Below are 56,960 nucleotides of genomic sequence, written 5' to 3'. Positions count from 1 at the left end.
AGCGGGTGCAGGCCGCACTGCATGCTTCCGGCCTGTCGATGCCGTCGAAGAAAGTCACGGTCAATCTGGCGCCGGCCGACCTGCCGAAGGAAGGCAGCCACTACGACCTGCCGATCGCGCTTGGCCTGATGGCTGCCCTTGGCGCCATTCCGGGCGACATGCTGGCCGGCTATGTCGTGCTTGGAGAATTGTCGCTCGACGGCACGATTGCCGCGGTCGCCGGCGCCTTGCCGGCGGCGATCGCCGCCAATGCCGAGGGCAAGGGCCTGATCTGCCCGTTCGCCTGCGGACCGGAGGCGGCCTGGGCTGGAAAGGATTTCGACATTCTGGCGCCGCGCAGCCTGATTGCCATCGCCAATCATTTTCGCGGCACGCAGGTGCTGTCGCGCCCCGAGGCCGGCATTCATGCCGCCGCGCTGGATTTGCCCGACCTCGCCGACATCAAGGGCCAGGAGACCGCCAAGCGGGCGCTGGAGGTGGCGGCGGCCGGCGGGCATAATCTCTTGATGATCGGGCCGCCGGGCTCGGGCAAATCGATGCTGGCGCAGCGGCTGCCGTCGATCTTGCCGCCGCTGGCGCCGAAGGAATTGCTCGAAGTCTCGATGATCGCCTCGGTGGCGGGGGAACTCGGCGAAGGCAAATTGACCGACCGGCGGCCGTTCCGCGCGCCGCACCACTCGGCCTCGATGGCGGCGATGGTCGGCGGCGGCATCCGCGCGCGGCCGGGCGAGGTGTCGCTGGCCCATCACGGCGTGCTGTTCCTCGACGAGTTTCCCGAGTTCACGCCGCAGACGCTCGATGCGCTGCGCCAGCCGTTGGAGACCGGCGACTGCATGATCGCGCGGGCGAACCATCGCGTCACCTATCCGGCGCGCATCCAGCTGGTGGCGGCGATGAACCCGTGCCGCTGCGGCATGGCCGGCGAGCCGGGCTATCGCTGCCTGCGCGGCGAGCGTTGCCGTACCGACTATCAAGCGCGCATTTCGGGTCCGCTGCTCGACCGCATCGATCTCAGGATCGAAGTGCCGGCGGTCTCGGCCAGCGACCTGATCCGGCCCGACCGGGCGGAGAAAAGTGCCGATGTGGCGCTGCGCGTGGCACGCGCCCGCACCATCCAGCGCGAGCGCTTCGAGCGGCTCGGCGCCACCCGCGCCACCACCAACGCGCATTGCGCGCCATCGGTCATCGAAGAGATCGCTATGCCGGACGCCGCCGGCCTGTCGCTGCTCAAGGACGCCAGCGAAAAGCTCGCCTTTTCAGCGCGGGCCTATCACCGGGTGCTGAAGGTGGCGCGGACGCTCGCCGATCTCGACGCCAGCGAAACCGTCGGCCGCATCCATCTGGCCGAAGCGATCTCCTACCGCATGAGCTCGGAGCGGATGGCGCAGGCGGCGTAGGTCCGCCGACAAGCCGGCCTCGCCACATTGCATTCCGCGATCACGCCACAATCCTGCCGCTGCGGAATCGATCATCGGCGCGGACCTGATTGTCCGCTTGGCGGCGTCGGACCAAGGTCTTGGTCTCCGCATTGGACATTCCTTATTTAGACAATGCGAATATGGTTGTGGTCGGGGAGCCCGCTATGTTCATCGACTATTACGAAGTTTTGGAAGTTAGCCCGAACGCCAATTCGGAGACGCTGGAGCGCATATTTCGCTATTTTGCGATGCGCTATCATCCAGACAATCGCGAAACCGGCGATGAAGCCCGTTTCAGTGAAATCGTGGAAGCCCACAACACCCTCAAGGACCCGGTCAAACGCGCTCAATACGACATCGCGTACAGGGACCATGCCGGCCTTCGCCGTGAATTGACCGAGGAAGCCAGCAACACCAAAGGCATCGAGCGGGATGTCGTGATCCAGGCCAGGCTGCTGTCGCTGCTTTACGCGAAGCGCCGGCACGACGTCAGCAATCCCGGTATCGGGGATGTGGAGCTCGAACGCCTGTCAGATTGTCCGCGAGAGCATCTCGAGTTTCATCTCTGGTATCTGAAAGCGAAGGGCTGGATAGCAAGAGTGGAAAACGGGACGATCGCGATTACGGTGGAAGGCGTCGATCGGGTCAACTCCGAACACCGTCGCGATCCCACCATCCGGCTCCTGGACCATACAGCTCCCTGACGCCTCACCTCCGGAGGAAGCCAGGCCGCCGGCCGCTTGTGCCTGCTCAGCCCTGCTGCGCCTTCAGTTCCAGCCGCCGCGCGTGCAGCACCGGCTCGGTGTAACCGTTGGGCTGGACGCGGCCCTTGAAGACCAGGTCGCAGGCGGCGAGGAAGGCTATCGACTTGTCAAAGTCAGCCGCCATCGGCTGGTAAAGCGGGTCGCCCTCGTTCTGGCGGTCGACGATGTCAGCCATGCGCTTCATCGTCGCCATCACCTGGTCCTCGCTGCACACGCCGTGGTGCAGCCAATTGGCGATGTGCTGTGAGGAAATACGCAGCGTGGCGCGGTCTTCCATCAGGCCGACATCGTTGATGTCAGGCACTTTCGAGCAGCCGACGCCTTGGTCGATCCAGCGCACGACATAGCCAAGAATGCCCTGCGCGTTGTTGTCGAGTTCCTTCTGGATGTCCTCGGGCGACCAGTTCGGCCGCACCGCGACCGGCACCGACAGGATGTCGTCGAGCCTGGCCTTCGGCCGGTTCTTCAGCGCCGCCTGCACGGCGTGGACATCGACCTTGTGATAGTGCGTGGCATGCAGCGTCGCCGCCGTCGGCGACGGCACCCAGGCGGTGTGGGCGCCGGCCCTGGGGTGGGCGATCTTCTGTTCCAGCATGGCAGCCATCAGATCGGGCATCGCCCACATGCCCTTGCCGATCTGGGCGTGGCCGGCCAAGCCGCATTCCAGCCCGATGTCGACATTCCACGCCTCGTAAGCGGAAATCCAGGCGGCCTGCTTCATGTCGCCCTTGCGGATCATCGGGCCGGCTTCCATCGAGGTGTGGATCTCGTCGCCGGTGCGGTCGAGGAAGCCGGTGTTGATGAACACGACGCGCTCTTTTGCGGCGCGGATCGCCTCCTTGAGGTTGACGGTGGTGCGCCGCTCCTCGTCCATGATGCCCATCTTGATGGTATTCCTGGCCATGCCGAGCAGCGCTTCGACGCGGTCGAATATCTCGACGGCGAAAGCGACTTCGTCGGGCCCATGCATCTTGGGTTTCACGACATACATCGAGCCCGCGCGGGAATTGGCGCGGCGGCCGTTCGGCCCTACATCGTGCAGCGCGATCAGCGCCGTCATCGCCGCATCCATGATGCCTTCCGGAACCTCGTTGCCGTCGCGATCCAGTATCGCCGGGTTGGTCATGAGGTGGCCGACATTCCTGACCAGCATCAGCGAGCGGCCGGGCACGGTCAGCGTGCCACCGGCGGGCGTCGTGTAGGAGCGGTCGGGATTGAGCTTGCGGACAAAGCTCTTGCCGCCCTTGGTGATCTCTTCCGCCAAATCGCCCTTCATCAGGCCTAGCCAGTTGCGATAGATGACGACCTTGTCTGGCGCATCCACCGCCGCGACCGAATCCTCGCAGTCCTGGATGGTGGTCAGCGCCGATTCCAGGATGACATCGGCGATGCCAGCCGGATCGGTGCGGCCGATCTGGTTGTTGCGGTCGATGACGATCTCGATGTGCAGGCCGTTGCGCACAAGCAGCACGGCATCGGGATTGGCGGCATCGCCGCGATAGCCGACGAATTGCCTGGGGTCGGCCAGCGTCGTCGAGCCGGCGCCGGCGCTCAGCCGCAAGGCACCTTGCGCCAGCGACAGACCATTCACGCCGGCCCATTTGCCCAGGGTGAGCGGGGCAGCCTCGTCGAGAAAGGTCTTCGTCCAGGCAACGACCTTGGCGCCGCGCGCCGGATTGAAGGCTTTGCCCTTTTCGGCGTCATCCGTTTCGGGGATGGCATCGGTGCCGTAGAGCGCGTCGTAGAGCGAACCCCAGCGCGCATTGGCGGCGTTGAGTGCATAGCGCGCATTCATCACCGGCACGACCAGCTGCGGTCCGGCAACATCAGCGATTTCCGGGTCGACATTCTCGGTCGACACGCTGAAGGCCGGGCCTTCGGGAACGAGGTAGCCGATCTCTTTCAGGAAGCCCTTATAGGCCTCCATGTCGACCGGCGCGCCATGATCGCGATACCAGCCATCTATCTGTTCCTGGACGGCGTCGCGCTTTGCCAGCAGCGCCCGGTTCTTCGGCGCCAGATCATGGACAATGGCCGAAAAACCGTTCCAGAAGGCGTCCGCTTCGATCCCCGTGCCCGGCAGCGCTTCCCTGGCCACGAACTCATGCAGCTCGCGGGCAATCCGCAATCCGGCGATCTCGATGCGGTCGGTCATCAGGCTACTCCAGATGAAAGGCTTTGCGGGCCTTTGGCATGTCAGGTTTGCCGGGTCAATTCAGCTTAGGGTGAAGGTGGCGTATTTCGCCGCCCCGCTCAAACCGCAATGCGCGGCCTTCCCGAGGCCACGGCCACGACATGCGCCTCGATGAACATGCGCTGGGCTTCGACGGTCGAGACCCGGAATTCGGTGGCGACGTCGATCTCGGCGCTGTCGGTGCCGGCATCCCTGGCGCGCTCCGCGACGATGGCGCGGACATCGGCCTCGGCCGCCGCGATCGCTGCCGCCTCGTCGAGGAAATCGCGCACGGTCTCGCCCGAGGCGAGACGAAACAGCCCTTCCATGGGCTGGCTGACCCGCGCCTCGGCCGAAACCCTGACCTGGCCGACGACGGCGCCGAGCGCGTTGGCGACATCGGTATCCGTGGGCACCACGCAGTCATTGCCGATCAGCGGCGGCAGCCCGGCATAGTGCAGCGGCGCCGAGGCGCCGAGGCCGATGACCGGGCGGTCGAGCGCAACGCTCAGGCGGGCAATGCCGGGATGCGCGTCGACCGCGCGCTGCACCAGGGCGTGCGCCACCGTCGACGCGCCATCGAGCCCATCCTCGGCAAAGGCGGTTTCGAGGATATATTCGGCCGACCAGCGCGTCAGCGTCACCAGCACCCGTTCCGAGATCGCTTCCGGCGAAGCAGCGATGTTCTGGCCACGGCCGTCACGCTTGCGGGCGAACAGTTCGGCGCCGAGGCGCGCGGCGATGGGATCCCAGTTCGCCTGCTTGCCGAGCACATGGGCGGCGTCCGATGGGGTGAAGCCGGCGACATGCACCAGCCCGCGCGACACAAGCCGGTTCAGCGTCGCGTTCTGCGCGTTCGAGGTCAAAAGCCTGTCGACGGCGAGCGGCACGGCACCAATCAGCTCGTAGAGCTTGGCTTCGGCGCCGGTCAGGCCGGCGGCGAGCCGGTCCGGCACGCCGGTGCGCACCGCGAAGCGGCCGTCCATGCGGCCGGGATTGGGCGCCCGCAACTGGCGCTCGAGTTCCGATGTGACGGCGCTGCCATGCGCCATGCCGGCCAGCGCCAGCGGCACCAGGCGGCGCGGCCCGAGCAGGATCTTCGGGTTGAGCGCGCCGTCCTCCAGCGTCACTTCGGAATCGCCGCCGAGGCCGAAGGTGCGCATGGCGACAGCCTCGACCATGGTGCGGAAGCCGCCGACGGTGGCGCCTTCCGGATCGAGCCTGGGACGGCCGCCATCGAGCACGGCGACGTCGGTTGTGGTGCCGCCGATATCGGAGACCACAGCATTGTCGAGCCCGGTCATGTGGCGGGCGCCGACCAGGCTGGCGGCCGGGCCGGACAGGATGGTCTCGATCGGCCGCTGGCGGGCAAACGCGGCCGAAACCAGCGCGCCATCGCCGCGCACCACCATCAGCGGGGCTGCGATGTTGCGTTCTCCAAGAAAACCTTCGGTTGCCGCCACCAGGCGGTCGATCATCGAGATCAGCCTGGCGTTGAGCAAAGTGGTCAGCGCCCGGCGCGGGCCGCCGAGCTTGGCCGACAACTCGTGGCTCGATGTGACCGGCAGGCCTGTCTTTTCGCGGATCAACTCGCGGGCGGCGATCTCATGCGCCGGATTGCGGGTGGCAAAATAGGCGCAGACGGCAAAGCCGGACACCGACGCGCCGAGTTCCGGCAGCATCGCTTCCAGCCCAGACAGGTCGAGCCTGGCGGCATTGCCATGCACGTCGTGACCGCCCGGACAAAAAACCACCGGATCGGTGCCCAGCGCGGCCTTCAGCCCGTCGCGGGCGAGGTCGCCCTCGGAAAAGCCGATCATCACCAGCGCGACACGGCCGCCCTGGCCCTCGACCAGCGCGTTGGTGGCAAGCGTCGTCGACATCGACACCAGCTTGATATGAGCCGGATCGGTTCCGGCTTTCTGCAGCACCGCATCGACGGCGCCGGAAATGCCGACGGCAAGATCATGCCTTGTGGTCAGCGCCTTGGCCTTGGCCAACACCTTGCCCTTGTTCGGCCCTTCTTGCGGGCCTTCCGTTTCAGACCACAGCACGGCATCGGTATAGGTGCCGCCGGTGTCGATCCCGAGGAACAGCGGCTTTGGCTTGGTCTTGGCAGTCATTTTTGGCGGCGGTCCGGGTGGCAATTTATTTGTCCCTGCTCTTAGCCGATACGGAGCGGGCGATAAAGCCGCGAGCGCTGGGCCACGGGTAATCTCCCCCCTCGAGGGGGAGATGTCGCCAAAGGCGACAGAGGGGGTCGGCACGACTGGATGCGACTTCATACGAGGCGAAAGAGGAAGCCAGCGCTCTACGCGAGACGACCCCCTCTGGCCTGCCGGCCATCTCCCCCTCAAGGAGGGAGATCGCAGCTACCCCACAAACCCCACCTTCTTGTGCGTCCCATCGCAGAACGGTTTGTTGGCGGAATGGCCGCAGCGGCAGAGGAAGGCGCGTTGCGTACGGTCGACCGTATGGCCGGTTCCGGTGACGATCTCGAGATTGCCCTCAAGCTTGAGCGGGCCATTGGTGGTCGGCGTCACTTTCAGCGGACCGTTCCTCGCTTCGAGCGCCAGCGTGTCCTTCAGCGGCGGCTCGCCGGTGGCGGCAAAACCGGATTTGTTGTGGCTGCCGTCGCAGAACGGCTTGTTCTCCGAAGCGCCGCAGCGGCAGAGCGTGGCACGATAAGAAGTCTCGCCGTCGAGCACGATCTCGGCGTGTACCGCCAGCGGGCCGTTTTCCCGCAGCCGCACCGTGTTGACCACCGGTGATTGCTCCTGCGGCCCGCCATCCTTCCTGACATAGGTGATGGCGCCCGACGGGCAGCTTTCGGCGATGGCGACGATCTTCTCGACGCTGGCCGCCTCGGGATGGATCCATTGGCCCGGCGCGTTGGGCACGAAGACACGCGGATCGCCGAGCACGCAGTTGCGCGAGTGGACACAGCGCTTGCCGGAAAACCCGACGTCGATCTTGTCGCTTTCGACCATGCCGGCCATAGCTGGGCTCCTTTTGCCTGAAGCACGTCGCGTCTGAACAGTTCGAGGCGGCGCGCGCTGGGTATTTGCACAGGCTATGGCTCCGGCCCGAAGACCGTCAAGCTGGCAAACCGGTCAGGGGACCAGTTCGATCTCCTCGGTCTCGCCGCCGCTACAGGTGTAGCAGCAATCCTCGCATTTTTCCGTGTTGCCGGGACCGACGCCCCAATAGGTGCCCTCGTCGCCATCGACCCAGGCGCCGTAGCAGATCGATTCGCCCGCGTTGCAGGATATCGGCAGCTGCTTGGTCTCGCCGTCGTCGAGGAAATAGTCCTTGTCCTCGCCTGGCCAGACATAGTCGCGATCCTGGCTGTAGAGCTCGACGCGCATGGCGTTCGGGTGGCTGTTCTTGATGGCGAAGGTGACATCGTCGGCTTGCGCCGCCGACGCAACCAGCATGACGAAGGACAGCGCGGCCAGCATGCGGCGCGCATAGGCATGAAACATGATAACCCCCCGAATAAGCGGCCCACCCGGCCGCGGGGCGACCATTGCATGCAGCGCTGAATCGCGGAAGTGGACCGGACGAAGCGATCCCTGACTTAATTTGGGTCCAACGACACTTCCGCGCTCTACGGCACCAGATCGATCGTCTCGGTCGAGTGTTCCACGCAGATGAAGCAGCAGGTGTCGCAGGGCTGGTCATTGTCCGGCCCGACGCCGGCCGAGAGGCTGTCATTGCCGTCGGCCCAGGCGCCATAGCAGATATGTTCGCCCTGATTGCAGGACAGCGGCACGGATTTCTGCGACTCGGGTTCGATCAGGAACACCTTGTCATTGCCCGGCCAGACCGTCTCACGGTCGCGGCTGAACAGCTCGACCGCGACAGATTCCTTGCGCAGGTTCTTCACGAAGAAAGCCATGTCGGCGGCCTGCGCCGAGGCGGTGAAGACCAGCGCCGCCAGTGCAACCATACGAAACAGCGTCACGGCCTGGATCTCCCGAATCATCGCGGCAGAATCGCATGCCTGCCCGCAACTAGGAAGGCGCGGAACCCTGCGTTGCGATGTCATGCCCCAGCCGCACCGTTTCATGCACCAGAAGGTCGAGATCTTCGCACCGTGTGCGATGATTGGTGATCGCCACGCGCAACCAGTGCTCGCCATGCACCGTGGTGTCCGAAAGGGCCGCAATGCCCTGTTCCTGAAGCCGCAGCATGACCTCCGTGTTGAGCGTCTTCAGAGCCTCGCCTGTCAGACCGGGCTGATAGCGGAAGCAGACGATGTTGACGGTCGGCGACGCCGCCAGCTGCAATTGTGGCGCGGCCTCGATCAAGCCGGCAAGATAGACAGCCTGGGCAATGTTCTGGTCGATCAGGCGGCCGAATTTCTCGACGCCGTGCTCCTTCAGCGCCATCCACACCTTCAGCGCGCGAAAACCGCGCGACGTCTGCAGGCCGTAATCATGCAGCCATTCGCCGGAAGCAAGGCCGCGCGGCGTCGATTCGAGATATTCCGGCGTCACCGCGAAGGTCCGGCGATGCGCCGCGGCATCCCTGACCAGGGCGCAGCCGACCTCGAATGGGGCGTGCAGCCATTTGTGCGGATCGAGCGCGACCGAATCCGCCCGTTCGATGCCGGCGACGCGATGCGCGTTTTCAGGCGCAATGGCGATCAGCGCGCCGATGCAGCCGTCGACATGGAACCAGAGGCCTTCCTCATGTGCCAGCTTCGCAAGCGCCTGCAAATCGTCGATCGCCCCGGTGTTGACGGTGCCGGCCGTACCGATGACGCAGGCCGGCTTGAACCCTGCTGCGCGGTCCTCAGTGATCGCCGCACGCAAGGCAGCGATATCGATGCGCAGCCCGCTATCGGTCGGGATGCGGCGCAGTGCCCGGTTGCCGAGGCCGAGTGCCTCCATCGCCTTGCGGTGGCACGAGTGTATCTGCTCCGAGCCGTAGAAGCGCAGCGGCTTCTCGATGGCAGCAACGCCATGCTCGCGCACGTCGATGCCGGCCTTGACGTTGCGCGCCACGGTCAGCCCTATGATGTTGGCCATCGAGCCGCCGCTGACCAGCGTGCCGCCGGCAGAAGCCGGAAAGCCCAGCATCTGCTTGCACCAGTTCACCACCTGGCTGTCCATCAGCCCGGCCGCGTGGTTGCCGCCGCCGAGGTTGGAGCCCTGGATGGCCGCCAGGAAATCGCCGAGCGCGCCGGTGAAGTTGCTCGACCCCATATACCAGGACCAGAAGCGCGGATGGGTGTTGCCCATCGGATAGGACATCACCGTGCGCGAGACCTCGCCATAGACGGCGGCAAGCGGTGCCGGCGAACGCGGCAGCGGTGCCGAGAAGGCCTCTCTCACATCGGCCGGCATCTCCCGCCAGACCGGGCGGTCGCGCACATCGCGGAGATAATCGACCGCATCGTCGATGACCCGGTGCGACAGGGCCTGCACATCGGCCCAGTCCGGGGGATCGAGCGTTTCCTCGGCCACCAGGCCGAGGCTTTCTTGCATGGCGTCCATACCAGATCTCCCGTCAAGCCGCCGGAAACTGACAGCCGGGCGTCGAGCGCGACAGGGCGATCTCGTCGGCGTCCATCTCGGCCTCGATGCCGTCGAACAGCGGCGTCGACATGTAGCGCTCGCCGGTGTCGGGCAGCATGCACAGGATCACCGCGCCGGCCGGCGCCTTCTCCGCGACCTGCCGTGCCACGGCGAAGGTGGCGCCGCCGGAAATGCCGGTGAATATGCCCTCTTTCCGCGCCAATTCCCTGGCCCATTTGATGCCCTCGGGTCCGGCGATCGGCATCACCTCGTCATAGAGGCTGGTGTCGATCGCCTCCTGTAGCACGTTGGGGATGAAATCCGGCGTCCAGCCCTGGATCGGGTGCGGCTCGAAGGCTGGATGGCTGGCGGCCGGGGCACCATCGGCGCCGCGCTGCTGCACCTTGCCGCTGCCGATGAGCTGCGCGTTGGCCGGCTCGGAGAGCACGATGCGGGTTTCCGGACGCTCGCGGCGCAGCACGCGCGCCACGCCCACCACCGTGCCGCCGGTGCCATAGCCGGTGACGAAGCAATCGAGCCGCGAGCCGGCGAAATCATTGACGATCTCGCGCGCCGTCGTCGCCTCGTGGATGGCGGCATTGGCGGCCGTCTCGAACTGGCGGGCGAGGAACCAGCCATTGGCCTCGGCCAGTTCCACCGCCTTCTTGTACATGCCGAAACCTTTTTCGGCGCGCGGCGTCAGCACCACCTTGGCGCCCAGCATGCGCATCAGCTTGCGGCGCTCGACCGAAAAACTGTCGGCCATGGTGACGACCAGCGGATAGCCCTTCTGCGCGCAGACCATGGCGAGGCCAATGCCGGTGTTGCCGCTGGTCGCCTCGACAACTGTCTGGCCCGGCTTCAGCGCACCGCTGCGCTCGCCCTCCTCGATGATGTTGAGCGCCAGCCGGTCCTTCACCGAAGCGCCGGGATTGAAGTACTCGGCCTTGACGTAGATCGTCGCGTGGGCCGGTCCGAGATTGTTGATGCGCACCACCGGCGTGTCGCCGACGGTGTCGAGAATGCTGTCGAACAAGCGGCCGCGCCCGGCCGTGGTTCTGATCTTCTGCTGCTGCAACATCTTGGTCTCCTTGATTGTCATCGCGTTTTGTCTTCACGGGCCGGTTACAAACCGGCGGGTTGGGCGACGAGGTTTGGTGACCTTGCCGCGCTAGGACTGACATGCCGCACAGCGGCAATGGCTGCATCCGGCGCTGAAATCCGCTGCCGGATGCGCCGTGTCGTGTTTGGTGATACAGGAGAGGCCGACAGGCCAGCGTGGGAGCAGGCGTGGAAACGCACGTGGAATCCAGCCGATCGAGGCCGGACGGCGGCATGCCGGTCCTTTCCGTGCGCCTGCTCGGAACGCTGGCGATCTCCCGCAATGATGTGCCGGTTACGTTGCCGTCGTCACGCAAGCTGCGCGCTCTGTTGGCCTATCTGGCGCTGGCGCCGCATCCTGTCAGCCGCAGCCGTCTGTGCGAGTTGCTGTGGGATGTGCCGAACGATCCAAGGGGCGAGCTGCGCTGGTGCCTGAGCAAGCTGCGCGGCGCACTCGACGCGCCGGGCCGACACCGGGTCGTGACACAGGGCGACACGGTAGCACTCGGTCTGAGCGACTGCCTGGTCGATGCGCTGGAGGTGAGCAAGGCCGCCTCGCAAGGGCTGGGCAGCCTTGATGTCGACCGCTTGCGGGCGCTGGCCAAACTGTTTGCCGGCGATTTCCTCGACGGGCTGGAGCTCGAGCGCAGCCCGCATTTCAACAGCTGGCTGATCGCGCAGCGCCGCCGCTTCAGCGCTTGCCATGCCGCCGTGCTGGAACGGCTTGTCGCGAGCCTGCCGGCGCATAGTGACGAGGCGATCGCCCATCTCGACACATGGGTGGAACTGGCGCCGTTCGACACGCGCGGACATCTGGCGCTGCTGTCCAATCTGGCCGGGCGCGGCGAGGTCGCCACGGCAGAGCAGCACCTGGCTTCGGCGGAGCGATTGTTCCGGTCGGAGGAGCTCGATTTCGCACCGCTTCGCGCGGCCTGGCAGGCGATCCGTGAACAACGGCCCGGAGCCTCGCTACGGACACAGCCGGCCGGCCTGTCCACGCTATCGCCACTGGTGGCCACCACGCCCACCGCACCCGGCCCGGTCGAGCCCAGCCACGCTTCGCTGGCGGTGATGCCGTTTATCGAGGAGAGCGGCGGCACGCGCGGCGGATTGGCCGACGGTTTCACCCACGACATCATCACCCGCCTGGCCAAGCTCAGGGATTTCTTCGTCATCGCGCGCGGATCGGTGTTTGCGCTGGCAGAGCAGAACATCGCGCCCGAGGATGCCGGCCGCCGGCTGAATGTCGACTATGTCGCCACCGGCACCGTGCGCAGCCCGTCTGGCCGCCTCATCGTCTGCGTCGAACTGATCGAGGTGCGCAGCGCCAGGATCGTCTGGGCCGAGACCTTCGAGCGCAGGCCCGATGACATCTTTTCCGTGCTCGACGACATCGGCAACAGCATCGTCTCCTCGATCTCGGCCGAGATCGAAACGGTTGAGCGCAACCGCGCCATGCTGAAGGCACCCAGCTCGCTCAACGCCTGGGAGGCCTATCATCGCGGCCTCTGGCACATGTACCGCTTCACCCAGGCGGAAAACGAGCAGGCGCGGCATTTCTTTGCCCAGGCCTTGCAGCTCGACCCGACCTTTGCCCGCGCCTATGCTGGCCTGTCCTTCACCCACTGGCAGAACGCCTTCCAGCGCTGGGGCGACCGCAACCGCGAAAGCGCGCTGGCCTTCGAGAGCGCCGGACACAGCCTGCTGGTCGACGACCACAATCCGGCCGCGCATTGGGCGATGGGCCGGGCGCTGTGGCTGCGCGGCGAGCAGGACGGCTCGCTGCTCGAACTCGAGCGGGCTGTCGATCTCAGCCCCAACTTCGCGCTTGGCCACTACGCGCTGTCCTTCGTGCATTCGCAGTCGGGCGACCCGCGAGCGGCGATAGGCTCTTCGGATCATTCGCGCCATCTCAGCCCGTTCGACCCGCTGCTGTTCGGCATGCTGGGCGCACGCGCCATGGCGCATGTCCGGCTCGGCCAGTTCGAGGAAGCGGCCGAATGGGCGCTGAAGGCGGCGGCGCGGCCCAACGCCCACGCCATCATACTGGCGATCGCCGCGCACTGCCTGGCGCTGGCCGGACGGCTCGACGAGGCGCGCGGCTTCGCCGCCGCCATTCGCAAGACAAGGCCGGACTATTGCGCCGACGATTTCATCGGCACCTTCCGCTTCGAGCCGGACGCCGTGGCGCTGTTCCGGCAGGGCGCCAGGCTTATCGGGCTGAACTGAAGCCTGGCATCGCCATCTCTGGGATCGCCTGGGAATTTCGCCTCAATTCCGCTGGGTTAACGAAGTCGGAAGGAGTTGTTTAACCGTTTGCAGCTATGTCACCGCGTGGGGGACCGACAAAGTGAGTATGATGAGCAACAGCCCCGACAAGCGCAATGAATGGCGCGCCATCTTTTACGTGCAAGCTCGCGTTGCCATCCTGTTTGTCCCGGTGGTTGCCAGCCTGCTGATCATAGCGGCGCTTGCCGGCAACGAACGCAAATCCGTTCCCAGCATGATCGACCCGACCGTCACCGGCTCCGTGCGGTAGACCGGCGGTCATCGGCTCTTCGAGATGCTGTCGGAGGCGGGCGCCTGGCGTGCGCTATCGGCGGTTTTCATTTGGCGCTAAAATCATCCGATGGCACTGAATGAGTGGGCCCGAACGATCAAGCGCGATGTGCATGCGCTCTACCTCGCCGCTCGCGATCCCCGAACGCCCTGGTACGCCAAGGCGCTTGCCGTGTGTGTTGCAAGCTATGCCTTGTCGCCAATCGACCTGATCCCCGATTTCATTCCGGTGATCGGCTATCTCGACGACGTCATCCTTGTCCCTTTGGGCGTCCTTGCCGTGGTCAGGATGATACCGCCCGAGGTGATGGCGGAACACAGAAAGACCGCCGCGCTGGCCGCCGACAGGCCGGTGAGCCGCTACGCGGCGGTGATCATTGTTTGTATCTGGACTGCCTCGATCGTGCTGGCCGGGTGGCTGGGATATCTGTATTTCGCCGACTGACTGCCAGGCCGTTCAGCAGGGGAAACCGCCGCCAATGAAGCCCGGACGGATCGCGCTTTTCCCGGGATTCCGTCGCCATGCGGCGCCGCTCAAACAAAGCGCGGGATCGGGCCGTTCTGCGGGGTCACGTCGTCGCCGAGGTCGACAAACACCTCGTCGACATAGCACCATGCCCAGCCTTCCGGCGGATCGTAGCCCTCGATGATCGGATGCTTGGTGGCGTGAAAATGCCTGGTGGCGTGGCGGTTGGGCGAGTCGTCGCAGCAGCCGACATGGCCGCAGGTGCGGCAGAGCCGCAAATGCACCCATTGCGACCCGCTCTTCAGGCACTCCTCGCAGCCGAGCGCACTCGGCGTCACCTTCCTGATGTCGCGCGTATGCCTGCATTCATCCATCATGGTCTCCCTGCTGTTTGAGGTGCGTCCGCGCGCGCGAGATGAGGTGCGTCCGCGCGCGCGAGATATGCATGCAATGCCGCGACCACCTGGGCGCCTTCGCCGACAGCCGCCGCGACGCGTTTGACCGAACCGGCGCGGACGTCGCCGATGGCGAACACGCCGCTGCGGCTGGTCTCCATCTGCGCCGATCCCAGCTCCGATCCGGTGCGCACGAACCCCCTGGCGTCCAGCGCCACACCGCAATTCGCCAGCCAATCGGTGTTCGGGTCGGCGCCGATGAAGAGAAAGAGATGGCGGATCGGGCGCGTAGTTTCCGCGCCGCTGGCGCGGTTGCGCCATCGCACCGTGCCAAGATTGCCCTCTTCGCCGTCCAGCGCCTCGATTTCGGTCCCGGTCAGCACCTCGATGTTCGGCTGCGCCTTGATGCGTTCGACCAGGTAGCGCGACATGCTGGCATCGAGGCTGCCACCGCGCGCCAGCAGCGCCACTTTGCGCGCATGACTGGCCAAGTAGACAGCCGCCTGCCCGGCCGAATTGCCGGCGCCGACCAGCGCCACTTCCTGGTCCGCGCAAAGCCGCCCTTCGATGGGCGACGCCCAGTAATGCACGCACGTTCCCTCGAACCGCGCCAGATTGGCGATGTCGAGGCGGCGATAGCGCGCGCCGCTGGCGATCACCACGCTGCGCGTGCGCACGGTCTCGCCATCGCCGACATCGAGCAGATAGCGGGCGCCTGACGCGTCGGAGGCGGCGCTCAAAAGCTTCGCCTCGTCCGGGATGACCATTTCGACGCCGAATTTCTGCGCCTGGTTGTAGGCGCGCGCCATCAGCGCCATGCCGGTAATGCCTGTGGGGAAACCAAGATAGTTCTCGATGCGCGAGGATGCACCGGCCTGTCCGCCGAAGGCGCGGCAATCGAGCACGATCGTCGATAGCCCCTCGGAGGCCGCATAGACCGCCGCCGCCAGCCCTGCCGGGCCGGCGCCGACGATGGCCACGTCATAGACCGTATCGGCATCGATCGGCCGCAGCAGGCCGATGCAGCGGGCGAGGTCCTTTTCGCCGGGGTTCATCAGCAGCCTGCCGTTTGGACAGAGCACGATCGGCAGGTGGTGAGGATCGACCTCGAAGCGTTCTACCAGGGTTTTGGCGCAGGGATCGCTGCCGGAATCGAGCACGCGATGCGGCTGGCCGCTGCGGGCGAGGAAGCCCTGCAGGCGCAACACGTCGGCATTGTCCTGGGGTCCGATGATGATCGGCCCGCTGGTAGCGCTCTCCAAAAGCCCGACGCGGCGCAGGATCAGCGCCCGCATGATGCGCTCGCCGAGATTGGCCTCCTGCACCATCAGGTCGCGCAGCCGCTGCGAGGCGATGACGAACGCCTCCACCGGTTCGGCGGCCTGCGCATTGACCAGCGAGGGACGGGCCGAAAGCTGCGCCAGCTCGCCGACAAAGCTGCCCGGACCATGCGTGACGATCGTCTCGCGCCGGCCGAGCCCGCCGTCCTGGGTGATGTCCACGCTGCCCGACAGCACGACGATCAGACCGGGCGCCACATCGCCGGCTTCGATGATGTGCTCGCCGGCTGCATAGAAGCTGGCCTCGCCGAACCGGCGCATGCGGTCGATGTCCACCTCGGCCAGCGTGGGGAACGCCTGGTCGCGGCGGGCACCGAAGATCTGGGTGGTGGATTGAGACATGGCTTTGAGCGTAGCGAAGCGGGCGCGGAGTTTGAAGCGGTTTGTGAGGGGACTGGCCGGAAGGGGAGGTTGGCTGAAAAGAAAAAGCCCGGACGAGCCGGGCTTTTTCTCTAAGTTTCTGAACCGGCGAATGGTTCGAAACGGGAATTTGGTGCCCAGAAGAGGACTCGAACAGCCCCTCCGCTAGCTCTTGATTATATTAGATATTTTCTTCAGTCGTTTCGAACTTGTGCAGCAGACGCGTGTAGCATGACCTAATCCTCCGGCGTCACAAAATAGAGAGGTGGACCGCGCTGACCCTGTATAGAGATCCAAGTCCCTCCTCGCACTACCTTTCTCCTTTGAAATCCAAAAAGATATGGGCAACAGGCGGTCAATTTCGACCCGAGACGGGCAGAAGCTACGTAGGTGGAGGCATTGGCCTCACCCTTCTTCCGCTCAGTAGCCGGTAGCAATTAGTTCAAGGCTGCATCCCAGCTGCGACACAATCTCGATTAACCCTTAAATTCGATCTGTCCCACTGGAAGGCGTATCCTCGGAATGCGTAACTGCTTAGGCCGGACGACGGCTGCAGAGAGAATACCAACCACCGCCCGCAGTAAGAAAACCCGTCTGCATCATATCGTTTTGTGCCCAGTTATCGCGTAAGAGATGAAGGTCGTTTATTGTTGGGGCGTGGTTCATAGTGGCCCATATCATTTTCAACTGCGTAAGATCCTTTTCAACAGAAAAAAGTCGAAACGAACTGCCGACCGGTTGCGAAAAGCCAGCGCTATCTTCTTTCTCATCGATCAGGTTGAGCGCCTGAAGAGACAACCAAACGCCAAGCCCGTCGTGCGTACTATTATTCTTTTGATAGGCAACCGAATGCAGTTCCGTTCCAAAATAGACCGTCGGAAATACTGTAAAGCTACTAGGTGGATTACACCAACTACTATCCGCAAGTGTCGCAACAAAATGTTCGGCCGGCGGCGGAACCGTATTTAGAATAACCACCGCCGGTACTGCTGCACGGCAGCTCTGAGATTTAAAATCACTTCTAATATTCAGCGTAAAGCTAAATGGAACGGTCGGACTGGCCCGTTTGAAAACAATCCTTTTGTCGCCAAAGTCTATTGGAGTTCCGATCGCAATGTCTCCCGAAGGAGATTGAAGAACTGTACCATCGCTTATCACAGCGCTGCTGATTTTATATGGCTCGGGGTCTCCCTGATGAACTAAAATCGCAAGGTCCTGATTTTCTGGTTCTGCCCAGCAGTGAAATCCCGCTCGATTTCTCATACACTCCTGCCACGCCTCAACAACTCCTGAACTGGCATCTCTCAGTGTGTTAAACTGAAAGCCGCTCTCATGCTCCGAGGTTGATGCATCTTGGCAATGATCTTGTTGAAAGTGTTTGTAGTTCGTTTGGTTGTAAGCTCCAGAACCACTTATGGCGCCGTAAGCTCCGGAAGCATTTCCACCATAACTGTCATTGAATTCGTCAAATGTATGTGAGCATGCATAGTTACGTGCTGCTTGTGCTCTTTCTGATGATTGGACGTTTGTGGTCTGAAGCTCGCTTTTCAGTACGGCATCACATTCGCTTTGTGCAGTCACTGTGGTTGCGGTGCCGATAAGTAGCAGAGCAGCCAGTCCTGAGACCCACGGGCAGCGTCGGACCATTGAAACCCTCCTTTGCCATATGCACCGTCAAGGATCATATTTGCACGGACCTTAGCACATAGGACGCCGATTGTCGTTCGGCTTCGTTGAGGTGCCTCTAAATAGAGAACTAGACGCAATGTCATGGGCTTCGGCGAATGGCGTCAGCGCATAGAAGAGGGTTGGGTAACAAACGATGACGTCACCGTTCGCTGAGGTCATATCCCTGCTGCGGCTGGGAATTGAAGCACGCTTGGTGACACCCATTTCACAACCCTCCTGGTCAGGACCTAGACAAGCATCGACTACATGCTGTAGCGGCCCGCAAGAGTTACGGGACGGCTATAGCGACCGGACTGTGGATCCGCGCAAGTCGTGCAGCCGAGGCTGCAGACGTTTGCCCTGGCTGCTTCGCTCGGCGTCGATCATCGCTGTGTGGTGCCGTTACGACCTTCGCAGAACCCCGCCCTACGCCGGGTGATAGGGACCCCGAGACAGGCATTCAGCGGAACTATTGGTTCGCCCTTAGTGAGGACCGCCCGCTGTGCTTCTTCGCCGGCCTCTGGATGCGGTGGCAGGGCGTTCGCAAGGTCAAGGACCCGCCGCGCGACTTCGAGCCGTATGGCTTCATGACAACCAAATCCCAACGCCTTCATCGCGCCAATCCACGAGAAGGCGACGACGGTGATCCTGACCACGCAGGAGGAAACTGAGACGTGGCTCAACGCACCGTGGTCTGAGGCCAAGCAATACAGCGGGCAGCATCGAACGACGCACTGGTGATAGTTGAAAAACCCCGTACACAGATCAGGGTTCCGCGAGGCACCGCCGCCACGACGGGACAACTACCGCTGCTGTAGAGCAGGGCAAGTAATGGGCCGCGCTGCTCAGGTGACGACGCTCCCCTAACCAGTTATGATGAACACCATTGTAACTGGCTTCGGGGGAGGCGCATGGAGAGGGGTTGGGTGGAGCGACGTATCGCGGAGGCTCAGGCCGCCGCGAGAGGGACGCCGCATGAGGTTCCCGACACAGTCGTCGAGACCTTCAAAGCTTTGCTGGCGGATGAACTCCAGGTTCGTCTGAAGCCGGAAGACCTGAGGGGTTTGGTCGCGCGCCTAGCTAAGGCGAATAATCCAGTTGCCGAATGAAAATCTCTTCAATTCGACTGTCGTGGTTTCGTGGCGCCGCCATCGAAGCAGTGTTGTTGACGAACGGCGGGTCGGTGTTCATCTATGGTGCCAACGGGGCTGGCAAATCGTCATTCGTCGATGGTGTGGAAGTCTGCGTTAACAATGGCAAGGTCGCCCATCTGGCGCACGAGTACAGCGGCCGCCACCAGGAGAGGGCGCTGATCAACACGCATCGACCGCCTGGGAGGCCGTCCAGTGTGTCGGTGAAGATGACCGGAAGCAGCGATGCTGTCACGTGCGCGTGGGAGGGGCTGAGTGCGGCGAAGCTCAGCGGCCTGAAAAAGGTGCCCGTCGATACCTGGGACTATCGCCGAACAGCCCTTCGGCAAGAGGAGGTAGCAGAGTTCATCCGCTCAACGAAACTTGAGAAGTATTCCGCCCTATTGCCACTCCTTGGCCTGCAACCTCTCGAGATCGCGGCAGACAACCTGCGGCGGATCGCCAAAGAGACAGCCGCACTTTCTAAGATCGACGATAAGCGGCGCCAGATGTCAGCGGTCCAAGTTCGCACGAAAGCGGCGTTCGGTGAACCGGAGCCAAACGCGCTTGTCGACACTCTGCGCAAGCTCCGCGAGCGTTATTTGCCCGACCAGCCGATGACTGGCACCATGGCCACTGTTGCCGCTGTCACCACCGCCATCGACGAACGCCTGAACACGCTGGATGCTCAAAGCCGTGAGGCGGCCGCTTTGCAGGAAATAGTCAGCAACCGACTCCAAGAACTCATTTTGGACACTCGTGAAGTCGTGGCCGAGATAGCCCTATTTACCGAGCCGCTTGTCAAGGAACGATTAGAGATCCTCAACGCCGCCGCCCGCTACAGCGCCGACATATCTGAGGAGCCAGTTGAGGTGAGCTGCCCAGCTTGCGGGTCGATGATCAGGCCCGCCGATTTTCAAGCCCATGTGGCAGCTGAGCGCGATCGGCTCCAGAATATCGACGGGCTGTTTCGCAGGCGGGCCACCGCAGTCAGCGAGGTTTGCGACGAGGTACAGCGCCTACGGACGTTGGTCACTGGATCAGGCCTAGCGAAATGGCGGATCGCCCAGTCGGGGACGCTAGCCGAGGCGTTCGCCTATCTCAACGGCTTGAGCGTCGCAACTCTCCGTACGTCCTGTCAGGAGGCCGACCTCGCCGCGATCGATGCAGAGTTTGGTAAGGTGATAGCGATAGCAACTGCCGCAGCAGCGACTGCCCCGCTTGATGTCCAAGCCCTGATTGCAGACAAGGAGATAGCCGAGACTATCGATGCCGTGTTCGCAGCCGAGAAGACGAGAGTTCAGGTCGACCGGGTCGAGGCATTGATCGCCTACACCAACAAGCTAGAAGAGCTTGTTCGGGACGAAATCCGTGAACAGGCCGAGCGTGTGTTCGGCGCGATCTCGACGGACATTCAAGGTCTTTGGGACATCCTACACCCCGGCCAGCAGATCACAGACGTAAGGCTTCATGTGCCCGGAGAGGCCGACAAGGCAATCGACGTCGCATTAAAATTCTACGGTGTTGATCAGGAAAGCCCGAGGCTCACGCTGTCTGAAGGCCAACGTAACGCACTCGGTCTTTGCATATTCCTCGCGATGGCAAAGCAGGGTGATGCTGACACACCCATCATTCTAGATGACGTCGTGGTGAGCATGGATCGTGGCCACCGCTCGAAAGTCGCAACATTGTTGGAGCAAGAGTTCTCCGATCGGCAGATCATCCTCCTGACCCATGATCGCGAATGGTTCTTCGAACTAAGCCGCTTCCTCAGAAAGCCTCACTGGACAAGTGTGCGCCTGCTCCCTTGGGCTGGACCGGACACGGGTATCCGTATCGCAGATCAGTCGGATGATTTCGCTAAGGCTCGGGCAAATGTAACGGTCGACCCCGAGGATGCAGAAAGCAATGTCAGACGGATCATGGATCAGGCTTTGGCTGAGATTGCGGAGCGGCTAGAGGTGACAGTTCCGTTCCTGCGAGGGGATGAAAATGATCGGCGCACGGCAGGACAATTGATAGGGCGCATCTCAAGTCGCTCTAAGAAGGCCTTCTATGTCCGAATGGACGCCGCTGACCCGAACAGTGGATATAGGAAATATTCCGCCGCAGACGCCGCGATGGACTTAGTCGCCCCGCAATTGGTCGCCTGGGCAAACCGCGCCACTCACACCTTCAGCGCAAGTCCAGCCGAGGCGACCGCCATAATTGACAACTGCGAGGCGGCTTTGGCGGCATTTCAATGCGATGAGTGCGGGTTGCCAGTCTGGTTCTGCAACATTGCCGGCTCGGGAAACTTGGAATGCCGGTGTGGTAACCTGCAGTGGCGCCATAAGGCTTGAGCTGACGTCGTCGGAAAGATCGCGACTAGCCAATACTCGACGAACGCTCCCTTCGCTCAGTGGCCTCAGTCCTCATCTCTCCAAACGACCCGCCGCACGGTCCTTATTTCTGCAAGCCGCGTAACCTGAATGCCCTGCCGTTCCCGAGCCGACGGGTTTTGCGTCTCGGCGTGCATGTACTCGTTCTTGCTGCACCGTTTGCAACTCATTTTGCTCCCGACCAATTCAGCCTCGATGTCCCCGAAGATTTCCTTCAGATCACTCGGCAGATACCATCGTTTGACGTTGCACAGGCCGCAACGGACGAGGACGAGCTGCCCAATCTCATGGGCATTGCTGAGCTTCCATTCGCCACCGCGCTTTCGACGTCCACAAGTATCAGGCATGATCCAAAATAGGAACTCATTCCTCTCTTGGTCAATCAGTTCTTGACATTTACGTTCCCTTTTTGTTCACTGTCGACGTTGCGGCGTTTGGAGTGATCGCCATGGACCACATCGTGACACTGGACAGCCGCCAAGAGGCTGCCCTTCAAGCCGTCGCCGACAAGTTCGTTGCCGTACACAAGGGCAACGTGATGAAAGCGCTCAAAGAAATGATTGTTCTCAACGGTCGCCTTCAGGACCGCCTTGACACGCTCAATGCACCACGCCGCGCGACACGATAGGAGCGACCGCAATGGGCATCATGCATCTGGACGCGGCAGCCAAGGCCGAATTGCATTCTGAGGCGGAGAAGCTCATCGCCCGCTATGACAGCCCGCTTGAGACCGTGAAGGCTCTCATGGCCTACAACTGCGAGCTTGAGACCCAAATCCTCGCCATAGCTCACCGGCATCCGGGGATTGTCTCAATCGGCTATGACGAAACGCCGCCTGTTGTGGGGTGACAGCCGTGGACATGCGAACGGATCCAGTGCCGCCATGTGGTTATGACGCTGCGGACGAGTGGAGCGAAACCTTTGAGGAAGCTTGCCCCGAGGTCCTTGCGGCGCTTCGCAAAGCAGGTCACTTCGGCGAGAACCGACCCGAGGACGACGTTGCCCACAAGCTGGCCGAATGCGACCTGGAGGAGCTAACCGACGAGGAACTTGGCCTCTATGAAGAGCGCGTTCTTCCGCTTTTGCGTGTCGCCTACTACGAGCCCTACAGACTTGCCGAGGAGTACGCCGAACGGAGAGCGCCGGGCTACTACGATCCGCCGCGCGACCACCGGCAGCTTGAGTTGTTCGCGGCATGATGGGAGCCAGGTTTGCCAATGCATGACCTTATCGCTTTTATTGGAAGCAACTCTGCGCTTGTAGCGGCCAACCCGGCAGCCTTTGTCACGTTTGCCGTGTTGTTCGGAGGCGGTGGGTTTGCCGTGGGACGCTATTTCTTAACGGAGCGCATTGCCAATCTAGAAAGCCGAATTGCGCGACGCGATGAGGAAATCACAGACCTCAAGGCCAGACAGAAAGGGCCAGATCCGGAGGCCTCCACGGTGCCTCTATTCGAGATGACTGAGGTTCTTCCCCCTGCACCACTTAACTTCAACCGGCTTCTAGTCCAGCGGAAAGAAACCCTCCATGTCAGATAATTTGATCCCACAGCAGAAAGCACCGAAGCTAATCGTCGTCACGGCCTTCGACCGGGATGAGACCGGCGATCTTCAGCCTGTCTTTGGGCCTGCCGAACAGCAGACCGAGGATCGGGCGATAAGGACCGCGAAGGGCCTGGCAGGGAAGCATGCCGGCGTCATTGCGTGGTCTCGCGATGCCAACCCTTCGCTTGGTGAATACGGTGAGCCCACTACGCTCTTTGTGGGTGGCGACGTGCCGGACATGGAGTGAGGACTGGCCGGTCAGGTACCTAAGCAGGTGGGAGGAGCATGCTCTGCTCCTTGGCAGCCGCCTCGAATGCCCTGCGGACCTCCTGAGTGGGGACGTTGCCTTCCATTGCGGCCATGCAGGTCTCGACCGCCTGTTTCCACTTAGGGCCACGCTTGGTCCATTTCAGGAGCTGCTCGGCGGCACCCTCGACATGGCTGACCCCGAAGCGGATGCCAGGGCGGTCAGTCCTGACGTAGACCGGCGGGTTGAACCAATGGAGAGCCATGAGGGATTTCTAATGTAGGTCGGGGAAATTTGGTACAACTTTCCGAGACGAGTGGGCCTCCAACACGCCTGCGAAATGCTCGCCGTATCGTATATCGTGGCTGTATTGGCGGAGTCGGGGGACACAAATGAGTACTGATGCGTTTGCGGGGGACTTATATTTCGGTCTGGCCGGTCTCAGTGTTGAACAGCCATTGGTGTTCACGCGTGGCATATCACTGAAGAGTACGTATGCGTACATGATGGAGCCAGTGATCATGGCCTTTAAGCCGGCTGAGCCCGGCAAACCGCATTCGGGTCCCTGGAAGGAAACGCAGGGATTGGGTAGTCGGGAAATTACGGCGCAGTTACATGTACCTGAGGCAGCCGGAAAGGACACCAACGAGCGATTTCAGATCGCCAGCACAATCATCTTTTTATTGAGACTGTGGACCGACCCGCAGACGACGATGCCGGTTGCGTCAAACGTCGCCTTCGCCGAAGTCCCGGCTTCAAAGAGCGGCGCGGCGGCCTTGATACGCTTCGAAGACAGAAGACATTTCTTCTCTCTGCAACTCATTGAAGGAAAAAGACGGCCTGACAGCACTCGTCCGGTCACCGAGTACTTCGAAGCGACCCATACCTTGATGCGGGATAGTCCTGAGTTCCGGCTGGTCGCGAATGCGTTCGAAACGGGACAATTCATCGAGAACACTGCATTGGTCCTGGTATCCCTTTGGGGGGCCTTGGAGGCTATTTTCTCCCCATCTACATCGGAGCTTCGTTTCCGCGTTTCATCGCTGATAGCCGCATACCTGACTCCCCTTGGCGAAGAACGTCTCACGCTACAAAAGAAGATCGCAGCGCTGTACGACAAGCGGTCTGCCGCAGCTCATGGAAAGCCCAAGCATGGCAGCGACGACCTGCTCCAAACCTTCGAGCTAATCCGAAAGGTGCTAGTTAGGTTCATCCAGGATCGCAAAATGCCCACTAAGGATGAGCTTGAGGGCCGGCTTTTTGGGGTGAAACCGACGATTGCTAAGAAGCCGGGCAGCGCTCGCTGAGCGCCACGCTAGGGAAAGCTCTGGAATATTGGTAGAAATCTCTGAGCGGGGGATCGGATAACCGGCTCGCGCGAAGCCCTATGGCGACGGAAGTTTCACCGTCAAGCCGCACTCGCGTTCAGGGCTGCAAATCCCTTCCCGCTAAAACGCGAGAAGGTAGCCTTCCAAACCAGCGCGCTTCCTCGCTTGCACATACTCGGGTGCGAGGCACATAGCGACAGCGAACATAAAATCGTGCTTTCGCGTACAGATTTGGATCAACCCCTTGATTGTTGAGAAGTGGTGGTCCGCTAGGTCAGAATATGGCTCTGCTTCCAACAAAGCGACTGCCCAACCATCGTTCTCTATCGGAAACGGCAGACCGTGTTTTTTAATGGCGGCTATGCAGGCGCTCAATTGGAACGAGACCGAAATCCTCGCGGAGGGGTTGATCGAGTTCTTATCTAGGTCGTCAAACAAGGACTTCAGCCCAAGACCTGTGCTCAAGAGCATTTTCTCGAAATCAGCTTGCAGAAAGTCTCGTCGCTTTTGTCCTGCAGATTTGAACGGCCACATATCCTGAGTCCCACATTTGTCCGGGATCCAGTGACATACATGAAGAGCCGCCAACAGGCCTCGGATGGTTACGCAGCGTCACAGCGGAATTGTCGGCTAGCTGGCTCATTGAGCATTAGCTGACGATGGCTCCGTTAAACTACTCTCTCCAATCGGCGGCCCTTTGCTGCACGACATGCTATCCGCCATTGCCCGCAAGGACTACGACGACCGACGCCGCAGGCAGGCTCAGGGGATCGCAAAGGCGAAGACTGAGGGGAAGATGACGGGAAGGCCCGAGGACGCATGGCGGAATGATGCCCTTGTCGCCATGCTTCGCAAAGGTCAGAGCTGGAGTAGTATTGTCGCTGCGACCAAATGCTCTCGTTCGACGCTTGCGCGATTAGCTCAACGGATCAAGACCAACGAAATGACAGCTCAATGAAGGCGCGGCAATGGCTATGAGGCTGGGTACCATCAAGAAGTATTTGCGCCACCAGAGTATCATGCAGCGCAAGAGTACCTTCGCAAATGCGTTCGCTTCGGCACTGGCGCCATTCGATGAGTATTCGCCAGAGGCCGCAGCGGAAGCCATTCGCGACCTTGGGCAAGATCCCGAAGACGATCTCGTGTGCGCCTACTGTGGCCAGCCTGCAGCAACGTGGGATCACGTGTTCAACCGGGTAATCGGTGGCGAGTTCTCGGGGCACGGGCATCGGGTCCGCAATCTCGTGCCAAGCTGTCGGACATGCAACGAGAGGAAGGGGCAGAAATCTTGGCGGGAGTGGCTGCGGGTCTTGGCCCCCTCTGACGAGGAAACCCGGGTGGCACACTTTGAGAGATTTCTGAGTAAGGTGGCGATTGCCCCGTTCACGTTTGACGACATGAAGCATCAGGCGCACGACGAGCTGACTCGATATCTCGAAATCCGGGCTGAGGTGTTCAGGCTGATGAAGGAAGCAGATGACCTTGCCACCATCATCCGAAGCCCCGCGTCAGCGCCTAAGCAACCCGTCTAAGGGTAAGCCGAGACAGGCGGCTTCCGCGGCCTCGTCGGCGAGTGCCATCGCGTTACTTACACCAAGGACGTGGCGTCGACGGACAGCTTGTGGAGCCGCAGACGAACGGTACAGCTAACCTCTCCGACACCAACACGTCGCCAACATCGCGGCCATCGGCAAAGAGAGAGCCGCAGCTTCGCCCGTAGTTGCAGCCGTCTGTGCCCTCAGTCCCCGGCGGGCAGGAACACGGGATCATTTCCAGTTCGAGCTTCGCGGAAGCGATCAGCTCGGTGAGGCGCGCCTTGGCTCGACGCCCAAGGTCCGCTTCAACCTCACATCTTGGCTCGATGCTCTCGGGAGCATTGAAGCCGACCAACCGGGTTCCCTTCGCAGCACCGTCGAGGCGGATGGTGTCCCCGTCCGTTATGGTGAACTGTGTTCTTGCAAGCGGCACCCTCTCCGCTCCGCCTGACCTCGCGAACGACGGCATGCTTGGCCAAGTGACGTGGCCGCCCTTGACGACGAACGAATAGATCAGGGACCCGACGACCAATGCAAGAGCGATCCCAAAGGTTCTGACGAACCTGGCTGCCAAGTACCGCGCCTCGCGCGCAAGTGGACTTCGCCAGCGGTGCGGTCGCCAACGCTGCGATGGAGCCTTGTTCGGGCGAGGTTGCGACGGCGCGTGGGTGCTTGGCGGTGCAGGGCCCATGATTTCGTAGAGCTTTGTCCACTGCTTCGCGCTCAGCCGTGTACGTGGGCCGTACTTCACCAATCGGTCGCGCATGTCGAGGAGGAATTGGCGTTGCCATTGGCTAAGGTGGCCGCGAACAAGTGCAGCCTCTATACGGGACCTCAGATCGTCCTCGGGCTCCATTCCGACTGCCCCACTTCTCCTCCACAATACTGGGCAGCCGGCTGGGTGTGAATAGGGCGGAAATGATCACGGGTGAGGGGCAAATGCTTAGTCATCACCCTCTAGGGCAGCTCGGAACCTGCCTTCCTCAATAGCAGCCAGCCTAAAGCACCTTCTGGCCTCCTGAGGTGTCGCCTTATCAGCCAGAGCAGCAGTACATGCGCGCACCGCCAGTCGCCACTTCGGCCCACGGTTGGTCCACTGCAGGAGATGCTCGGCGGCCGCCTCGACGTTGCTGACCATGTAGGTCATACCAAACTGCGTCCCGCTCACAGGGACCGGAGGGTTGAACCAACGGGTGGTTGCCATCAGAGGTGACCTTGGACGACCCTGTGCAGATCGTCATGTACTCAATGTCGAGACCGCCGGCCGGTTACAGTCAGGTCGGGCAGTTCTTCGAGAAGCTTAAGAAGCGCCTCATGGCTCAAATAGCTGCCACTCCAATGTGGCCCCTTTAGCTCCCGTTGACCCCAATCCAGCTGCTCATGGTTTCGACCGTGATAGGCCTCAAAATGTCGGGCCACATCGCCGCCCTGGACGATATCTGTCAGGAAGCCCATACTGTCATTAGTGGGTTCAAGCCGATAGTTGGGCATCATTCCGCGCCCGGTTATCCCAATGCGGACGTAAACGGACCCGTGTCGCCTTTTGTAGTCATGCATGTTGTTAAACACGCCAAGGACATATTTGCGAGGTTCATCCAGCGTTCGAACCACGTCGAGCACCGTTGCGTTCTCAGGAAGTTTGACCCTAGCCATTCCATTCCCCTGTTTTGTGCCAAGCATATAGGAGTTCAGCTGGGCTGCCATAGGGAAGCCTTATTGAGGTTCCGAATATTAGGTAGAAACTTCTGAGCGGGTGATCGGATAGCCTGCTCGCGCTAAGACCCCCCTGCCCCCTCACGCGCGCCCCACACTATCTCCCGGACCGCTTCGGAACTCGGGGCGGCTTGATCAAGCTGGCGTCGGCAGTTCATGCGGGCAACAAGGCGGCTTCGTCGCACCGGACACGTTCCCCTACACTTCGGTAAGGACGAAGCGCCTGAAGGAGCTTCTGTTCCATGTCGCGGGCTTGGTACGGATCAGGCCATTTGCAGGTCTTGATGATACCCCATTGCTCCTTGAGCAATTCGAACGGGACATGTCGGTTCACGTCCCGGAGACGTTTGTCGAGGTCTTTTGCCCAACCTACCTTCCACACGTCTCGGTTCCCGAAGCGCATCAAGTATGTCACGGCGGGCCAATCGAACTGTGCCTCAACCAACTTGGACCACGCGTGTGGGACTGGCCCCGTGGTCGGAGGCCCACCCCAGACGGCTTCAATTCGTTCAGCTTGGGCGTCTCTTTGAGGGGACGATTTGACCAGCTCTTCGGAGGTTCGGAGTTCAGCCAGCCGGGCACACTGGGACGATGTCATCTCGACCACGTATAGCCTCGCTTTGCCAGGCAACTGTTCGCCCAACACGTCCACTATCTTCGGGCGGTCAATGAAGCGCCAAGCGCGGGTCATCGCAAACGCGACAGGCCAGCGGTCTACAGCCGGCACTTCGCCTTTCTTCGTTGGCCTTCGATACTCGCGACCGACCAACTCTCGTGTTGCGTATCGCTGGTTACCCACCTCAGCTATGCCCAGCAGTCTGGCACGATCCTCCGGTGCTGTTTCCGGACCGCCTGATCCGACAAAGACCACTCGGTCGCCAGGAAGTGCAACTTGTTCAAAGTTGGTCGCGCCACCCTGGGTTAAGGTCAAACAGGGCCAACTGTCCGACTAGAAGCCGAAGAACCATTTCGCGAAGATTTTCACGTCTATTCCCCCATGCCGGCGCCACGGTATCATAAGGTGTGCCATTTTCGAACCGGTTGGGACTGGTTCGATAAATGCCACTTGACCAGTCAAGGCGAACCGCAATTTAGCGAACCAGTCAAACCGAACTGAAGCGCCACAATGACATTCGTCCGAGCCTACCTCAGGGCCTCGACCATGGAGCAGGACGCAGGGCGCGCGCGGGGTGATCTTGAGGCATTCTGCCAAGAGCGGGGGCTGACCATCGCGGCCACCATTTGAGCCTCCGTGTTCCCCCTGTTAGGCTTCACACTTGATCATCCGCCTACGGTGCCGCCGAGGGCAGCGCAATAGACAACGGAGACTGACCGCTATGGGCAACACCATCATCACCTCAGCGACCGTCTGGGACACCTTCACAGTCGCCTGCTTCACGGTTGGGATGATCTGCTGGGCTATGCTGATCCGCGTCTCCGGAAAGGACTGACCGCTATGTATAAGCCATACAGCGACAGCATGACCTACAAGGGGGTCGCCTACCACGCCCTCCTCATTATCGACGGCAGCGGGGAGTGCACCGAGGTCGTCCGCCGCCGTCGGTTCAGAGCGAATTGGGAAGTCGCCCACGAGGCCACATTCCCCCTCCGGGACATCCCTAACGGTGACCGGCTCTCCTACCTCCAGACTCTACTCCACGGCTTCGCCTACAGTGACCAGCGAGGTGAGCGGCGGGAGCAATGGGACCAGCCGAAGAACTACGGGGCCAGCATGGGCGCCAACGATGACGGGTATTCCTACGCTGCCTCCCTGCATGTCCATGATGGCGGCAGGAGATGGTGCCATGAGTACGTCAGGGTCAGCCACAACGGCATGGACAACTCCAAGACTATCCACACGGCCTCGGTCCCCTACGACAGCCTCCGTGGCGTCGACAGGAACGAGTACGTGAAGGCCTTGCTCGCCAAAGTAGTCGACGCTGACCGAAGGCGTTCCCAGCCCGGACCAGAAGAGGCCAACAGGGAACGATACTCCGAGCGCGTGAACACGAGGAAGATCAAATGGTGACCCACCGCGATGGTCGAGGAGATGGCCGCTGAGTTCGGATCACCGCCGAGTCCGTCTGACGTCAATGACGAGCAGGTGTGAGAGGTCATCAAGATGCAGTAGGGGTGATGTCAAGGCGACGTGGCGGCCGTGGATGAGACGCGAAGCTGCCTGCCCTTGCCATTGCGACCTTGGCGTTGGCTTCCTTACACCTAGTGTTGGAGATCGTAGCGCTGCGCCATGCGGGGGCATAGCATCTGGAACTGATCAATAAGGGGCGGTAGGCCTGACGCGCAAGACCGGTCGTCTGGCAACGGAAGTTTCATCGTACGCTCAGGCTTGGAGCCGTAGAAGAAGCGAAGTACGCCGCTCTCACAGTTCGCGACAGTGCGCATGCGAGTGTTCATCTCGTAGGCTAGCTCTTTGGCACATTCTCCAACGGTCTTGGTACCACCGTTTCGGATAGTCTCCCCGCCTGGATCGCGCTCGCAATACTCCACTAGGTCAGGTTCGGTTACGATGCCCGACATACGCGCATTGCGCCCGTTCTGACCGGAACTCTTGGTTAGTGTTCCATTCCAGCCCGAGCAGGATGCCAGCGGGTAATCGCCGAATTTGCCATCTGGAACCCGGGCACTGCGGTTGATGTTGAAGCGCGCGATCTCCTCGTCGCTGAAGATGTACACTGTCTCTGCGGGCGTCCGGAACATGATCGCGAGAACGTCGGCTGGGACTTCGAAGCGCGTCATCAATTCTATTATGTCAGAAACCGCGAGTTGCGTGCCAGTGGCTCCGCCGCCAGTCATCTGGTGTACCCCGAGTTTGCCGTGTGCTTGGCGCTCAAGCCCGGCGAAGAATATAAGGGAGCAAGCCGACATGCAGCTCGCCCCGCTCGGGATCACGGTTGATAGCTTATGCTCGAAAACGTCGTCGGCGATGAGCAGGCCAGCATAAACGGACCCGCCAGGGCTGTCGAGCACGACAAGCCGCGCCTGCGGTGCATACTGAAGCGCGCGACGAAAGTTGAGCGCGTCTTCGGCATCAATCTCGCCGGACATGCGTATTACTGTCGGCTCGCTAAGGTCGACTGTGAACGGGCCGAAGCTGGGCGTTCCGGCGATAACCAGCGAGGAGAGCGAGCAAACAGCGACGAGAGATAAGAGGACGATAACAGCTAGCAGGCGCAAGGACGGTCTCACCACTACAGTAACTCAAGCTGACGGCGCCGACGACTATGCACCGCATGTCCGCAAGCGACAACAACCCAATGGAACTGGTCAGCCTTGTCGGTTGTGACCATCGACTGACCAATGCCCAAGCTAGGGTCCTTCGTACACATCATCAGCAGATTATGGCCAGCGGCAGCCGCGCGCGCCGAGGCGTACGCGCCGGCCTCCGGCTGCTGGGGCGCCTGAATGTCAAAGTTTGCGCCGGCCCAAGCCGCTTCCGCCCGAAGAGGGCGGACATCGAGCGGCGACTCGCAAGCATGGTTCCAGTTCCTCAATTCCGGCAGTGAGTAGGAGCTAGCAAGAAAACAAAGAAGTAATTTTCAAACTATCCAAATCACTGGAACTCTGGAACCAAGGGTAGATTAGCAGGCATACCATTGATTTTAGCGTATATTTACGGTTCCAGCATACTGCTAACTATGGAACCGTTCAGGAACTGGGGAACCCTGAATTGAGGATATAACCGCCAGCGTCTTTCCCGTTGATGTTCGCCGCCCCTCATAGTGGGTCTTTCGGGCTGAGTGATCCGACATCAACCAGCCTTCGACCTCTGAAACTGCCCACAGATCAACAGTGCGTCCCCCGGACAGCTTCGTCTTGTCCAGTTTGCGGTAACCAAGTTCATTCATGGCGGCGCGAACCTGCTTGAGGCTAAATTGGCTCTGGCCAAGGGGCGTGTTAAGCCATCGCATTACGTCGTTCAACGTGACCAGTTCTCCATCCCCAGAGCGCACGAGGTCCTCAATCTCCATGGCGGCAGAGGTTCGGCTTGATAAGATTATTTCCCGCTTCGCCTCGGTCATTGGCGGCCGGCTATTCGGAGACCAAGCCGAGATATCCATTTCTTGAAGCCAGGCCTTGAAACAGGCCGCTTGCTTCAACCCGATATCCCAAAGCAGCTCATAGTAAGGTTGCGGCATCTGATGAGCATCGATGCGGAACACCGCGTTTCGGCGATCATCTTTCTCCAGTGAGGCCGGGACTGCGTGGTTTGTCAAAGTGAAAATACCACGGGGTGTGCGGACGAGGTGCGAGCGGATGAATTTGTCGGAAGCGAGAACTTTTTCCGCGGTGACCCAAGGCTTGAAGCTGTTCGACACTTCCCATCTGTTGGCAGTTGCCATCTCCTCAATAACCAGCACCTGGCGATTGCCCAGAGCTTGTTTGTAGTCGGATGCGTGTAACCCGCAATCGTCGACAAAAACATTCGACTCGCCAAATAGCTCTTTTAGGAGTTTGGCGACGAACGACTTCCCAACGCCCTGCCCCCCAATAAGCGTTATGGCGCTCTCGATCTTGACCGAGGGCTTTTGCAGCAGATGGGCAAGGTATTTGTAAAGCCAGTCGCGCTCGTCGTGGTTAGGCAGCAAATAGTCGAAATGCTGTTGAATGACGGAGCAATTACCGGCTGCCGCGCTGACGCCCCCTGCTCGCCAACTATTGAGGACAAGCGTGCCGTTCTGGTCGATGATGAGCCTATGATCGCCAGGTACGTAGTCGATTAATTTTACTTTTGGCGACCGTCGATCTCTGATGAAATCCAAATGGGGCTTCGCGACACGGTGGGCATATTGGTTGTCGAAGGACTGGCGGGCCAACGCGGGTTCGTCGCGCGTTATGCACATGTAGGAGTCAGTATCCCCAGCAAGCACATACGACCTTTGCAGCTCCAACAGCTTCTCGTCTCCCCGTGCGAGCGCATAAGGAGATGCGATGTCTGACGCTTTGAATGGACACCGTTCGCAGGCGGTGCAGCCCAGGTCATTTTCGATGCTTGCGCAGGTTCTGGGCCTAGCTTCCGCCGCCTGCCGCAACTTCTTTGCAGTCTCTGCCTCGTTGTAGCGAGCTGGATCAAGAGCAGACAGTTCGTGGAAGCGAGTTTCTCCATCCTCACAGCGCGCTGCGATAGTTGCGGCAGCATACCATTCAGGCTCAGTGACCTGGTCTGGCGTAGAAGTAAGCCGCTGAAGGAAACCGCAGTGCCGTTCCGCCAGCTCAAAGCTGCCATCAGCCTCAGACTTCTTTGTGGGGGCTTGCGTCGTTTGTCGCGACTTTGATGGGATAGCCCCAAGGCCGATCAATGCCTCGAGTTGCTCGATCCGATAGCGGTCGCCGCCAGCTTCGGCAATTTGAACGGTGATGCTCGTTCCATATTTGTGATTAATGGCGCCAACCGGGCGGGTCACGCGAGCGAGGTCGGACACATTGTCCAACTTGCGATCCGAGGCTGCGAAGGTGCTTTGTAGCAACGAATGCATGCCCTTGAGAACCGACGATACGCGCGCTCGATCTTGTTGCGTTTCAATCCTAAACGGCTCATCAAAGAGATAGTGCAAATAGAGCCCACCTCCTGATCGGATAACCCGCGTCGGGTTTGGCAACGGAGATCGGGCAAGCAATTCCAGTGCCTCCCCCTCGCTCTCGGGGTAGTTCTTGGCCGCGTGTTTTCCAGTGTTCAGATCTACGTCGAACAAGACACCGGGGACGAAGCTGGTGTGCTCCGCCCTGCGATTGGGTTGGTCGAACAAGCACCAGCTCACATATACGTTGTCATGTTTGTCGACCTCGTTAGCAAATAGGCCCAGTTCGTCCGCTTCTTGCGGCCAGGCGAATGAGCGGCTGTTACCCTTAACTGAAAACACGCAGGCGAAGCCGCTCTGACCCAGCCAATTTTCATGGAAATGTTGGAGGTCGATCACTTGTCGTCTCCATCGTCATTGGTCAACCGGCTCGACAACTGAGCAATGTCACAGAACGGGATTTCCTGGACTGATTGATCCTCACAGCTCAATTCAAGAAGCTCGCTGCCAGCGTCCCACACAGTCTGGGTGTGGAATGGTCGTACGTGCCAGCGGCCGTCGTGTGACTGAAAAACGGCGTAAACGGTCCCATGAACTGTCGACTGGAAAGCGGGCTTAACTAGGCGGAACGCTGCGGCGCCACTGCGAAGGTCGTGCGTTACGAAAGTATCACTGCAAGACTTATTTGGGGTCCATCTGTCTACTACTCTTTGCTCCCATCGCAGCTTGCGCCCTATTTTGCTTGGTTTTGGAAATCTACCTTCCGCGCACATATTGCGAAGATTACGCTCTCCGATCCCTAATTTCTTGCACACGTAGTTAGTTCCAACGTATATATTGATTACCATCGATTTTGTTCCTAAATGAGTATTTGGTACTTCACTCAGGTAAGGCTTGATGCCGGTCACTACCAGCTACGGCCGCCAGGTCAGCGAACCACAATGACGCGATGCGATGATAGGAATATATGCCCCGTCTTGAAATCAGAAAAAACGACTTCATCGCGTTGATCAGTGGGGGCGATGTACCGCCGTGGAGATCCGTACCCACACGCACAATTGCCGGGATGTTGGGCGTCAGTTTGCAGGTAATGGCGAACTGGAGAGTTCGTAACTCCGGACCGCCAACCACCGTGCGACGCAAGGGGGCAGGGCACAAGACGTTCTACCGACTCGATGAGGCGGCCGTATGGGCATCGGACGGCATACTGGTGCTGTGGGAAATCAATAGAGATTGGTTGAAAGGCAGGGGTCTGGCAGTGCACGGTGAAAGTAGTGAAGCTAGCACCGCCTGGCTGATAGCCTCCGCTGACAGCTTGCTCTGAGCGCAGGCCACGACCCATATAGCCACGCCCAGGAAAATGCCTCAGGAGAACCGATCGGCGGCACCTCACTGCATCGCAATGCCCTGAGCAGCCGAGGTGAAATGATGCTTTTTGGTGCCACGAGTTAGTGTGCGTATCGCGCCGTAGTCGCGGTATGCGCTGTCGAGACTCGCAAAGGACCTGTCACACGGAGCGCATAAGACTGGTCCGTTTACACCATACGTTTTGACTACTAGTTTGGCGCACTGATTTGGGGGGAAACGTGGCAGCGAACGCGGGCAATAATTCTGATCTGAATTTCACTGCTGAACTATTTCGTGCGGCTGACAAGTTGCGTGGCAACCTGGAGCCATCCGAGTACAAACACGTCGCCCTCGGCCTGATCTTCCTCAAATATATTTCGGACGCCTTCGAGGGCCAGCACACGAAGCTGGAAGCGGACGAGTATGCCGACGCGGAAGACCCTGAGGAGTATCTGGCTGAGAACGTGTTCTGGGTGCCGAAGGAAGCCCGCTGGTCATTCTTGCAAGCCAACGCCAAGCGCCCGGAGATCGGCAAGCTGATCGACGAGGCTATGGAAGCCATTGAGAAGGCTCCCTCAAACGAGGGGTTGAAAGGCGTTTTGCCGAAGAACTACGCACGCCCGACGTTGAACAAGACCATGCTGGGTGAACTGATCGACCTGTTCTCCAACATCGGCATGCACGACAGCACTGATAAGGCAAAAGACCTATTGGGGCGGGTCTACGAGTATTTCCTGTCGGGTTTCGCCGGTTCCGAGGGCAAGCGCGGCGGCGAGTTCTTCACGCCCCGCTCAGTCGTGCGAACGCTTGTCGAGATACTCGAACCCTTTAACGGCCGAGTCTACGATCCTTGCTGCGGTTCGGGTGGCATGTTCGTGCAGTCGGAAAAGTTCATCGAGGAGCATGGCGGGCGGCGGGACGACATCGCCGTATACGGACAGGAGATCAACCACACGACGTGGCGGCTGGCAAAGATGAACCTTGCCGTACAAGGGATTGACGCCGACATCCGCTGGAACAATGAGGGCAGCTTCCATCGGGACGAAATGCCCGACCTGAAGGCCGACTTCATCCTCGCCAATCCGCCGTTCAACATTTCCGATTGGGGTGGCGAGCGCCTTACCGATGATGTCCGTTGGAAACACGGCATACCGCCGAGGGGCAACGCTAATTTCGGCTGGCTCCAGCATATCCTGCATCACCTCGCCCCACGCGGCACGGGGGGCGTGGTATTGGCCAACGGTTCCATGTCCTCCCAGCAGTCCGGTGAGGGCGATATTCGCAAGGCGGTGATCGAGGCTGATCAGGTTGACTGCATGGTGGCCCTGCCGGGGCAGTTGTTCTTCTCGACTCCAATCCCGGCCTGCCTGTGGATACTGGCTCGGAACAAGAGTGCCAACGGCCATCGCGACAGACGCGGTGAAATCCTTTTCATCGACGCCCGCAAGCTCGGCTTCATGGTGGATCGAGTGCGCAAGGAGTTCAGCGCCGACGACATTCACACGATTGCTGGGGCTTATCATCGCTGGCGGGCAAAGCCGGAAACGGGGGAAGCCAATGGCTGGGCTGACTATGCCGACGAAGCCGGGTTCTGCAAATCCGCCACGCTGACCGAGGTTCGCGAGCACGGCTATGTGCTGACGCCGGGACGTTATGTCGGCGCGGCAGACATTGAAGATGACGGCGTTTCGTTTGCCGAGAAGTTCGAAGTCCTAAGGGATCAGTTGCAGGCGCAATTTGCCGAAGGGCGAGCACTAGAGGAACGGATCGGAACGATTTTTGCTGGCGTGGGCGAAAATGGCTGAAGCTCTATTCCCCGTTCATCGGTCATGGGTGACTAGTACGCTGGGTGACGTTGCGGCGCTTGGTGGCGGGAATGTGCAAACTGGACCGTTTGGAAGCCAACTGCATGCATCAGACTACGTGTCGTTCGGCATTCCTTCGGTGATGCCCCAGAACATTGGCGACAACACAATCTCGGTGGAGGGGATAGCTCGAATACGGGTGGAGGATGCCCAACGGCTCTCGAAGTATCGTCTGCGAGTTGGCGACATCGTATACAGCCGGCGGGGTGATGTTGAGCGGCGGGCGCTGATCCGGCCGGAAAATGATGGTTGGCTTTGCGGAACAGGCTGCTTGCGAGTGCGCTTTGGTAAAGGTCATGTCGTGCCAGAATACGCGGCATTCTATTTGGGTCACCCGTCAGTGCGCGCTTGGATCGTTCAGCATGCAGTTGGGGCGACAATGCCCAATCTCAACACGAAAATATTGTCTGATCTGCCATTCGTTCTTCCTCCAACACGCGACCAGCAATCTATCGCCGAAATCCTCGGCTCTCTTGACGACAAGATCGAACTGAACCGGCGCACCAAAGAAACGCTGGAGGCAATGGTGCAGGCGATATTTCGCGACTGGTTTGTCGATTTCGGCCCGACTCGCCGCAAGATCGAGGGCGCAACCGATCCAGTCGAGATTTTGGGCGGTCTTGTGGCCGATGCTGATCGTGCGCGGCAGTTGGCCAATCTCTTTCCAGCACTACTCGGGGACAATGGGCTGCCGGTGGGATGGAGAATTGGCCGTCTAGACGATATCGCTAACATACATATGGGCGCTTCGCCTAAAGGGGATACTTACAACGAAGAGGGGATTGGGACACCTCTTGCGAATGGCCCGGTCGAGTTCGGGGACTACTTTCTGATTAAGAGAAAGTGGACTACGTCGCCAACGCGCCTTTCCCAATACGGCGACTACATTATCTGTGTGAGAGGATCGACCACTGGGCGTCGCGTGTTCGCTGATGGGGTGTATTGTCTAGGGCGCGGTGTCGCAGCGATCCGTGGCCGGGATGGACAACAGGACTTCGTCAACGCAACTATCGACACATTTATTGATGTGCTTTTGCAGAAGACTACCGGTTCAGTTTTTCCAAACCTGTCGGGCGACGACATTCGAGGTTTTGCATGCTTGGTTCCGCCTAGTGCCATTGCGAATGAGTTCTCCTCTTTTGCATCTCCTTTGCGGTGCAGAGTATGGCACAACGTCGAGGAGGTGACCGTTCTCGCCGAAACTCGCGATCTCCTTCTCCCTAAACTCATGTCAGGCGAGATCACCATTCGAGATGCTGAGCAGCGACTGGAGGCTGCACAGTGACCGTGCAGGGCGAGCAGATAAAGAAGCACGCAGTCGAGCGGCTAGACCGCGAAGCTGCCATTCATGTCTCCGGACACCAGAATGTGCATGCACGACGCTACGTCATGCCGAAGACGGGTAGTGCCGGGGTCGAGATTATGGTGGTCGTAAAAGGCGATGCCTTGCAGCTCTGGTGCGAGGCCGACGCTCTGGATCGAACCGGCGCATCGGGACTTGGAGGTGAGTTTCGGCACGGCAGCGAAACCTATGCCGTGCCCAGCCCTACCGGAGCTATGCGCTACGGCCGCCACACCGCGTTGAAAACCATGACCCACCTTCATCGCGGCGACGCATGGCGCTTTGTACCCAAGACCCTCGGCGAGCTAGACCGCATTCTTGATGCCATCAAAGCCTAGTCGGCTTTCCAATCACTCCTTGAGACATCCCACCATGTTGATCCGCAGCATTCTTGAAAAGATCGAGGAAAAGCAGCTCTTTGTCCCGGCTTTTCAGCGCGAGTACGTTTGGAAGAAGCGGGATGCCAAGCTTCTCATCGGGTCGATGCTTAAGGGCTATCCGACCGGAACGATCCTGACCTGGGACACCAATCACCCGCCGGAACTCAAGGGAGATCACGTCTATGACCCAAAGCAGGGCACCGTCAAAATCCTCCTCGATGGGCAGCAGCGCGTCACCACGCTCTATCTGCTGATCCGGGGTGAACTGCCACCCTACTATACGCTTGACGAAGTCACCGATGATACGCGGGGGCTCCATGTCAATGTCGAGACCCTAGAGCTTGAGTATTTTCAGAAGCGGATGGACGCCGATCCGCGCTGGCTGAACGTCACTGACATCTTCAAGAAGAATGTTCGCGCGAAGGACGTGGTGCGAGCGCTGGAGAAGGCTGGCCGAGAGTTGACGAAGGCAGAGGACGATCAGATCGACGATAACTTTGCCGCCGTGCAGGCTATTCTCGAACGCGATTTCCCAGAGCAGAATATCCCGGTGAGGGCGTCGCTGCGAGAGGCAATCGATATATTCTACATCGTCAATGCGGGCGGGGTGGCGCTTACGGACGCCGAACTCGCGTTGGCGCAAATCTCAGGTTACTGGCCACAGGCACGTGAAGCGTTCAAGGCGAAGCTGGAGGCGCTCAAGAAGAATGGCTTCGTATTCAAGCTGGATTTCGTCGTCTTCGCCCTGCTCGCTATTTTGCACCAGGGCGGCTCCGAGATGCGCAAGCTGCATTCTGAAGACAACAACGACGCGATCCGGGCAGCATGGAAAGCGCTCGATGCCAAGGTCTTAGATTATGTTGCGAACCTGCTACGCGACCACGCCTACGTCGACCACACTGATGAAATCAACTCGATCTACGCGCTGATCCCAATCGTCGCCTATTGCTTCCAACGTGACTGCAAACTGAGCCATACCGATATTCAGAAGGTGGTGAAGTGGTTCTACTATTCGCAGGTTCGTCGGCGCTACGTGAGCCAGCTTCCCCAGCGGCTTGATCATGACCTAAAGATTGTCGCGACATCCGACATGCCGTTCGACCGCCTCCTGGACGTGATCCGTGAGGAACGAGGTGGAGCGATTTCGATTGCCGCCGATGAGTTTGTGGGCAGCGCTATCCAGCATCCGCTGTTCGGCCTCGTGCGCTGGCACCTTAAGAGCAGAGGGGCGAAGTGCCTTACAACCGGCGTATCCATTCATCACCCCATGGGTGAGAAGTACAAACTGGAGTACGACCACATCTTCGCCTTCGCCAACCTCAAGGCTGAGGGGTATGGCATGGAGAACCGGCTGAAGTACCAATTGGCGCAGGAGCTGACCAACCGGGCCTTCCTGACTCAAATCGCCAATCGGTCGAAAGGTAAAAAGGAGACCGAGGGGTATTTGGCCGCGGTGGCCAAGAACCAGTCGAAAGCTCTTTCTTTGCAATTGATCCCGGAGGACCAAGAACTCTGGCAAATCGAAAACTATGAACTCTTCCTCAAGACACGTCGCAAGATGTTGGCGGACAGCCTCAATGCCTGGCTTGAGGGTCTGGCCGATACGAGTGCCGTTTCCGAAGGCATTAGCTTGGAGGATTTGATCGGCGAAGGTGAGAACGAAGACGTCGAGTTCAAGGAAACGCTTCGCTGGGACATCCGTCAAGGGAATGTGAACAAGGACCTCGAAGGCGTCATAATGAAGACCATCGCCGCGTTCGCCAATTTGCAAGGCGGGACGCTAGTGGTCGGCGTGGCTGACGATGGCTCTATTTCCGGCCTCGACAACGACTACAAGAGCATGGGCGGGGGTGATCGCGACAAGTTCGAACTGCACCTAAAAACTCTCGTCATCAATGCCTTTGGCGAGGCTTTTGGTGCGACGAAACTCAAGGCCTCCTTTCCGATAATCGATGAGAAGGAAATCTGTCGGATCGATGTCGCGCCGGCCAACAAGCCGATTTACCTCAAGATCGCGGATAAAGGTGGAGTGCCCATGGAGCGTTTCTACGTTCGAAACGGCAATTCCTCCCGCGAGATGGCAGGCGAGCAGGCGCTCATTTACATCAAGGAGCGTTTTGTCTGATGCCTCAGGGCGACGGGATAGACATCGTCTACCAGCAGGTCGAGACCGGCTATGCGCCGTCGGGCTTCCGCGAGAACGTCGTGGAGAATGCCGCCGTAGCCATATTCGAAGAGCTTGGCTACATCTACGCGCCGTCCAGCCAGATCGCGCCTGACGGCTCCGCCCCCGAGCGAGATGCCTATTCTGACACTATCCTGACTTCTCGTCTGAAGGCAGCGGTGGGCCGTCTGAACCCGACCATCCCGGCCGAGGCCCGCGCATCCGCGATCAGGCAGTTGTTCGTCACCGAGACTCCATCACTAGTCGAGGAGAACCGGCGTATCCATCGGCTACTCACCGAAGGTGCCGATGTTGAGTTCGTAGTGGCCGATGGGGAGATCAGGGGCGATAAGGTATGGCTGATCGACTTCGACAATGTGGACAACAACGACTGGCTGGTGACGAACCAGTTTACGGTGGTCGAGGGCCGCCACAAGCGCCGCCCTGACATGGTGGTGTTCGTCAACGGCCTGCCCCTCGCCATCATCGAATTAAAGAACGCTGGTGACGAAACCGCCGACATTGGCGCTGCCTTCAATCAGCTCCAGACGTACAAGGCGCAAGTGCCGTCCCTGTTTCGGACGAACGCGGTCTTGATCGCTTCGGATGGTGTTCTGGCTCGGATAGGGTCGCTTACCGCTGACGAGGAACGGTTCATGCCGTGGCGGACGGTGACGGGAGCTGATGGCGATTTCACACCCCACGGCCCTCGCGAGATGGCGACGCTGCTGCGTGGCGTGTTCGACCGCAAACGGTTCCTCGCCTTGCTGCACGACTTCATCGTGTTTGGCGACAAAGGCGAAGGTCCGTTCAAGATCATCGCCGGATACCATCAGTTCCATGGGGCAACGAAGGCGCTCACCAGCGCCATCGAGGCGGCGAAGCCTGACGGTGACCGCAAGATCGGCGTCATCTGGCATACGCAGGGTTCGGGCAAAAGCCTGTTGATGGCATTCTTCGGTGGGCTGATCGTGAGGTCGAAGGCGCTGGAGAACCCGACGCTGGTTGTGTTGACCGACCGCAACGACCTTGACGACCAGCTGTTCGGGACGTTCAGCCTGTGCCGCGACCTGATCCGCCAGACGCCCGAGCAGGCAGACAGCCGTGATGAGCTTCGTCGGCTGCTCAACCGCGCCTCCGGCGGCGTGATTTTCACAACGGTTCAGAAATTCTCGCCTGAGGTCGGGGAGGAGAGCTTTCCCGTCCTGACCGACCGTCGCAATGTCATCGTCATGGCTGACGAGGCACATCGAAGCCAGTACGGTTTTGACGCCAAGCTGGACAAGACCTCGGGCAAGCGTCGCTATGGCTACGCGCATTACATCCGCCAGGGCCTGCCCAACGCTTCCTTCATTGGCTTCACCGGAACCCCCATTGAAGCCGACGACGTAAACACGCCTGCGATATTCGGTGAGTACATCGACATTTACGACATCAGCCGCGCCGTTGAGGATGGCGCGACGGTTCCGATCTTCTACGAAAGCAGACTTGCCCGTATCGAGCTGAACGAAGATGAGAAGCCCCGGATCGACGCCGAGATCGAGGCGATCCTCGAAGACGATACGCTCTCCGAACAGGAGAAGCAGAAGGCCAAATGGGCGACCGTCGAGCGGCTGGTTGGATCGGAGAAGCGACTATCGCTGATTGCAGCCGACATGGTCGAGCACCTAGAAGCACGCATCGCCGGTATGAACGGCAAGGCGATGGCGGTGTGCATGAGCCGCCGCATCTGCGTTGACCTTTATAAGCATATCATCGCACTACGGCCGGATTGGCATTCCGATGACGATGCCAAGGGCGCCATCAAGATTGTTATGACCGGGTCAGCATCCGATCCGCTTGACTGGCAACCGCACATCGGCAGTAAGAAGCGGCGCGATGCGCTTGCCAAGCGGGCGCGTGATCCCGAGGACGAAATCAAGCTGGTGATCGTGCGCGACATGTGGCTGACAGGCTTCGACGCGCCTTGCATGCACACTATGTACATCGATAAACCCATGCGCGGACACGGACTGATGCAGGCCATCGCTCGCGTCAATCGGGTGTTCAAGGATAAACCAGGTGGGTTGATTGTTGACTACATCGGCATCGCCCAAAACCTCAAAAACGCGTTGGGCGAATACACAACTTCCGATCAGGAAAAGACAGGCATTGATGAGGAGGCGGCTGTTGCCGTCCTGATGGAGAAGCATGAGGTCGTGCGAGGGATGTTCCACGGACATGACTACCGTTTCGGCGTCCTCGGCCAGCCCATGCAACGCCTGGTGGCGCTGGCTGACTCCATCGATTGGATCCTCGCGTGGCAAGAGCGGGAGGCTGCGAAGGTTTCGGGCGCCGACGACAAGAAAAAGGCGCACCGACGCTATCAGGATGTGGTTCTGGAGCTGAGCAAAGCGTATGCGCTGGCGTCCGCTAGTGACGAGGCCCGAGCGATACGGGATGAGATCGGCTTCTTTCAGGCAGTTCGTGCCGCGCTCGCCAAGACGACGGCGAAGGGCAAGATGTCGGATCGGGCCAAGACCTTTGCGGTTGAACAGCTACTCAATCAGGCCGTCGCTAGCGCAGAAATCGTGGACATCCTGAAGGCTGCGGGTATCCAGACCCCAGACCTGTCGATCCTATCCGAGGAGTTCCTTGCCGAAATCCAGCAAATGGAGAGGAAGAACCTCGCTCTGGAGGCTTTGAAGAAGCTGCTCAACGGCGAGATCAGCAGCCGGTCGAGGTCGAACGTCGTGGAGACCAGGTCGTTCTCGCGGCGTCTTGAGGAAGCCGTGGCCCGATATCATGCCAACGCGATATCGACCGTTGAGATGATCCAAGAACTGATCGCACTGGCAAGGGACATAAAGGCGTCAGCGGCTAGAGGTGAGGAGCATGGGCTATCTCCGGAGGAGTTAGCCTTTTATGACGCCCTTGCCGAGAACGAGAGCGCCGTCGAGGCGATGGGTAGTGAGAAGCTAAGGGTGATCGCTCACGAACTTGTCGAGCAGATGCGAGGCTCTGCAACGGTCGACTGGCACCACAAGGCAACCGCCCGCGCCCGTATGCGCATTCTTGTAAAGCGCATCCTTAAGAAGTACGGCTACCCGCCCGATCTTGAGCAGGAAGCTGTGCAGACCGTCTTGGCACAGGCGGAGGTCATGTTAAGGGAGGTTGCGGCAGCACATTGACGCAATAGAGATTGCTCGTGGCGGGCACCTGCGGAATATCGCGACGGCACTATCATAGCGGGTCAAAAATCAAATTTTTTTTCGCAGGAAATTTAGAACCACTCCCGCGCCGCCCCACACTCCGGCAGAAAAAGCCTGTACTCCTTCCGCGCGGGATAATCCATTTGACCGCAAAACGTGCTCAATTCAAAATTCAGCCTGCCGCCAGTTTGTTTGCCTGAAGCGATCTGAGCGGTTTTGGCGAGGTTCGCTTCCTGCTGCGTAGGTATCAACGTGGGTAGGTTACCAACCTGCCAGGCTAGGTCATTCCCACTGCTCAGCACGAAGTTCCTGAAGACGGGCTGGTGAAACACTTGGAACAAAATCGACTGACGTCCGGCGCTCTCCTGCGTGAGTAACGTCCATCCTAACCGCACCGACAAGATCCACGCCTCTCGCGAGCCTTTCAATAAGTTCGTTTAACCGCGCCGCGAACCCGAGGAGGAGGGCGGTTGCGGCTGGGCATTGATGCGTGGAGACGTTGGTGACGAGTCTATCGAAGTCTTTGATCCATATTATCTCGCCTTCACTGCGATGGGCTCCGTAGGCGCCCGTCGTCGCCCTGTTAAAATAATCCCATGTGAAATCGTTCCGAAAAAGAATTCTGTGACGGCCTCCTAAACAACGGACTTCAACATTCCCACTCTGATTGCGACAAGTGTCGATGAAGACACGAGGTTTTCGTTTTCCATCCAAGATAGCCTCACTCCAGCTGGTTGGATCGAGGAGTAGGTCCACATGGGCTTCGTGAACGCCGTAGTCAAAATTTTCCTCAAGCATCCATTGTGGTATACGCCTTTGGAGGATCGGTGAGTGTTGGAATTGCTTCCTAGCCTGGGCGAGATAGTCTGCACTCGATATTGTGGGTTCAGAGATCGGTGACATGGTGTGCATGCTTCCATGTGGAGGAGTCAGGTTACGTTTGTGACGCAGCCGCCGTTCGACGGCGCATCGGGTTTCAAGCGGCTTGACGCTATCTCTTAGAGAGAGCATTGCGCTCGAAGCGCCTGACGATGTGCTGATATGACTCCGGAGCTGTGTAGCCGGCATCCGTCACCAATTTGGCAGCGCGTTTCATAGCATCAATCGTGGGTTCGATTGCCTGGAAGGCGTCGTCCTCGTAGTGAAGATCCAGCTCCGAGGCGAGTTCGCGCAAAAGTTCGTTCAGCGCGTTCGCTGTCGTGGGGTCGATTTTCATTTTGGAATTCCTTTAAGGGGCAACCGGCTGTGCCAAAGCTGCCACGAAGTGATTTATGGGTATCTTTTGGTTGCTTAAATACTGTTTACGATACATAAGGCGCAAAGACAGTGCGTTCAATGAGGCTGCTAACTTTATTTTGGGGCTGCCATGCCGACGACCGACTGGGAAAAGCTGATCAGCAATCTGTTGAAGGCAGAGCTGAAGCTGAAAGGCGTGACCTACGCCGAGCTTGCGGACAAATTGGCCGCTCTTGGAGTCGATGAGAAAGAAGCCAATATCCGCAACAAATTGGCGCGGGGTCGTTTTAGCGCAGTCTTTCTTGCGCAATGCCTGAAAGCCGTTGGCTCAGAACGCTTGCGGCTCGACTAGTGGCTGATATTCCGTTTAGCATCAGGCTTCACACGGAGCGTGCCGCAAAGGGTTTCCTCGCAGCCCCTGACGCGCAGACGGCGGTTCGTGTGAAAATGCGGCATCCCGCGTTACCCATCGGACGGTTTTGAGCAGATAGTGGGCCGTTGGCAGTATCCAGGCACCACCGCTTACCGGATACGGCACAGCCGCTGTTTCTCGTCCACAATGGCGTCAGGTCGCCAACACCTTCGAGATAGGGATGACTTTCGTCCCCGACCATCTAGGAGGCAGCACGGGCGCATCGGTGCCTCCGGCCCATTATAGAGGACGGTTACGTTCCCAGCGGCGAAATCATTACGAACGAAAATCAAGTGATCTGCAACACCCTCACCCAGCGTGAACGCCGGGCCGGCGTTCGGACGACCCGTTGCCTTAATCTGCACCGATCGACCGTCTGCCGCGTGCCCGTCAACACCAGGCGTCGGCTTTCGGCATAACGTTATTCCGAATGCTTCGGCCACCACCGGTTCGCCCAACGTCGCCCACCAGCTTACCATCAAGGGTGAAGGTCAGCGCCCTCACCGACTCGGGCAGGGTGATCATGGGTTCCTCTCGATGGTGGCAGCTTTGCCGCGATGCGGACGACGACGGATCTTGCGAAGCTGCGGGGCTAGCAAAGGTCCCTCCAAATTAAACCGCAAGAACGCGCCAGTCACCCACCCCCTCCACGTTCCAGCACTAGTCGGAAGTGATGACGTTTTTAGTGGGTATAGGGAGCGGAATTTTCTCAACGGCCTTCGCGACAGTCTCGATGCTAAAGTGGCGGTATCCGCCGGCTGCAGACCTAGTGGCATGGCCTTGGATATGATCTGCCAAGCTATCCTGGATGTCGGCATCAACAGCCTGAGATTTCCACCAATGGCGAAGGGCGTGGTTTGGTGCCTTGCGCGGATCCGAAAATCCTTCCTCGCGTATCCAAGATGCGAGGTGGTTTGTAACGCCCTTTGAGGCATGCGTCTTTGTCGGCTTGCCGGAAGAACGCCGATAAAAGAGGGGGCCATTACCTTGCTGCTTGACGAACTCGAGGAAGCCGGCTGCGACAACGGCGGAATGAATTGGAACGGTGCGTTCCGAACCCTCGTTCTTTAGTGAACCTCCGTCAGGAGCAGGCATTATTCGCATCACGTCAATATCGTCTTCTCGGGCTATCGAACTCCCCCAAAGTTGAGCGATTTCACCGATCCTGGCGCCGCTGGTGGCGGCAAGCCAAACCAACCAACGTCTCCGAGGCGTTCCTTTTTGTTCCGCTATCGATAGAAGGCGACCAACTTCCTCCGTTGAATAAGGCAGCATCCTCGTGCCAGCCTTGTTCGCCGTCGCGGCGCGAATGCCGATTGCTGGGTTTTCGGAGAGCAGCTTATTTGCGATGGCGAAGACGTATAGGACGTTGAGAGCTGCCAAGTACGATCCGTTGATGGTCTTGGCCGACAAGCCGGCCGCAACCAACCCATCTTTCCATGAGACTACGTCAGTCTCCTTTATGCGGCGGGCATCCTCATGGCCGACGTGGCTTTGCAAGGATTTGATCGCGGTGCGCCAGGTCGTCTGTGTGCTGGCCGCTGGAGAGCGCTCACTAGCCCATTTGTCGAACAAGGCTTGGAGAGATACTAGCCCGGTTTGAACGAAGGCCGGGAAACGGTCAGCCCTCGGATCGGGTGAGTAGTCGCCGTCGGCATTTCGCTTGAGCGCGTAAGCAGCGTCGGTTACGGCCTGATCCACGGCCATCAGCAGCTTGTATCGGCTTGCTATGTCGATCAAAATGGCATGAAGACCCAACACCCACGAGACCAGACCGCCAAATCGCCTTTCGAGTGCGATTGAATTCGTCGATGGGGGCAGCGAGTTGACGCCTTCCGTGAGATCCTGCCCAAAAACGGACGTAGCCACGTCGTTCTCTTGCGGAAATGAAAAGCCAATCGGAGGGAGGTTCTCCAATCGTCCTTCACGCGCTGCTCGATTGAGAGCTTTGAACGAGGACCAATCTCTAGGTGTGCCTGGGTTTTCCTGAAAGCTTTCGACAAACAGCCGATAGATTTCTCCTGACAATGCTACGATTTGCCGTTGGGAAAGAGCGACCTGCCCGGCGCGAAGTGCCTGATAGGCTCGCTCCAACTGGGCCACGGCTATGCTGGTGCGCACCTTCGCAGCTAGCTTGCTGCTTGTCCCAAGCGAAAAGCTGACGACCTCCCCCAACTTCGGTTGGATGAACAGCTGTGGGTCGGTGTTATTTTTTGGAAAATGCAATACGACGCGTTCGTTCTGGGCGATCCTCAAAATATCTGCCGGAACTCGCCTGCGGAACTGAAGGACAGTCGAATTGAGTCGTCTTGTGGGGGAAGTCATTTGAATGACCATGTACATCACCTTTGTGTAGCAGTCGATGACCCGGAAACCTAAGGTTTCCGGGAAATCAAGAGCTTACAAAGGGATTGGTGCCCAGAAGAGGACTCGAACCTCCACTCCTTGCGGAACACGGACCTGAACCGTGCGCGTCTACCAATTCCGCCATCTGGGCTGGTGCGGGCTCATGTAAGCGGGCAAGCGATTGCTGTCAACGCGCTTTTTTCGCAGGTGCTCCGTTCGCCGGCTCAGTCGTCCAGCACTTCCTTCGAAGCGACGGTGGAATCGGCGTTGAGCTGGTAGATGACCGGCACGCCGGTGCCGAGTTCCAGCTTGACGATCTCCTCGCCCGACTTGCCGTCGAGCGCCATGATCAGCGCGCGCAGCGAGTTACCGTGCGCAGCGACCAGCACGGTGCCGCCGCGCAGCACATGCGGCTGCAGGTCGTGCAGGTAATAGGGCCAGACGCGGGCGCCGGTGTCCTTCAGGCTTTCGCCGGCGGGCGGCGGCACGTCGTAGGAGCGGCGCCAGACATGCACCTGCTCCTCACCCCATTTCTTGCGGGCGTCGTCCTTGTTGAGGCCGGAGAGGTCGCCATAGTCGCGCTCGTTGAGTGCCTGGTCGCGGGTGGTCTTCAGATCGCTCTGGCCGACCGCGTCGAGGATGTGCTGGCAGGTCTTTTGCGCCCGGATCAGCGCCGAGGTGAATGCGATGTCGAATTTCAGGCCGCGCGCCTTGAGTTTTTGCCCCGCGGACTTGGCCTCGGCGTGGCCCTGCTCGGTCAGGTCGACGTCGCGCCAGCCGGTGAACAGGTTCTTCAAATTCCATTCGCTCTGGCCGTGGCGCACGAGCACGAGGGTTCTCGACATGTTTGCTCCTACAAGGTGTGGATGGTCCGCCTCAGCTCAAGCCGAGCACGTCCCGCATCGAATACAATCCTGGCTTCTTGCCGCGCGCCCACAAGGCGGCCTTGACGGCGCCGCGGGCGAAGATGGCGCGGTCCTCGGCATGGTGGGCAAGCGTGATGCGCTCGCCGGTGCCGGCCAGCATCACGCTGTGGTCGCCGACGACAGAGCCGCCGCGCAGGGTGGCAAAGCCGATCGAGCCTGTCTTGCGCACGCCGGTGTGGCCGTCGCGGACGCGTACCTCATTGCCTGAAAGCTCGATACCACGCCCGGCGGCGGCGGCTTCGCCCAGCAGCAGCGCTGTGCCCGATGGCGCGTCGACCTTGTGCTTATGGTGCATTTCGAGGATCTCGATGTCGAAATCGTCGGCATCGAGCGCGCGTGCCGCCTGCTCGACCAGCACCGCCAGCAGATTGACGCCGAGGCTCATATTGCCCGACTTGACGATCGTCGCATGGCGCGCCGCCGCCGCGATTTTCGCATTGTCGTCGGCCGTGCACCCGGTCGTGCCGATGACGTGAACGATGCGCGCCTGCGCCGCATAGCCCGCGAATTCGACCGTCGAAGCAGGCGTGGTGAAGTCGAGCACGCCGTCTGCCTTGGCGAAGACCGGCAGCGGATCGTCGCCGATCGGCACGTTGATGATACCGATGCCCGCCAGTTCGCCTGCGTCCTTGCCCAGATAGGGCGAACCCGCCCGCTCGACCGCGCCGATGACCCGCGCGCCGGGGATGGTGTGGATGGCGCGGATCAGCGTCTGGCCCATGCGGCCGGCAGCGCCCACCACCACCAGGCCCATATCGCCTGCTTCGCTCATGTGCTCCTCACAGCAGTCTTCTTCGCACGCGTGGCCCGGACCGGAGTTTGGATCGGCTCGCGGTCCTCGACAAGCCCCAGTCCCTTCTTGCCCTGGATGCGGTGGAAGCGGGAATAGATGCTGTCCGGGTCGGCCATCAGCGTCGCATGGGTGCCTTCCTCGACCAACCGTCCCTCTTCCAGCACGATGATGTGGTCGGCATTGACCACCGTCGACAGCCGATGCGCTATGACGATGGTGGTGCGGCCTTGCATGACTTGGGTCAGCGCTTCCTGGACGCGCGCCTCCGCCTCGTTGTCGAGCGCCGATGTCGCCTCGTCGAGCAGCAGGATCGGTGCCTGGCGCACGATGGCGCGGGCGATCGAGACGCGCTGGCGCTGGCCGCCGGAAAGGGTCGAGCCGCCTTCGCCGACCGGCGTGTCGTAACCTTGCGGCTGCTGGCGGATGAACTCGTCGGCTGCCGCCTGTTTCGCCGCCTGCTCGATCTCGGCGTCCGTGGCCGACAGACGGCCGTAGCGGATGTTGTCGCGGATCGTGCCTTCGAACAGATAGGGCGCCTGCGCCACATAGGCGATCGACTGCCGCAGCGAATGCTTGGTTACCTTCGAGATGTCCTGGCCATCGACCTCGATGCTGCCCCGGTCGACGTCGTAGAAGCGCTGCAAGAGGGCCACCAGCGTCGATTTGCCGGCGCCCGACGCACCGACGATCGCCGTCACCTTGCCGGCCGCGGCGGTAAAGCTCAGGTCCCTAAGTACCGGCATGTCGGCGCTGTAGCCGAACGTCACATTGTCGAAACGCACCTCGCCGGTGGTGATCCTCGCCTCGACGGCATCGGGTGCGTCGCCCTGTTTCGGCTCCAGGTCGAGCAACTCGTAGATCATGCGCGCGTTGACCAGGGCACGTTCCATGCCCACCTGTGTGCGCGCCAGGCGTCTTGCCGGATCGTAAGCCATGATCAGCGCGGTGATGAAGGAGAAAACCGCGCCCGGCGGCTGCCCAAGATACAACGCCCGGTAGCCGGAATAGGCAAGTACGGAGGTGATGGCGAGACCGCCCAGAATCTCGGAAATCGGCGACAGCCGCTCCGAGACGCGGGCGATCTTGTTGTTACGCTGCTCGGCCGTGTCCGCCATGATGCCGATGCGGCGCGCCAGCTCGGCCTCCAAGGTGAAGGCCTTGACGATGGCGATGCCTTGCGTGGCTTCCTGCACGGACCCGTTCAGCCGCGAATTGATCAGGACGGATTCCCGGTTGATACGCCGCAGTCGGCGGGTGATATAGACGACGGCCCAGATCAGTGGAGGGCCGATCAGCAGCGAGCTGAGCGACAACACCGGATCCTGATAGATCATCACGCCGACGAGAGCGACCAGCGTGACCGCGTCGCGGCTGATGGAGGTCAGTGTCAGCGACAGCAGATCGCGAACGCCGCCGACATTCTCGCTGACCTGTGCCGCCAGCCGACCGGAACGCGTATCGTTGAAGAAGTTGACGCCGAGCTTCATCAGATGGTCGAAGCTACGCTTCTGGTAGCGCGCGACCAGATTGTTGCCGATACTGGCCAACGCGACTGCTTGGCCGTAACCGGCGAAGCCGCGCAGCAGGGAGGCCCCCATGAAACCGGCGCAGATCAACCAGAGCATATCGCCGCGTCGTTCGTAGAAGATCTGGTTGATCATCGGGGCCATGATCCACGCCGTGAAGGCGGTGGTGCCGGAAACGATCAGCAGGCAAGAGACGGCGACGACATAGGTCCAGCGATACTCTTTGCCGTTTTCAGCGAGGATGCGGCGGAGCACCGCTGTGACCTCGCCGGGCCGGGCTTTTTGTTTGTTTGGAGCTTCAAGTGTCAAATCGGGAGCGCTTTGTGGTTTTCCGCCTCGTGGGACCGGGGCTGCAAATTCGGCACCCCTCTTAACGCCCTGCGGCCTGATTGCCTATGCCCGCACCTGATTAACTTCGTCGCGGGGCGCGAGCGCTTCGCTGGCTTTCAGGCCTGCCAGCGCCGGCCCTCCGTCTGGACACCGAACAGCAAGGGGTTCCTGGCATAGGCGGCAAGGCCCAGAAGTGCGGCCAGCGGGTGGGTGATGACGTAGACCGGCATGGTGCGCATCATCGCGCTGTGCGGCGCCTTGTCCTCGAAAGCGGCGCGGAAATTGCCGGCTTTCAGCGCCGGCACGATCTTCTGCGCGATGCCACCGGTGAGGAACACGCCGCCGCGGCTCATGAACACCAGAGCAAGGTCGCCTGCGGTGCGCCCAAGGCAGGTGACGAAAATCTCCAGCGCTTCCACTGCAACCGGATCGGTTTTCGCAAGTGCCGCGGCAGTGATCTCGGCCGGCGTGGTGAAGGGCGACGGCTTGCCGTCCGCCTTGGCCACCGCCCTGTAGACATTGACCAGACCGCGTCCGCACAGGATCTGCTCGCCCGAAACGCGGCCTTCGAGCTTCTCGATATGCGGAAAAACCTCGAAATCGCGCGGTGTGCGCGGGCCGATGTCCATATGGCCGCCCTCGCCGGGCACCGGTATCCAATGGTGCAGCGCATGGACCAGCCCGGCGACGCCGAGCCCGGTTCCGGGGCCGAGCACGACGCGCCCGGCATTGGGCTCCGGCGTGCCGCCGCCGATCTTTTCCATGTGCTCCTCGCCGAGCGCAACGACGGCCAGCGCCTGCGCCTCGAAATCGTTGAGCACGACGATGTCGCTCAGGCCGAGGCTGGCGAACATTTTCCTCGGCTTGACGATCCAGGGGCAGTTGGTCAGCTCGATCTCGTCGCCGTCGACCGGGCCAGCCACCGCCAGCACCGCCGATTTGGGACGCACCGACGAGCGGTCGAGCACGGCCGCCTGGATCGCCTCGTCGATGGTGTTGTAGTTCGCCGTCTGGACGATGGTCGGCTCGCCTGCCTCGGAATTGGCGTCGAGCACGATCGAAAAGCGCGCATTGGTGCCGCCGATGTCGCCGATCAGGATCGGAAACCGCAGCAAAGTGTCGTCGTCGCCTGTGCGTGGCATGCTCTCGTCCGTCTCCGGCGCCCCCGACGGCATCTGGCCGTTCTTCCGTTGACTAGCGCATGGGTTTGAAAAGGGAAACGGTTTTCGATCCCGGCGGCGCGCTGAGGCCGGCTCTGCGGCCAAACCGCCACGGTTTCGCAAAAATGAGGCGCTGAACCGATTGAGCCTGCCTATAAGGCTGTAAGCTATAAGCCGTGATCGTCAGTTTCCAGGCGGCCGCGGTCGCGGCAGCGGCACGCCGATCTCGGGCGTCGCCGTGAAGGCGTTCACCGTGCTTGGCAAGCCGGCGGCGGCCGGGGTGGCGGGCAATGACGGCGTTTCGGGTTCGGGCGCGGCGGCCGCGACCGGCACGCCGCCGCCATGGTAGGTCGCCGCCTCGGCCGAGTCCGGCCCCGGCGCGTCGAGCACCGCGCGGCATTCGCCCGGCAGGTTCGCCATCGTCATCAGGTCGCGCGCCTTGGGCGCATCGGGGTTCTTGTTGGGCCGCCAAGGCTCCTGCGTGAACCACCAGGCCAGCGGCTTGCCGCAACCGTCATCGTCCGGCGTCGCTTCCTGCGCCTTGCAACCGGGCGAGCCCGGCTGGCAGCCGATGCGCATGTGGAAATGATAGTCGTGGCCCCAGAACGGCCTGACCTTGCGCAGCCAGAAGCGGTCGCCCTTGACGGTGTCGCAGAGCTTTTTCTTGATGCCCGGATTGACCAGGATGCGCTCGACCTGGCCGTAGCTCGCCGCCCGCTTCAGAAGCCTTGTGTGCGCTGGCGTCCACAGCGCGTCCTTCACCAGATGGGTCTTCTCATCGACCATCAAGGTGGCGCTCATCGATTCGCGCTGCGCCATCGACAGCGGGCGGCGGGGCATCGGCGTCAGCCAGATGTCGGCGTCGAGCCCGATCTGGTGCGAGGCATGTCCTGTCAGCATCGGGCCGCCGCGCGGCTGCGAAATGTCGCCGATCAGCAGGCCTGGCCAACCATCGGCCGCTGCGTCCCGCGACAATTTCTCGACTACCGCGATCATCGTCGGATGGCCCCAGCGGCGGTTGCGCGACGGCCGCATCACCTGCCAGGTCGGACCGTCCAAGGGAATGGCGACGCCGCCGGCAAAACAGCCCTTGGAATAGAATCCGATCGACTGCGCCGCGGTCGCGGCCGGCAGTTTCTTGGCGCCGAACAGGTCTTTTGCCCGCTCCTCGGCGCTCGCCGGCTGAACGGCTAACCCAAGCACGGCAAGCAGGCCGAGCGCAGCGGCCAACAGGGGCGTTTTGCCTAGAGATAGCCTCATCGCTGTCTTCATGAACCCGGTTCTCCACCGCAATCCCAGGGCCGAATCATAGCACGCCGCGCCCGCGGCTTCGATGGTCAGCGCTTCATCGGGCTGCGCGCTTCGCCGTCACGCCAATCGCCGCTTGCCCACATATGGTCGAAGGCGGCGCGGTAATCTGGAAACCGCAGGGAATAGCCCGCCGCCTTGATCGCCGCATTGGCGACACGCTTGTTCTCGCCATAGAAGGACCGTGCCATGGGCGAAAGTTGGGCGGCGTCGAAGGGAATCTCGGGCGGCGGTTCGATACCCATCAGCGAAGCGGCATAGGCGACGACATCCTGCGGCGGCGCCGGCAGGTCGTCGGTGACGTTGAAGATGCCGCCTGTATTGCCTTCGATGAGCTGCCACAGGGCGCCGGCAATGTCGTCGCAATGGATGCGGTTGAACACCTGGTCCGGCTTGACCAGCCGCCTTGCAGTGCCGTTTTCCAGATTGACCAGCGCGTTGCGGCCGGGGCCGTAAATGCCGGACAGGCGCAGGATCGCCCCCGGTCGGCCGATCTCGCGGCCCAGCTCCAGCCAGTCTCGTTCGGCGGCCACCCGCATCACCGAGCGCTTCGACACCGGCCGGCATTCCGCCGTTTCATCGACCCAGGCGCCATCATAATTGCCGTAGACGCCGACGGTGGAGAGATAGCTGATCCATTCGAGCGCCGGCATTTGAGCGATTGCCTCTCGTGCGGCATTCAGAACGGGATCGCCGGCCTCTTCCGGGGCGACCGAAATCAGCAGATGCGTTGTTTTTCCCAATGCATCGCCGATTTCGCCGGTCATCGCGCCGTCGAACAGAAGCGGCGCGATACCGGCCTGCCGTAGCGTCTCGAATTTTTCCGGCGAGCGTGTCGTGCCGAAGATCGTCGCGGCGCCTTTGTTAGCCCGAGCAAAAGCCCTGCCGGAATAGCCGGCGCCGAAGATGAATATCTGCTTTTCGCTCATGCATTCGCCCTGATTGGCCGCGCCAGACGCCATTCGTCGCGCACGGCTTCGTCGCTTTCGGTTTTCAGGCCGATGGCTGCCCGTTCTGAATATTCGGCATCGGGCACCAGCCGCGCCAGCGCCCATATTGCCGCGCCCCGCACCAGCGGCGAGGCATCGTCCAGCAAGGCGCGCACAGTGTCGGCAAGAGAGGCATCGCCGGAATTGCCGGCGGCGATCAGCACGTTGCGGATGAACCGGTCGCGGCCGATGCGTTTTATCGGCGAACCGGAGAAGAAAGCGCGGAAGGCCGCGTCATCGAGACCCAAAAGGTCGGCGAGCGGCGGCTCGCGCAAATCATCGCGCGCGACGAGTTTTGCTTCGGAAGCTGCCCGGGCGAATTTGTTCCACGGGCAGGCGGCAAGACAATCGTCGCAGCCATAGATGCGGTTGCCGATCTTTTCGCGGAACTCGTGCGGAATCGGCCCTTTGTTCTCGATGGTGAGATAGGAGATGCAGCGCCGCGCATCGAGCCGGTAGGGCGCCGGAAAGGCATCGGTCGGGCACGCGTCGAGGCAGGCGCGGCAGGAGCCGCAATGGTCGATCTCGGCGCGGTCGGGCACGAGTTCGGCGGTGGTGAAGATGGTGCCGAGGAACAGCCAGGAGCCGTGCTCGCGGCTGACCAGATTGGTGTGCTTGCCTTGCCAGCCGAGCCCGGCGGCCTCGGCCAGCGGCTTTTCCATCACCGGCGCGGTGTCGACGAATACCTTCACATCACCCCCGGCGCGCGCCACGATCTTGCCGGCGATCTCCTTCAGCCGCCCCTTCATCACATCGTGATAGTCGCGGTTTTGCGCATAGACCGAGATCGCGCCGGAGTCGCGCTTGGCCAGCACCCCGCGCGGATCATGGTCGGGGCCATAGTTCATCGCCAGCACGATGATCGAGCGCACCTGCGGCCAGAGGGCCATTGGTTCACTGCGGCGTTGCAGCGTCTCGGCGATCCAGTCCATCGACCCATGAAAGCCATCAGCGACGAATTCGGCCAGGCGCGCCGGCGCCAGCGGGATCGCATCGGGGGAGGTGACGGCAACGGCATCGAAGCCGGCGCGCTGCGCCTCCGCGTCGATCAGCGCGCGCAGTTTAGCGGGGTCAGAAGTCGAGGTCCGCATAATGCGACACCGGTGACAGGCCGCGCACCCGGTCGGTCAAAAGCGGCCGGAAGGAGGGCCGCGACTTGACCCGCGTGTACCATTCGCGTGCAGCGCTGTGCTCGCGCCAGTCGATCTCGCCGAGATAGTCGAGCACCGACAGCGTCGCCGCGGCCGCGAGATCGGCATAGGTGACCCTGGAGCCAGCCAGCCAATGGCGGGTGCCGGCCAGCCAGTTGGTGTATTTCATGTGCTGGCGGATGTTGGCGCGCGCGGCACGGATCGCGCCCGAATCGGGCGAGCCGCCGCCAGCCGTTTCCGGCATGACCGGCTTGAGCACGCGCTCGCGCACCAGATGGCGGGTGACTTCACTTTCGGCCTTGTTGAGATACCAGTCGATGAGCCGGCGGATTTCGGCGCGCTGCATCGGGTCCTCGGCGAACAGCCGCTTGTCGCGCTTCAGCACGCCGCGCGTTTCATCGAGATATTCCGAAATCACCGTCGCGCCGACGATCGGCACGTCGCCTTCTGCCAGCAGGATCGGCAGCGTTCCGGCCGGGTTCAGCGCCAGGAACTCCTTGCGCCGGGTCCACGGCTTTTCCTCGATCAAAGCCAGCTCCTCGCCATACTCGCCGAATGCGAGGCGGACGAAGCGACAGGTGGCGAACATGGGATGGTGGAAAAGCGTCAGCATGGTTCCGCGATGATAAAGCGCACTGGCGAATCGCAGGGCGCACCGGTAAGTCTTGGCCGCCCGGTTAGCGGGCCGTCAGGGTGTTGCGACCTATAGGGGGACTTCAACGCCATGACAAGCAAGCCCTTCTGTCAGCCGTCACGCCAATGCCGAGGTAGCCATGGAAAGCCAGACCATCGTCGAAGCCCTGCTGCTCGGCCTGCTGGAGGGGTTGACCGAGTTCATCCCGGTGTCGTCGACCGGCCATATTCTGCTTGCCGGTCATTTCCTCGGCTTCCATTCGACCGGCAAGGCCTTCGAGATCCTGATCCAGCTCGGCGCCATCCTGGCGATCCTCAGCGTCTATTTCCGCCGCCTGTGGAAGATGCTGCTCGAACTGCCGCATGACCGGCTGACGCGGCATTTCGCCATCGGCATCCTGATCGCCTTCCTGCCGGCGGCGATCATCGGCGCGCTGGCGCATGATTTCATCAAGACGGTGCTGTTCGAATCGCCGAGGCTGATCTGCATCATGCTGATCATCGGTGGCGTCGTGCTGCTGGCGGTGGACCGCATGAACCTCAAGCCGGTCTACCGCGACGTCGAGCGCTTCCCGACCCGGCTTTACCTGCAGATCGGGCTTTTCCAGTGCCTGTCGCTCATTCCCGGCACATCGCGTTCGGGCTCGACCATCGTCGGCGCCCTGCTTTTGGGCGTC

At 60.8% G+C, this 56,960-nt stretch carries 51 protein-coding genes and 1 tRNA gene (2 of these 52 running past the window's edge); 23 read left to right on the top strand and 29 right to left on the bottom strand.

Annotated elements, in window-relative coordinates:
• On the top strand, window positions 1-1,397 hold the 3' portion of the coding sequence (locus tag NKJ67_RS18530) for a YifB family Mg chelatase-like AAA ATPase (RefSeq protein WP_127408270.1). It extends 136 nt beyond the left edge of the window; the window shows 1,397 of its 1,533 coding nt (coding positions 137-1,533); its start codon lies beyond the left edge, outside the window; it ends in the stop codon at window positions 1,395-1,397.
• A gap of 185 nt (window positions 1,398-1,582) precedes the next feature.
• Window positions 1,583-2,122, top strand: a complete 540-nt coding sequence (locus NKJ67_RS18525; protein WP_352582264.1) for a J domain-containing protein — start codon at window positions 1,583-1,585, stop codon at window positions 2,120-2,122.
• A gap of 46 nt (window positions 2,123-2,168) precedes the next feature.
• Here the strand turns inward: NKJ67_RS18525 and NKJ67_RS18520 are convergent, their stop codons facing one another.
• From NKJ67_RS18520 to cysK, 7 genes are all read right to left on the bottom strand, one after another.
• Entirely contained in the window at window positions 2,169-4,337 is a 2,169-nt protein-coding gene (locus NKJ67_RS18520) for a malate synthase G (RefSeq protein WP_352582262.1), read from the bottom strand.
• Between the two features lie 98 nt (window positions 4,338-4,435).
• Window positions 4,436-6,478, bottom strand: a complete 2,043-nt coding sequence (locus tag NKJ67_RS18515; RefSeq protein WP_352582260.1) for a hydantoinase/oxoprolinase N-terminal domain-containing protein — start codon at window positions 6,476-6,478, stop codon at window positions 4,436-4,438.
• Between the two features lie 249 nt (window positions 6,479-6,727).
• Window positions 6,728-7,354 (bottom strand): CDGSH iron-sulfur domain-containing protein, encoded by a 627-nt coding sequence (locus NKJ67_RS18510; protein ID WP_352582258.1) that lies wholly within the window; start codon window positions 7,352-7,354, stop codon window positions 6,728-6,730.
• A 114-nt stretch (window positions 7,355-7,468) separates the two neighbouring features.
• Window positions 7,469-7,840, bottom strand: coding sequence for a hypothetical protein (locus NKJ67_RS18505; protein WP_027040247.1), 372 nt, complete (start codon window positions 7,838-7,840; stop codon window positions 7,469-7,471).
• A gap of 125 nt (window positions 7,841-7,965) precedes the next feature.
• The gene (locus tag NKJ67_RS18500; protein ID WP_127318989.1) at window positions 7,966-8,322 is read right to left on the bottom strand and encodes a hypothetical protein; all 357 of its coding nucleotides are present in this window, start codon (window positions 8,320-8,322) and stop codon (window positions 7,966-7,968) included.
• Between the two features lie 49 nt (window positions 8,323-8,371).
• Entirely contained in the window at window positions 8,372-9,859 is a 1,488-nt protein-coding gene (locus NKJ67_RS18495) for a pyridoxal phosphate-dependent decarboxylase family protein (protein WP_352582255.1), read from the bottom strand.
• Window positions 9,860-9,872: 13 nt separating this feature from the next.
• Window positions 9,873-10,961 (bottom strand): cysteine synthase A, encoded by a 1,089-nt coding sequence (cysK, locus tag NKJ67_RS18490; RefSeq protein WP_127331304.1) that lies wholly within the window; start codon window positions 10,959-10,961, stop codon window positions 9,873-9,875.
• Between the two features lie 254 nt (window positions 10,962-11,215).
• On the opposite strand from cysK, the gene NKJ67_RS18485 reads away from it, so the two are divergent.
• The 3 genes from NKJ67_RS18485 to NKJ67_RS18475 all read left to right on the top strand — a co-directional run bounded on the left by NKJ67_RS18485 (window position 11,216) and on the right by NKJ67_RS18475 (window position 13,985).
• On the top strand, window positions 11,216-13,210 hold the full coding sequence (locus NKJ67_RS18485; protein WP_352582253.1) for a transcriptional regulator: 1,995 nt from the start codon (window positions 11,216-11,218) through the stop codon (window positions 13,208-13,210).
• A gap of 127 nt (window positions 13,211-13,337) precedes the next feature.
• Window positions 13,338-13,520, top strand: coding sequence for a hypothetical protein (locus NKJ67_RS18480; RefSeq protein WP_013528612.1), 183 nt, complete (start codon window positions 13,338-13,340; stop codon window positions 13,518-13,520).
• A gap of 90 nt (window positions 13,521-13,610) precedes the next feature.
• Window positions 13,611-13,985 carry a YkvA family protein gene (locus tag NKJ67_RS18475; protein WP_127269768.1) on the top strand — a complete coding sequence of 125 codons (375 nt, stop codon included), beginning with the start codon at window positions 13,611-13,613 and terminating at the stop codon, window positions 13,983-13,985.
• Window positions 13,986-14,074: 89 nt separating this feature from the next.
• Here the strand turns inward: NKJ67_RS18475 and NKJ67_RS18470 are convergent, their stop codons facing one another.
• The 3 genes from NKJ67_RS18470 to NKJ67_RS18460 all read right to left on the bottom strand — a co-directional run bounded on the left by NKJ67_RS18470 (window position 14,075) and on the right by NKJ67_RS18460 (window position 17,748).
• The gene (locus NKJ67_RS18470; RefSeq protein ID WP_027040253.1) at window positions 14,075-14,383 is read right to left on the bottom strand and encodes a UBP-type zinc finger domain-containing protein; all 309 of its coding nucleotides are present in this window, start codon (window positions 14,381-14,383) and stop codon (window positions 14,075-14,077) included.
• Complete coding sequence (locus NKJ67_RS18465; RefSeq protein WP_352582250.1) at window positions 14,380-16,083, bottom strand: FAD-dependent oxidoreductase; 1,704 nt, start codon at window positions 16,081-16,083, stop codon at window positions 14,380-14,382. Before NKJ67_RS18465 ends, NKJ67_RS18470 begins: the two co-directional genes overlap by 4 nt.
• Window positions 16,084-16,635: 552 nt before the next feature.
• Complete coding sequence (locus NKJ67_RS18460; protein ID WP_352582248.1) at window positions 16,636-17,748, bottom strand: hypothetical protein; 1,113 nt, start codon at window positions 17,746-17,748, stop codon at window positions 16,636-16,638.
• 1,126 nt (window positions 17,749-18,874) lie between these two features.
• Here NKJ67_RS18460 and NKJ67_RS18455 point away from each other — a divergent pair.
• From NKJ67_RS18455 to NKJ67_RS18430, 6 genes are all read left to right on the top strand, one after another.
• Window positions 18,875-21,241: an AAA family ATPase gene (locus tag NKJ67_RS18455; protein ID WP_352582246.1), complete on the top strand. Its 2,367-nt coding sequence runs from the start codon at window positions 18,875-18,877 to the stop codon at window positions 21,239-21,241.
• Between the two features lie 487 nt (window positions 21,242-21,728).
• Window positions 21,729-21,908 (top strand): hypothetical protein, encoded by a 180-nt coding sequence (locus tag NKJ67_RS18450; RefSeq protein ID WP_352582244.1) that lies wholly within the window; start codon window positions 21,729-21,731, stop codon window positions 21,906-21,908.
• An 11-nt stretch (window positions 21,909-21,919) separates the two neighbouring features.
• Window positions 21,920-22,129 (top strand): hypothetical protein, encoded by a 210-nt coding sequence (locus NKJ67_RS18445; protein ID WP_352582242.1) that lies wholly within the window; start codon window positions 21,920-21,922, stop codon window positions 22,127-22,129.
• A gap of 5 nt (window positions 22,130-22,134) precedes the next feature.
• Complete coding sequence (locus NKJ67_RS18440; RefSeq protein ID WP_352582240.1) at window positions 22,135-22,479, top strand: hypothetical protein; 345 nt, start codon at window positions 22,135-22,137, stop codon at window positions 22,477-22,479.
• Between the two features lie 18 nt (window positions 22,480-22,497).
• The gene (locus NKJ67_RS18435; protein ID WP_352582238.1) at window positions 22,498-22,818 is read left to right on the top strand and encodes a hypothetical protein; all 321 of its coding nucleotides are present in this window, start codon (window positions 22,498-22,500) and stop codon (window positions 22,816-22,818) included.
• Window positions 22,808-23,071, top strand: a complete 264-nt coding sequence (locus NKJ67_RS18430; protein WP_352582236.1) for a hypothetical protein — start codon at window positions 22,808-22,810, stop codon at window positions 23,069-23,071. The genes NKJ67_RS18435 and NKJ67_RS18430 overlap by 11 nt, the downstream gene beginning before the upstream one ends.
• 19 nt (window positions 23,072-23,090) lie before the next feature.
• Here the strand turns inward: NKJ67_RS18430 and NKJ67_RS18425 are convergent, their stop codons facing one another.
• Window positions 23,091-23,336: a DUF982 domain-containing protein gene (locus NKJ67_RS18425; RefSeq protein WP_352582234.1), complete on the bottom strand. Its 246-nt coding sequence runs from the start codon at window positions 23,334-23,336 to the stop codon at window positions 23,091-23,093.
• 127 nt (window positions 23,337-23,463) lie between these two features.
• Here NKJ67_RS18425 and NKJ67_RS18420 point away from each other — a divergent pair, with 127 nt between their 5' ends.
• The 3 genes from NKJ67_RS18420 (at window position 23,464) to NKJ67_RS18410 (ending at window position 25,931) form a co-directional block, all read left to right on the top strand.
• Window positions 23,464-24,378: a hypothetical protein gene (locus tag NKJ67_RS18420; RefSeq protein ID WP_352582232.1), complete on the top strand. Its 915-nt coding sequence runs from the start codon at window positions 23,464-23,466 to the stop codon at window positions 24,376-24,378.
• A gap of 730 nt (window positions 24,379-25,108) precedes the next feature.
• Window positions 25,109-25,357, top strand: a complete 249-nt coding sequence (locus tag NKJ67_RS18415) for a helix-turn-helix domain-containing protein (RefSeq protein ID WP_352582313.1) — start codon at window positions 25,109-25,111, stop codon at window positions 25,355-25,357.
• 10 nt (window positions 25,358-25,367) lie between these two features.
• A complete protein-coding gene (locus NKJ67_RS18410; protein ID WP_352582230.1) occupies window positions 25,368-25,931 on the top strand; it encodes an HNH endonuclease in 564 nt (187 codons plus the stop codon).
• A 52-nt stretch (window positions 25,932-25,983) separates the two neighbouring features.
• Here NKJ67_RS18410 and NKJ67_RS18405 read toward each other — a convergent pair whose 3' ends face one another.
• The 3 genes from NKJ67_RS18405 to NKJ67_RS18395 all read right to left on the bottom strand — a co-directional run bounded on the left by NKJ67_RS18405 (window position 25,984) and on the right by NKJ67_RS18395 (window position 27,638).
• Window positions 25,984-26,508, bottom strand: a complete 525-nt coding sequence (locus tag NKJ67_RS18405) for a thermonuclease family protein (protein WP_352582228.1) — start codon at window positions 26,506-26,508, stop codon at window positions 25,984-25,986.
• A 369-nt stretch (window positions 26,509-26,877) separates the two neighbouring features.
• A complete protein-coding gene (locus tag NKJ67_RS18400) occupies window positions 26,878-27,138 on the bottom strand; it encodes a DUF982 domain-containing protein (RefSeq protein WP_352582226.1) in 261 nt (86 codons plus the stop codon).
• A 41-nt stretch (window positions 27,139-27,179) separates the two neighbouring features.
• Window positions 27,180-27,638, bottom strand: coding sequence for a hypothetical protein (locus NKJ67_RS18395; protein ID WP_352582224.1), 459 nt, complete (start codon window positions 27,636-27,638; stop codon window positions 27,180-27,182).
• A gap of 1,465 nt (window positions 27,639-29,103) precedes the next feature.
• On the opposite strand from NKJ67_RS18395, the gene NKJ67_RS18385 reads away from it, so the two are divergent.
• Window positions 29,104-29,676 (top strand): hypothetical protein, encoded by a 573-nt coding sequence (locus NKJ67_RS18385; protein ID WP_352582223.1) that lies wholly within the window; start codon window positions 29,104-29,106, stop codon window positions 29,674-29,676.
• A 191-nt stretch (window positions 29,677-29,867) separates the two neighbouring features.
• On the opposite strand, the gene NKJ67_RS18380 is transcribed toward NKJ67_RS18385, so the two are convergent.
• The 3 genes from NKJ67_RS18380 to NKJ67_RS18370 all read right to left on the bottom strand — a co-directional run bounded on the left by NKJ67_RS18380 (window position 29,868) and on the right by NKJ67_RS18370 (window position 34,032).
• On the bottom strand, window positions 29,868-30,842 hold the full coding sequence (locus tag NKJ67_RS18380; protein WP_352582221.1) for a COG3904 family protein: 975 nt from the start codon (window positions 30,840-30,842) through the stop codon (window positions 29,868-29,870).
• A 455-nt stretch (window positions 30,843-31,297) separates the two neighbouring features.
• Entirely contained in the window at window positions 31,298-33,583 is a 2,286-nt protein-coding gene (locus NKJ67_RS18375; RefSeq protein WP_352582220.1) for a primase-helicase family protein, read from the bottom strand.
• A complete protein-coding gene (locus tag NKJ67_RS18370; RefSeq protein ID WP_352582311.1) occupies window positions 33,580-34,032 on the bottom strand; it encodes a helix-turn-helix transcriptional regulator in 453 nt (150 codons plus the stop codon). Before NKJ67_RS18370 ends, NKJ67_RS18375 begins: the two co-directional genes overlap by 4 nt.
• A gap of 119 nt (window positions 34,033-34,151) precedes the next feature.
• Between NKJ67_RS18370 and NKJ67_RS18365 the strand changes: the two genes are divergently transcribed.
• The 6 genes from NKJ67_RS18365 to NKJ67_RS18340 all read left to right on the top strand — a co-directional run bounded on the left by NKJ67_RS18365 (window position 34,152) and on the right by NKJ67_RS18340 (window position 43,452).
• A complete protein-coding gene (locus tag NKJ67_RS18365; protein ID WP_352582218.1) occupies window positions 34,152-34,508 on the top strand; it encodes a hypothetical protein in 357 nt (118 codons plus the stop codon).
• A gap of 262 nt (window positions 34,509-34,770) precedes the next feature.
• Complete coding sequence (locus NKJ67_RS18360) at window positions 34,771-36,336, top strand: class I SAM-dependent DNA methyltransferase (RefSeq protein WP_352582216.1); 1,566 nt, start codon at window positions 34,771-34,773, stop codon at window positions 36,334-36,336.
• Window positions 36,329-37,681: a restriction endonuclease subunit S gene (locus tag NKJ67_RS18355; protein ID WP_352582214.1), complete on the top strand. Its 1,353-nt coding sequence runs from the start codon at window positions 36,329-36,331 to the stop codon at window positions 37,679-37,681. Before NKJ67_RS18360 ends, NKJ67_RS18355 begins: the two co-directional genes overlap by 8 nt.
• Window positions 37,678-38,076 (top strand): hypothetical protein, encoded by a 399-nt coding sequence (locus NKJ67_RS18350; protein ID WP_352582212.1) that lies wholly within the window; start codon window positions 37,678-37,680, stop codon window positions 38,074-38,076. Before NKJ67_RS18355 ends, NKJ67_RS18350 begins: the two co-directional genes overlap by 4 nt.
• A 34-nt stretch (window positions 38,077-38,110) precedes the next feature.
• Window positions 38,111-40,243, top strand: a complete 2,133-nt coding sequence (locus NKJ67_RS18345) for a GmrSD restriction endonuclease domain-containing protein (RefSeq protein ID WP_352582210.1) — start codon at window positions 38,111-38,113, stop codon at window positions 40,241-40,243.
• Window positions 40,243-43,452, top strand: a complete 3,210-nt coding sequence (locus NKJ67_RS18340; protein WP_352582208.1) for a type I restriction endonuclease subunit R — start codon at window positions 40,243-40,245, stop codon at window positions 43,450-43,452. The genes NKJ67_RS18345 and NKJ67_RS18340 overlap by 1 nt, the downstream gene beginning before the upstream one ends.
• Window positions 43,453-44,464: 1,012 nt before the next feature.
• Here the strand turns inward: NKJ67_RS18340 and NKJ67_RS18335 are convergent.
• Complete coding sequence (locus NKJ67_RS18335; protein WP_352582206.1) at window positions 44,465-44,689, bottom strand: hypothetical protein; 225 nt, start codon at window positions 44,687-44,689, stop codon at window positions 44,465-44,467.
• Window positions 44,690-44,839: 150 nt separating this feature from the next.
• On the opposite strand from NKJ67_RS18335, the gene NKJ67_RS18330 reads away from it, so the two are divergent.
• Window positions 44,840-45,061, top strand: coding sequence for a DUF6471 domain-containing protein (locus NKJ67_RS18330; RefSeq protein WP_352582204.1), 222 nt, complete (start codon window positions 44,840-44,842; stop codon window positions 45,059-45,061).
• Between the two features lie 170 nt (window positions 45,062-45,231).
• Here NKJ67_RS18330 and NKJ67_RS35155 read toward each other — a convergent pair whose 3' ends face one another.
• The 11 genes from NKJ67_RS35155 to NKJ67_RS18280 all read right to left on the bottom strand — a co-directional run bounded on the left by NKJ67_RS35155 (window position 45,232) and on the right by NKJ67_RS18280 (window position 56,263).
• Entirely contained in the window at window positions 45,232-45,600 is a 369-nt protein-coding gene (locus NKJ67_RS35155) for a DUF6998 domain-containing protein (protein WP_502905225.1), read from the bottom strand.
• Between the two features lie 181 nt (window positions 45,601-45,781).
• Window positions 45,782-47,458: a tyrosine-type recombinase/integrase gene (locus tag NKJ67_RS18325; protein WP_352582202.1), complete on the bottom strand. Its 1,677-nt coding sequence runs from the start codon at window positions 47,456-47,458 to the stop codon at window positions 45,782-45,784.
• A 75-nt stretch (window positions 47,459-47,533) separates the two neighbouring features.
• Window positions 47,534-47,618, bottom strand: a tRNA-Leu gene (locus NKJ67_RS18320).
• A gap of 73 nt (window positions 47,619-47,691) precedes the next feature.
• The gene (locus NKJ67_RS18315) at window positions 47,692-48,312 is read right to left on the bottom strand and encodes a 2,3-bisphosphoglycerate-dependent phosphoglycerate mutase (RefSeq protein WP_128308460.1); all 621 of its coding nucleotides are present in this window, start codon (window positions 48,310-48,312) and stop codon (window positions 47,692-47,694) included.
• A 31-nt stretch (window positions 48,313-48,343) separates the two neighbouring features.
• Window positions 48,344-49,165: a 4-hydroxy-tetrahydrodipicolinate reductase gene (gene dapB, locus NKJ67_RS18310; protein WP_127268269.1), complete on the bottom strand. Its 822-nt coding sequence runs from the start codon at window positions 49,163-49,165 to the stop codon at window positions 48,344-48,346.
• Window positions 49,162-51,021, bottom strand: a complete 1,860-nt coding sequence (locus NKJ67_RS18305) for an ABC transporter ATP-binding protein (RefSeq protein WP_127268268.1) — start codon at window positions 51,019-51,021, stop codon at window positions 49,162-49,164. Before NKJ67_RS18305 ends, dapB begins: the two co-directional genes overlap by 4 nt.
• Window positions 51,022-51,158: 137 nt before the next feature.
• Window positions 51,159-52,184, bottom strand: coding sequence for a glucokinase (locus NKJ67_RS18300; RefSeq protein ID WP_127268267.1), 1,026 nt, complete (start codon window positions 52,182-52,184; stop codon window positions 51,159-51,161).
• A 201-nt stretch (window positions 52,185-52,385) separates the two neighbouring features.
• On the bottom strand, window positions 52,386-53,474 hold the full coding sequence (gene mepA / locus NKJ67_RS18295; protein ID WP_352582199.1) for a penicillin-insensitive murein endopeptidase: 1,089 nt from the start codon (window positions 53,472-53,474) through the stop codon (window positions 52,386-52,388).
• Window positions 53,475-53,539: 65 nt separating this feature from the next.
• A complete protein-coding gene (locus NKJ67_RS18290) occupies window positions 53,540-54,439 on the bottom strand; it encodes an SDR family oxidoreductase (RefSeq protein WP_352582197.1) in 900 nt (299 codons plus the stop codon).
• A complete protein-coding gene (gene queG, locus NKJ67_RS18285) occupies window positions 54,436-55,590 on the bottom strand; it encodes a tRNA epoxyqueuosine(34) reductase QueG (RefSeq protein WP_352582195.1) in 1,155 nt (384 codons plus the stop codon). The genes NKJ67_RS18290 and queG overlap by 4 nt, the downstream gene beginning before the upstream one ends.
• Window positions 55,571-56,263 (bottom strand): glutathione S-transferase family protein, encoded by a 693-nt coding sequence (locus NKJ67_RS18280; RefSeq protein WP_013528622.1) that lies wholly within the window; start codon window positions 56,261-56,263, stop codon window positions 55,571-55,573. The genes queG and NKJ67_RS18280 overlap by 20 nt, the downstream gene beginning before the upstream one ends.
• 160 nt (window positions 56,264-56,423) lie before the next feature.
• Here NKJ67_RS18280 and NKJ67_RS18275 point away from each other — a divergent pair, with 160 nt between their 5' ends.
• On the top strand, window positions 56,424-56,960 hold the 5' portion of the coding sequence (locus NKJ67_RS18275; RefSeq protein WP_127269760.1) for an undecaprenyl-diphosphate phosphatase. Its footprint extends 270 nt past the window's final position; only the first 537 of its 807 coding nucleotides appear in the window; it begins with the start codon at window positions 56,424-56,426; the stop codon falls past the right edge of the window.

Source organism: Mesorhizobium sp. M0088 (assembly GCF_040322895.1).
Classification (GTDB): domain Bacteria; phylum Pseudomonadota; class Alphaproteobacteria; order Rhizobiales; family Rhizobiaceae; genus Mesorhizobium.
This window is presented reverse-complemented; position numbering and strand designations above follow the sequence as displayed.

What these genes read in the sequence shown, in the direction of transcription:
- NKJ67_RS18340 (WP_352582208.1), top strand. Translation starts at nt 40,243, where the DNA reads ATGCCTCAGGGCGACGGGATAGACATCGTCTACCAGCAGGTCGAGACC.
- NKJ67_RS18395 (WP_352582224.1), bottom strand. Translation starts at nt 27,638, where the DNA reads ATGGCAGCCCAGCTGAACTCCTATATGCTTGGCACAAAACAGGGGAAT.
- NKJ67_RS18370 (WP_352582311.1), bottom strand. Translation starts at nt 34,032, where the DNA reads ATGGTAATCAATATATACGTTGGAACTAACTACGTGTGCAAGAAATTA.
- cysK (WP_127331304.1), bottom strand. Translation starts at nt 10,961, where the DNA reads ATGTTGCAGCAGCAGAAGATCAGAACCACGGCCGGGCGCGGCCGCTTG.
- mepA (WP_352582199.1), bottom strand. Translation starts at nt 53,474, where the DNA reads ATGAAGACAGCGATGAGGCTATCTCTAGGCAAAACGCCCCTGTTGGCC.
- NKJ67_RS18515 (WP_352582260.1), bottom strand. Translation starts at nt 6,478, where the DNA reads ATGACTGCCAAGACCAAGCCAAAGCCGCTGTTCCTCGGGATCGACACC.
- NKJ67_RS18365 (WP_352582218.1), top strand. Translation starts at nt 34,152, where the DNA reads ATGCCCCGTCTTGAAATCAGAAAAAACGACTTCATCGCGTTGATCAGT.
- NKJ67_RS35155 (WP_502905225.1), bottom strand. Translation starts at nt 45,600, where the DNA reads ATGGTAAGCTGGTGGGCGACGTTGGGCGAACCGGTGGTGGCCGAAGCA.
- NKJ67_RS18470 (WP_027040253.1), bottom strand. Translation starts at nt 14,383, where the DNA reads ATGATGGATGAATGCAGGCATACGCGCGACATCAGGAAGGTGACGCCG.
- NKJ67_RS18415 (WP_352582313.1), top strand. Translation starts at nt 25,109, where the DNA reads ATGCTATCCGCCATTGCCCGCAAGGACTACGACGACCGACGCCGCAGG.
- NKJ67_RS18520 (WP_352582262.1), bottom strand. Translation starts at nt 4,337, where the DNA reads ATGACCGACCGCATCGAGATCGCCGGATTGCGGATTGCCCGCGAGCTG.
- NKJ67_RS18290 (WP_352582197.1), bottom strand. Translation starts at nt 54,439, where the DNA reads ATGAGCGAAAAGCAGATATTCATCTTCGGCGCCGGCTATTCCGGCAGG.
- NKJ67_RS18330 (WP_352582204.1), top strand. Translation starts at nt 44,840, where the DNA reads ATGCCGACGACCGACTGGGAAAAGCTGATCAGCAATCTGTTGAAGGCA.
- NKJ67_RS18420 (WP_352582232.1), top strand. Translation starts at nt 23,464, where the DNA reads ATGAGTACTGATGCGTTTGCGGGGGACTTATATTTCGGTCTGGCCGGT.
- NKJ67_RS18435 (WP_352582238.1), top strand. Translation starts at nt 22,498, where the DNA reads ATGCATGACCTTATCGCTTTTATTGGAAGCAACTCTGCGCTTGTAGCG.
- queG (WP_352582195.1), bottom strand. Translation starts at nt 55,590, where the DNA reads ATGCGGACCTCGACTTCTGACCCCGCTAAACTGCGCGCGCTGATCGAC.
- NKJ67_RS18400 (WP_352582226.1), bottom strand. Translation starts at nt 27,138, where the DNA reads ATGGCAACCACCCGTTGGTTCAACCCTCCGGTCCCTGTGAGCGGGACG.
- NKJ67_RS18465 (WP_352582250.1), bottom strand. Translation starts at nt 16,083, where the DNA reads ATGTCTCAATCCACCACCCAGATCTTCGGTGCCCGCCGCGACCAGGCG.
- NKJ67_RS18495 (WP_352582255.1), bottom strand. Translation starts at nt 9,859, where the DNA reads ATGGACGCCATGCAAGAAAGCCTCGGCCTGGTGGCCGAGGAAACGCTC.
- NKJ67_RS18480 (WP_013528612.1), top strand. Translation starts at nt 13,338, where the DNA reads ATGATGAGCAACAGCCCCGACAAGCGCAATGAATGGCGCGCCATCTTT.
- NKJ67_RS18280 (WP_013528622.1), bottom strand. Translation starts at nt 56,263, where the DNA reads ATGCTGACGCTTTTCCACCATCCCATGTTCGCCACCTGTCGCTTCGTC.
- NKJ67_RS18345 (WP_352582210.1), top strand. Translation starts at nt 38,111, where the DNA reads ATGTTGATCCGCAGCATTCTTGAAAAGATCGAGGAAAAGCAGCTCTTT.
- NKJ67_RS18385 (WP_352582223.1), top strand. Translation starts at nt 29,104, where the DNA reads ATGTATAAGCCATACAGCGACAGCATGACCTACAAGGGGGTCGCCTAC.
- NKJ67_RS18410 (WP_352582230.1), top strand. Translation starts at nt 25,368, where the DNA reads ATGGCTATGAGGCTGGGTACCATCAAGAAGTATTTGCGCCACCAGAGT.
- NKJ67_RS18315 (WP_128308460.1), bottom strand. Translation starts at nt 48,312, where the DNA reads ATGTCGAGAACCCTCGTGCTCGTGCGCCACGGCCAGAGCGAATGGAAT.
- NKJ67_RS18485 (WP_352582253.1), top strand. Translation starts at nt 11,216, where the DNA reads ATGCCGGTCCTTTCCGTGCGCCTGCTCGGAACGCTGGCGATCTCCCGC.
- NKJ67_RS18505 (WP_027040247.1), bottom strand. Translation starts at nt 7,840, where the DNA reads ATGTTTCATGCCTATGCGCGCCGCATGCTGGCCGCGCTGTCCTTCGTC.
- NKJ67_RS18335 (WP_352582206.1), bottom strand. Translation starts at nt 44,689, where the DNA reads ATGAAAATCGACCCCACGACAGCGAACGCGCTGAACGAACTTTTGCGC.
- NKJ67_RS18475 (WP_127269768.1), top strand. Translation starts at nt 13,611, where the DNA reads ATGGCACTGAATGAGTGGGCCCGAACGATCAAGCGCGATGTGCATGCG.
- NKJ67_RS18510 (WP_352582258.1), bottom strand. Translation starts at nt 7,354, where the DNA reads ATGGCCGGCATGGTCGAAAGCGACAAGATCGACGTCGGGTTTTCCGGC.
- NKJ67_RS18425 (WP_352582234.1), bottom strand. Translation starts at nt 23,336, where the DNA reads ATGGCTCTCCATTGGTTCAACCCGCCGGTCTACGTCAGGACTGACCGC.
- NKJ67_RS18355 (WP_352582214.1), top strand. Translation starts at nt 36,329, where the DNA reads ATGGCTGAAGCTCTATTCCCCGTTCATCGGTCATGGGTGACTAGTACG.
- NKJ67_RS18430 (WP_352582236.1), top strand. Translation starts at nt 22,808, where the DNA reads ATGTCAGATAATTTGATCCCACAGCAGAAAGCACCGAAGCTAATCGTC.
- NKJ67_RS18455 (WP_352582246.1), top strand. Translation starts at nt 18,875, where the DNA reads ATGAAAATCTCTTCAATTCGACTGTCGTGGTTTCGTGGCGCCGCCATC.
- dapB (WP_127268269.1), bottom strand. Translation starts at nt 49,165, where the DNA reads ATGAGCGAAGCAGGCGATATGGGCCTGGTGGTGGTGGGCGCTGCCGGC.
- NKJ67_RS18445 (WP_352582242.1), top strand. Translation starts at nt 21,920, where the DNA reads ATGGGCATCATGCATCTGGACGCGGCAGCCAAGGCCGAATTGCATTCT.
- NKJ67_RS18450 (WP_352582244.1), top strand. Translation starts at nt 21,729, where the DNA reads ATGGACCACATCGTGACACTGGACAGCCGCCAAGAGGCTGCCCTTCAA.
- NKJ67_RS18525 (WP_352582264.1), top strand. Translation starts at nt 1,583, where the DNA reads ATGTTCATCGACTATTACGAAGTTTTGGAAGTTAGCCCGAACGCCAAT.
- NKJ67_RS18300 (WP_127268267.1), bottom strand. Translation starts at nt 52,184, where the DNA reads ATGCCACGCACAGGCGACGACGACACTTTGCTGCGGTTTCCGATCCTG.
- NKJ67_RS18460 (WP_352582248.1), bottom strand. Translation starts at nt 17,748, where the DNA reads ATGGTCCGACGCTGCCCGTGGGTCTCAGGACTGGCTGCTCTGCTACTT.
- NKJ67_RS18325 (WP_352582202.1), bottom strand. Translation starts at nt 47,458, where the DNA reads ATGGTCATTCAAATGACTTCCCCCACAAGACGACTCAATTCGACTGTC.